The sequence below is a fragment of the Paenibacillus sp. USDA918EY genome, assembly GCF_009870825.1.
Classification (GTDB): Bacteria; Bacillota; Bacilli; order Paenibacillales; family Paenibacillaceae; genus Paenibacillus_AQ; species Paenibacillus_AQ albilobatus.
Window position 1 is genome coordinate 1 of the sequence record NZ_WTWY01000011.1, and the last position, 57671, is coordinate 57671.

General features: G+C 54.6%; 47 protein-coding genes and 1 riboswitch (1 of these 48 running past the window's edge). Of the genes, 30 read left to right on the top strand and 17 right to left on the bottom strand.

Translation table 11 applies throughout. The annotated features are described in order from the left end of the window. The coding region (locus tag GQY55_RS20230; protein WP_160043701.1) for a methyl-accepting chemotaxis protein at nucleotides 1-1634 on the bottom strand (1634 nt) is incomplete at its 3' end. A 268-nt stretch (nucleotides 1635-1902) separates the two neighbouring features. On the opposite strand from GQY55_RS20230, the gene GQY55_RS20235 reads away from it, so the two are divergent. The 6 genes from GQY55_RS20235 (at nucleotide 1903) to GQY55_RS20260 (ending at nucleotide 9107) form a co-directional block, all read left to right on the top strand. After that, a complete protein-coding gene (locus tag GQY55_RS20235) occupies nucleotides 1903-3522 on the top strand; it encodes an amidase family protein (protein WP_160043702.1) in 1620 nt (539 codons plus the stop codon). A gap of 254 nt (nucleotides 3523-3776) precedes the next feature. Further along, nucleotides 3777-4580 (top strand): adenosylmethionine decarboxylase, encoded by an 804-nt coding sequence (gene speD / locus GQY55_RS20240; RefSeq protein ID WP_160043703.1) that lies wholly within the window; start codon nucleotides 3777-3779, stop codon nucleotides 4578-4580. 397 nt (nucleotides 4581-4977) lie between these two features. Continuing rightward, a complete protein-coding gene (locus tag GQY55_RS20245) occupies nucleotides 4978-5274 on the top strand; it encodes a hypothetical protein (RefSeq protein WP_236575749.1) in 297 nt (98 codons plus the stop codon). A gap of 40 nt (nucleotides 5275-5314) precedes the next feature. Then, nucleotides 5315-6613, top strand: a complete 1299-nt coding sequence (locus GQY55_RS20250; protein WP_236575750.1) for a lipase family protein — start codon at nucleotides 5315-5317, stop codon at nucleotides 6611-6613. A gap of 22 nt (nucleotides 6614-6635) precedes the next feature. Further along, complete coding sequence (locus GQY55_RS20255; protein ID WP_160043704.1) at nucleotides 6636-6905, top strand: hypothetical protein; 270 nt, start codon at nucleotides 6636-6638, stop codon at nucleotides 6903-6905. A 315-nt stretch (nucleotides 6906-7220) separates the two neighbouring features. Next, nucleotides 7221-9107 carry an Ig-like domain-containing protein gene (locus GQY55_RS20260; RefSeq protein ID WP_160043705.1) on the top strand — a complete coding sequence of 629 codons (1887 nt, stop codon included), beginning with the start codon at nucleotides 7221-7223 and terminating at the stop codon, nucleotides 9105-9107. A gap of 173 nt (nucleotides 9108-9280) precedes the next feature. On the opposite strand, the gene phnE (GQY55_RS20265) is transcribed toward GQY55_RS20260, so the two are convergent. From phnE (GQY55_RS20265) to GQY55_RS20280, 4 genes are all read right to left on the bottom strand, one after another. Next, on the bottom strand, nucleotides 9281-10099 hold the full coding sequence (gene phnE / locus GQY55_RS20265; RefSeq protein ID WP_160043706.1) for a phosphonate ABC transporter, permease protein PhnE: 819 nt from the start codon (nucleotides 10097-10099) through the stop codon (nucleotides 9281-9283). After that, nucleotides 10096-10908 (bottom strand): phosphonate ABC transporter, permease protein PhnE, encoded by an 813-nt coding sequence (gene phnE, locus GQY55_RS20270; protein ID WP_201452198.1) that lies wholly within the window; start codon nucleotides 10906-10908, stop codon nucleotides 10096-10098. Before phnE (GQY55_RS20270) ends, phnE (GQY55_RS20265) begins: the two co-directional genes overlap by 4 nt. Continuing rightward, a complete protein-coding gene (gene phnC, locus GQY55_RS20275) occupies nucleotides 10905-11675 on the bottom strand; it encodes a phosphonate ABC transporter ATP-binding protein (protein ID WP_160043707.1) in 771 nt (256 codons plus the stop codon). The genes phnE (GQY55_RS20270) and phnC overlap by 4 nt, the downstream gene beginning before the upstream one ends. A 132-nt stretch (nucleotides 11676-11807) precedes the next feature. Further along, on the bottom strand, nucleotides 11808-12773 hold the full coding sequence (locus tag GQY55_RS20280; protein WP_160043708.1) for a phosphate/phosphite/phosphonate ABC transporter substrate-binding protein: 966 nt from the start codon (nucleotides 12771-12773) through the stop codon (nucleotides 11808-11810). Between the two features lie 277 nt (nucleotides 12774-13050). Between GQY55_RS20280 and GQY55_RS20285 the strand changes: the two genes are divergently transcribed. The 9 genes from GQY55_RS20285 (at nucleotide 13051) to GQY55_RS20325 (ending at nucleotide 27225) form a co-directional block, all read left to right on the top strand. Continuing rightward, a complete protein-coding gene (locus GQY55_RS20285) occupies nucleotides 13051-15090 on the top strand; it encodes a bifunctional 2',3'-cyclic-nucleotide 2'-phosphodiesterase/3'-nucleotidase (RefSeq protein ID WP_236575751.1) in 2040 nt (679 codons plus the stop codon). 300 nt (nucleotides 15091-15390) lie between these two features. After that, nucleotides 15391-18774: a DUF6359 domain-containing protein gene (locus GQY55_RS20290; RefSeq protein WP_160043710.1), complete on the top strand. Its 3384-nt coding sequence runs from the start codon at nucleotides 15391-15393 to the stop codon at nucleotides 18772-18774. Nucleotides 18775-18862: 88 nt separating this feature from the next. Then, nucleotides 18863-19882 carry an S-layer homology domain-containing protein gene (locus tag GQY55_RS20295; protein WP_160043711.1) on the top strand — a complete coding sequence of 340 codons (1020 nt, stop codon included), beginning with the start codon at nucleotides 18863-18865 and terminating at the stop codon, nucleotides 19880-19882. Nucleotides 19883-20052: 170 nt separating this feature from the next. Beyond that, nucleotides 20053-20216, top strand: a riboswitch (FMN riboswitch). Nucleotides 20217-20351: 135 nt separating this feature from the next. Continuing rightward, a complete protein-coding gene (locus GQY55_RS20300; protein WP_160043712.1) occupies nucleotides 20352-21314 on the top strand; it encodes a DMT family transporter in 963 nt (320 codons plus the stop codon). Between the two features lie 260 nt (nucleotides 21315-21574). Continuing rightward, nucleotides 21575-23413 carry an ABC transporter substrate-binding protein gene (locus GQY55_RS20305; protein ID WP_160043713.1) on the top strand — a complete coding sequence of 613 codons (1839 nt, stop codon included), beginning with the start codon at nucleotides 21575-21577 and terminating at the stop codon, nucleotides 23411-23413. 156 nt (nucleotides 23414-23569) lie between these two features. Further along, nucleotides 23570-24580 carry an ABC transporter permease gene (locus GQY55_RS20310; RefSeq protein WP_160043714.1) on the top strand — a complete coding sequence of 337 codons (1011 nt, stop codon included), beginning with the start codon at nucleotides 23570-23572 and terminating at the stop codon, nucleotides 24578-24580. A gap of 2 nt (nucleotides 24581-24582) precedes the next feature. Next, the gene (locus tag GQY55_RS20315; protein WP_160043715.1) at nucleotides 24583-25419 is read left to right on the top strand and encodes an ABC transporter permease; all 837 of its coding nucleotides are present in this window, start codon (nucleotides 24583-24585) and stop codon (nucleotides 25417-25419) included. Between the two features lie 5 nt (nucleotides 25420-25424). Continuing rightward, nucleotides 25425-26435, top strand: coding sequence for an ABC transporter ATP-binding protein (locus GQY55_RS20320; RefSeq protein WP_160043716.1), 1011 nt, complete (start codon nucleotides 25425-25427; stop codon nucleotides 26433-26435). Then, nucleotides 26422-27225 (top strand): ABC transporter ATP-binding protein, encoded by an 804-nt coding sequence (locus GQY55_RS20325; protein ID WP_160043717.1) that lies wholly within the window; start codon nucleotides 26422-26424, stop codon nucleotides 27223-27225. The genes GQY55_RS20320 and GQY55_RS20325 overlap by 14 nt, the downstream gene beginning before the upstream one ends. 86 nt (nucleotides 27226-27311) lie before the next feature. On the opposite strand, the gene GQY55_RS20330 is transcribed toward GQY55_RS20325, so the two are convergent. After that, on the bottom strand, nucleotides 27312-28199 hold the full coding sequence (locus GQY55_RS20330) for an aminoglycoside 6-adenylyltransferase (RefSeq protein WP_160043718.1): 888 nt from the start codon (nucleotides 28197-28199) through the stop codon (nucleotides 27312-27314). A 752-nt stretch (nucleotides 28200-28951) separates the two neighbouring features. Between GQY55_RS20330 and GQY55_RS20335 the strand changes: the two genes are divergently transcribed. From GQY55_RS20335 to gntK, 3 genes are all read left to right on the top strand, one after another. Further along, nucleotides 28952-29635 carry a GntR family transcriptional regulator gene (locus GQY55_RS20335; RefSeq protein WP_160043883.1) on the top strand — a complete coding sequence of 228 codons (684 nt, stop codon included), beginning with the start codon at nucleotides 28952-28954 and terminating at the stop codon, nucleotides 29633-29635. A gap of 154 nt (nucleotides 29636-29789) precedes the next feature. Continuing rightward, nucleotides 29790-31151 (top strand): GntP family permease, encoded by a 1362-nt coding sequence (locus tag GQY55_RS20340; protein ID WP_160043719.1) that lies wholly within the window; start codon nucleotides 29790-29792, stop codon nucleotides 31149-31151. Nucleotides 31152-31193: 42 nt separating this feature from the next. Next, nucleotides 31194-32732, top strand: coding sequence for a gluconokinase (gene gntK / locus GQY55_RS20345; RefSeq protein ID WP_160043720.1), 1539 nt, complete (start codon nucleotides 31194-31196; stop codon nucleotides 32730-32732). 134 nt (nucleotides 32733-32866) lie between these two features. Here the strand turns inward: gntK and GQY55_RS20350 are convergent, their stop codons facing one another. Continuing rightward, nucleotides 32867-34270 carry an ADP-ribosylglycohydrolase family protein gene (locus GQY55_RS20350; RefSeq protein WP_160043721.1) on the bottom strand — a complete coding sequence of 468 codons (1404 nt, stop codon included), beginning with the start codon at nucleotides 34268-34270 and terminating at the stop codon, nucleotides 32867-32869. 103 nt (nucleotides 34271-34373) lie between these two features. After that, the gene (locus GQY55_RS20355; RefSeq protein WP_160043722.1) at nucleotides 34374-35234 is read right to left on the bottom strand and encodes a helix-turn-helix transcriptional regulator; all 861 of its coding nucleotides are present in this window, start codon (nucleotides 35232-35234) and stop codon (nucleotides 34374-34376) included. A 91-nt stretch (nucleotides 35235-35325) separates the two neighbouring features. Here GQY55_RS20355 and GQY55_RS31530 point away from each other — a divergent pair, with 91 nt between their 5' ends. Together GQY55_RS31530 and GQY55_RS31535 are read left to right on the top strand one after the other, a co-directional pair. Next, complete coding sequence (locus GQY55_RS31530; RefSeq protein WP_236575752.1) at nucleotides 35326-35676, top strand: hypothetical protein; 351 nt, start codon at nucleotides 35326-35328, stop codon at nucleotides 35674-35676. A gap of 151 nt (nucleotides 35677-35827) precedes the next feature. Then, nucleotides 35828-36154 (top strand): ABC transporter permease subunit, encoded by a 327-nt coding sequence (locus GQY55_RS31535; RefSeq protein ID WP_236575753.1) that lies wholly within the window; start codon nucleotides 35828-35830, stop codon nucleotides 36152-36154. Between the two features lie 177 nt (nucleotides 36155-36331). Here the strand turns inward: GQY55_RS31535 and GQY55_RS20365 are convergent, their stop codons facing one another. After that, nucleotides 36332-36790 (bottom strand): hypothetical protein, encoded by a 459-nt coding sequence (locus tag GQY55_RS20365; protein ID WP_236575754.1) that lies wholly within the window; start codon nucleotides 36788-36790, stop codon nucleotides 36332-36334. A 154-nt stretch (nucleotides 36791-36944) separates the two neighbouring features. Between GQY55_RS20365 and GQY55_RS20370 the strand changes: the two genes are divergently transcribed. The 8 genes from GQY55_RS20370 to GQY55_RS20405 all read left to right on the top strand — a co-directional run bounded on the left by GQY55_RS20370 (nucleotide 36945) and on the right by GQY55_RS20405 (nucleotide 45491). Then, nucleotides 36945-38276, top strand: coding sequence for an arsenic transporter (locus GQY55_RS20370; protein WP_160043724.1), 1332 nt, complete (start codon nucleotides 36945-36947; stop codon nucleotides 38274-38276). A gap of 284 nt (nucleotides 38277-38560) precedes the next feature. Further along, nucleotides 38561-40684, top strand: a complete 2124-nt coding sequence (locus tag GQY55_RS20375) for a CAP domain-containing protein (protein ID WP_236575755.1) — start codon at nucleotides 38561-38563, stop codon at nucleotides 40682-40684. A 132-nt stretch (nucleotides 40685-40816) separates the two neighbouring features. Further along, the gene (locus GQY55_RS20380) at nucleotides 40817-41782 is read left to right on the top strand and encodes an ABC transporter ATP-binding protein (RefSeq protein WP_236575756.1); all 966 of its coding nucleotides are present in this window, start codon (nucleotides 40817-40819) and stop codon (nucleotides 41780-41782) included. Continuing rightward, complete coding sequence (locus GQY55_RS20385) at nucleotides 41775-42524, top strand: ABC transporter permease (RefSeq protein ID WP_160043726.1); 750 nt, start codon at nucleotides 41775-41777, stop codon at nucleotides 42522-42524. The genes GQY55_RS20380 and GQY55_RS20385 overlap by 8 nt, the downstream gene beginning before the upstream one ends. 43 nt (nucleotides 42525-42567) lie before the next feature. Beyond that, a complete protein-coding gene (locus tag GQY55_RS20390) occupies nucleotides 42568-42987 on the top strand; it encodes a GntR family transcriptional regulator (RefSeq protein WP_160043727.1) in 420 nt (139 codons plus the stop codon). Continuing rightward, on the top strand, nucleotides 42965-43663 hold the full coding sequence (locus GQY55_RS20395) for an ABC transporter ATP-binding protein (RefSeq protein ID WP_160043728.1): 699 nt from the start codon (nucleotides 42965-42967) through the stop codon (nucleotides 43661-43663). Before GQY55_RS20390 ends, GQY55_RS20395 begins: the two co-directional genes overlap by 23 nt. Further along, nucleotides 43660-44406 carry a hypothetical protein gene (locus tag GQY55_RS20400; protein ID WP_160043729.1) on the top strand — a complete coding sequence of 249 codons (747 nt, stop codon included), beginning with the start codon at nucleotides 43660-43662 and terminating at the stop codon, nucleotides 44404-44406. The genes GQY55_RS20395 and GQY55_RS20400 overlap by 4 nt, the downstream gene beginning before the upstream one ends. 224 nt (nucleotides 44407-44630) lie before the next feature. Next, nucleotides 44631-45491 carry a MurR/RpiR family transcriptional regulator gene (locus tag GQY55_RS20405; protein ID WP_160043730.1) on the top strand — a complete coding sequence of 287 codons (861 nt, stop codon included), beginning with the start codon at nucleotides 44631-44633 and terminating at the stop codon, nucleotides 45489-45491. Between the two features lie 174 nt (nucleotides 45492-45665). Here the strand turns inward: GQY55_RS20405 and GQY55_RS20410 are convergent, their stop codons facing one another. Continuing rightward, nucleotides 45666-47288, bottom strand: coding sequence for a DUF4091 domain-containing protein (locus GQY55_RS20410; protein WP_160043731.1), 1623 nt, complete (start codon nucleotides 47286-47288; stop codon nucleotides 45666-45668). A 48-nt stretch (nucleotides 47289-47336) separates the two neighbouring features. Beyond that, nucleotides 47337-48725: an ABC transporter substrate-binding protein gene (locus GQY55_RS20415; RefSeq protein ID WP_160043732.1), complete on the bottom strand. Its 1389-nt coding sequence runs from the start codon at nucleotides 48723-48725 to the stop codon at nucleotides 47337-47339. A gap of 295 nt (nucleotides 48726-49020) precedes the next feature. Between GQY55_RS20415 and GQY55_RS20420 the strand changes: the two genes are divergently transcribed. Next, nucleotides 49021-49536: a mismatch-specific DNA-glycosylase gene (locus GQY55_RS20420; RefSeq protein WP_373309269.1), complete on the top strand. Its 516-nt coding sequence runs from the start codon at nucleotides 49021-49023 to the stop codon at nucleotides 49534-49536. A 132-nt stretch (nucleotides 49537-49668) separates the two neighbouring features. On the opposite strand, the gene qoxD is transcribed toward GQY55_RS20420, so the two are convergent. From qoxD to qoxA, 4 genes are read right to left on the bottom strand one after another with little or no spacing between them, the layout of a single operon-like run. Next, nucleotides 49669-49950, bottom strand: a complete 282-nt coding sequence (gene qoxD, locus GQY55_RS20425; RefSeq protein WP_160043733.1) for a cytochrome aa3 quinol oxidase subunit IV — start codon at nucleotides 49948-49950, stop codon at nucleotides 49669-49671. Between the two features lies 1 nt (nucleotide 49951). Further along, nucleotides 49952-50548 (bottom strand): cytochrome aa3 quinol oxidase subunit III, encoded by a 597-nt coding sequence (gene qoxC, locus GQY55_RS20430; protein WP_160043734.1) that lies wholly within the window; start codon nucleotides 50546-50548, stop codon nucleotides 49952-49954. Continuing rightward, a complete protein-coding gene (qoxB, locus tag GQY55_RS20435) occupies nucleotides 50545-52491 on the bottom strand; it encodes a cytochrome aa3 quinol oxidase subunit I (protein ID WP_160043735.1) in 1947 nt (648 codons plus the stop codon). The genes qoxC and qoxB overlap by 4 nt, the downstream gene beginning before the upstream one ends. Nucleotides 52492-52518: 27 nt before the next feature. After that, entirely contained in the window at nucleotides 52519-53448 is a 930-nt protein-coding gene (gene qoxA / locus GQY55_RS20440; RefSeq protein WP_236575768.1) for a cytochrome aa3 quinol oxidase subunit II, read from the bottom strand. 464 nt (nucleotides 53449-53912) lie between these two features. On the opposite strand from qoxA, the gene GQY55_RS20445 reads away from it, so the two are divergent. Beyond that, the gene (locus tag GQY55_RS20445; RefSeq protein WP_160043737.1) at nucleotides 53913-54641 is read left to right on the top strand and encodes an HAD family hydrolase; all 729 of its coding nucleotides are present in this window, start codon (nucleotides 53913-53915) and stop codon (nucleotides 54639-54641) included. A gap of 124 nt (nucleotides 54642-54765) precedes the next feature. Here the strand turns inward: GQY55_RS20445 and GQY55_RS20450 are convergent, their stop codons facing one another. Beyond that, complete coding sequence (locus GQY55_RS20450; RefSeq protein ID WP_160043738.1) at nucleotides 54766-56757, bottom strand: DUF2339 domain-containing protein; 1992 nt, start codon at nucleotides 56755-56757, stop codon at nucleotides 54766-54768. Nucleotides 56758-56826: 69 nt separating this feature from the next. Then, on the bottom strand, nucleotides 56827-57671 hold the 3' portion of the coding sequence (locus tag GQY55_RS20455; RefSeq protein WP_160043739.1) for an AEC family transporter. Its footprint extends 76 nt past the window's final position; 845 of the gene's 921 nt are visible here — the last part of the coding sequence; its start codon lies off the right edge, out of view; it ends in the stop codon at nucleotides 56827-56829.

Below are 57671 nucleotides of genomic sequence, written 5' to 3' on the forward strand. Positions count from 1 at the left end.
ACCACCGAAAAGCCCCGGCCGTGCTCGCCGGCCCTGGAAGCTTCGATGGCCGCGTTCAGCGCCAGCAGATTCGTCTGCGCCGAGATTTCCAGGATCGTGTCGAGAATCGTGCTGATTTCGCCTGCGCTGCTGCTGACCTGGGAAATGGCGTGGGCCGTCTCTTCCGAAGACTGCAGCGTGCTGTTGAATTTGCCGACAAGCTCCTTAACAATGACCATGCCGCGCTGATTCAGCTCACCGGTCCGGCGGGCCAATTCGAGAATTTCCTGTGTCGAAGCGGTCACCTGATCGATGGCTCCGCCCAGCTCTTCGACTTTTTCGGACCCCATCATTACCGTATTCGCTTCGTCGCTAGCGGCGGAGGAGAGCTGGATGATCGATTCGGTAATTTGCGAAGAAGCCTTTTGCGTTTGCTCCATGCTGTCTTTCAGGTCCAATGCCGACCGGGATACGATGTGAGCCGAACCGGAAATTCCGCCGATCATCTCCTGGATATCCTTTTTCATCGTATTGATCGCCCTGAGCATGGCTCCCGTTTCATTGCCTTTTTTCAGCATCGATTCCGGAATTTCGGTCGCCAGGTTGCCGCTGCCGATTTGCTGCAAATATTGCACCGCCGCATTCAGCGGTTTGGCGATTGCTCTCGAAATAAACAACGAAATCGCCATGACGACGACAACGATGACGATCATGACCAGATAAATGATGCGCTGGATCGCTTTCGTGGATTCGGCGATCTCGCTTTTGTCCATCACGGCAATGTATTTCCAATGCGTTTCCGGCGAAACGTAGACGCTGACGGTGTAATTTTTGTCTTTCAGCGAGATATCGAAGTTTTTCCCTGCCATTTTGTCGATATCGGCGAACGCTTTGATGTTCAAATCCTTCAGCGTTTTGAAATTGGTTTCCGGATTTTTCGGATTGGCCAGAATGGTTCCGGCTTCATCCGTTAAAATGACGTAACCGCTCTCCCCGATCTTAATGTTGTTGATCGTTTTGGTCAGCGCCTCCAGGCTGACGTCCACGCCTTGAACGCCGACCACGTTGCCCGCTTTGTCTTTAATGGTCACCGAAGAGCTGACGATCGGCACGTTGCCCGTGAACGAAGCGTACGCGCCCGTACGTTTGACTTGATCCGGATTTTCGACCGCCTGCGTATACCATGCTCTGGTTCTCGGATCGTATTTGTCGTTGGAGGTTCCTTCCGGCCATTGGATGTAGCCTCCGTCTTTTGTTCCCAGATAAATGTAGGAAATGCTCGGATGCGTCTTGGCGTAATTCAAATACAGATTGTATATTTCGGATTCGATCCCGGGTTTTTGCGACGGTGTCATTTGGATCGTTCCGTCTTTGCCAACGGTGTTGATATATGAGGTGATCGAACCGTCGATTTGCTGCACGAGCGGGTTTTTGGCGAAATATTCGACCGATTCGTTTACGGTGCTGAAATACAGGTTCATGGCTCCGCTGACCTGCTTGATTTCCTTTCGGGTGGCGTCGTAGAAATTCTGCTCCATGTCTTTCGTGACCTTGTTGTTGATGGCAAAGCCAAGCGACAAGGTGGACAGCAGGACAAGCGCCACCATCGTAACCAGGAATTGCATTTTTAGATTCCACTGCCATTTCTTTCTCAAGTTGTTTCTCTCCTCCATGTTCAGGAAGCTGCAATTTCGAATCTTGCAGAATCCTTCGTTTTTAAGCATGATTTTTTTCTCTCTCATGGATATATATCGGCAGGAATCATATTTTTGTTAAATTTTGTCGAAATTCTAGTCGGATAATAGGGACTTTTGTCTATTGCTATTCATTATAAGCAGGTAAATAACGATAAATAGGATGGGAGAGAAAGCGTGCTGTAAGAACTACGACCTATCACAAAAAGACATCAGGAGGTAAGACAACGTGAGAACAAAGCTTTTCCAATTCAAAGCGCTGTTGGCTATTTTGCTCGTGGCGGCCCTGCTGCCATGGAATCAAGCCAACGCGGCTTCAGAGAAACCTGCGTTTGATCCGTTTGAAAAAAGCATCGATGAAATCGCAAACGCTTTGGATACGAACCAAATCACATCCGAGGAACTTGTCGAATACTATTTGAAACGCATCGAGGCTTTCGATAAGCAAGGCCCTGCCATCAATTCCATCATTACGGTCAACGATAAAGCCTTGGAGACAGCCAAAAAGCTGGATGCGGAGCGCAAAACGAAAGGGCCGAGAAGCAAGCTTCACGGCATTCCGTTCGTCGTCAAAGACAACTTCGACGTGGTCGGCATGCCGACGACGGCCGGATCCGTAGCGCTGAAAAACGACTACCCGTCCAAAAACGCGTTTACGGTGCAAAAGTTGATCGACGCCGGGGCGATCGTGATCGCCAAAACGAACATGTCCGAGCTTGCCGCATCCTACGGCAGATTGGGATACAGCTCAATGGGCGGCCTGACGCTCAACCCGTACAACCTGAACCGCGACGCTTCCGGTTCCAGCAGCGGCAGCGCTGCGGCGGTAGCGGCAAACTTCGCCGTTTTCGGCCTCGGAACGGATACTTCCGGGTCGGTGCGCGGTCCGGCCAATGTTACCGGACTTGTGGGCATTCGCCCGACGCTTGGACTGACCAGCCGCAGCGGCGTCGTGCCGTCGGCCCTGTCGTTTGACGTGACGGGACCGCTGGCGCGCAGCGTTGAGGATGCCGGCATCGTGCTGAGCGTCATGGCCGGAACGGACAAAAACGACAAGGCGACCCAAACCGCTCATCATTACGTTCGCGATTACGCCAAGTCCCTGGATGCTTCCTCGCTGAAGCATGCCCGTATCGGCGTGGCCACCGATTTCTTCGGTGATAATGCCGAGGTCGATGCCATCGCGAAACAAGCGATCGCCAAAATGCAAAGCATGGGGGCCGTCGCGGTACCGGTATCGTATTCCAGCCAGACGAAATACCTGTGGACGCCGATTCTTGGACCTGTAGGCGATGCGGAATTCAAAACCCAATTCGAAAAATATTTGGGCATGCTGCCTGCCGGCGGGCCGAAAACGCTGCAAGAGGTCATCGACATCAGCGAATCGCCCGAAGTGGCGAATTCGGCTACGCCCGTGAACCCGGGACGGCTTGAAGGCCTCAAAACGGCGCTGGAGAAAGCCGACACGCTGAATTCGAAGGAATACAAAAAAATCGTGCACAAAGAAATTCCGAACACCCGCAAAGAAATCATGGACATCATGAAAAAGAACAAGCTGGATGCGATCGTATTCCCGACCATGTCCTGCCCGGCATCCAACCGGTTCGACAAAGAAGACCCGACCTACGTATGTACGGCATACGACACCTACGCTGCAAGTTATGTCGCGTCGGCAACCGGATTCCCCGAAGTCACCGTACCTGCGGGCACCGTGGAAGCGGGCGTTCCTGTCGGCATCTCGTTCTTTGGACCGGCTTACAGCGAACAAAAGCTGCTCAGCCTGGCTTATTCCTTCGAACAAGCAACGAAAGCAAGAACGGTTCCAAAAAACACGCCGGAACTGCCATAACGAACAAAGCAGCCTGTGCATCCTGTCCGTCTCTCCCGTCCATGAAGCAGGCAGATGCATTGCACAATCTTGATAAACGGAACCATCCAAGCCGTCCCGCAAACAGCGGGGCGGTTTTTCGCGTTTGCGGGGCCGCAAGGACGATTGAAACGGTTGGATTCGGGTAATGAAATGTAATATGCGGATGCCGCGCGGATATCCGGGACGGATCAGGGAATATTAGGCAGTGAAAAGAAACAGCGAGGTGATGATGCATGACAGCACCGGAGCAGCATGTCAAGCTGCATGGATTCAACAACTTGACGAAGTCTTTGGCTTTCAACATGTACGATATCTGCTATACCCGGACCAAGGAGGAGCGGGAAGCGTACCTCGAATATATAGACGAGCAGTATAATGCCGACCGGCTCACCGCTATTTTAAAACAGGTTTCGGACATTATCGGCGCCCATGTGCTGAATATCGCCAAACAGGATTACGTCCCCCAAGGGGCAAGCGTAACGATTCTCGTATCGGAAGGCCCTGTGGTGGAAGTGCCGAAGGAGTCTTACGCGGAATCGCCGGGGCCGCTTCCCGAGTCGGTCGTGATGTCGCTCGACAAAAGCCATATTACGGTCCATACGTACCCGGAATACCACCCGGATGACGGGATCAGCACGTTCCGGGCCGACATCGACGTATCCACCTGCGGGGAAATTTCGCCGCTGAAGGCGCTGAATTATTTGATCCATTCCTTCGACACCGACATTATGACCATCGATTACCGGGTGCGGGGTTTTACGAGAGATATTAAGGGACATAAGCTGTTTATCGACCATGACATCAATTCGATCCAGAACTATATCCCGGATAACGTGAAGGATCTCTACCACATGATTGACGTGAACGTCTACCCCGAGCATATTTTTCATACCAAATGCAAGCTGAGGGAGTTCGATCTGGACAACTACTTGTTCGGATATACGAAGGATGGCCTGAGCGAGCAGCAACAAAAAGAAATCACGGAACGGATCACGCAGGAGATGGATGAAATCTATTACGGCAAAAACATGAGCTGAAACATAATCAAAACATAATGAAAACGCATGAGCTGAGGAAAAGGTTTCCTCGGCTTTTTTTGCGAAATCAGAGGTTTGGGCGCAGAAACTCCAGGCATTTCGCGTCAACGGAAATATAGCTTTAGGCCTTATGCCCAGGGGTTTTGCGAAATGTCATTTGGCCGATTGTTTTTTCATAACATGGAAAATAGGCCGATGTTAACACGGACTCAGGTCTTGTTTTCGGGCTGAGGATGGTTATAATTTCCTGATTTTTTCAAGAAGCTGGATTAATGATAGGGAATCATGTTTAATTTTTAGTAAAAAGGGTCAGAGAGGACTGATCGTTATTTCTCGCTTATTTCGGTCTATCGCTCTTATGCTGATTACGATCGTTTTATTGGGAGGTTGTCAAAGCGTGAACAAGTCGGAAAACAACGGCCAAATGCAAGAGGCCAAAGAGCTCGCCATCCAATATTTCAAGGATGAATACGGCCTGGACGTGGAAATCACGGATCAGGAGAGACTCGCAGAATACATAACGCCCAAAATTACGATGAAAGGCCACGTGAAAGGAAAACCGGAGGAAAGCTTCAACATTTCGGTGGATTATGAAGACAAAAAAACGACCGACTTCGTCATGAGCCCGGAGCTCGAAAAGGCCATCCGCGCCAAAGGGATCGACCCCTTCGCGAAGAAGGATACGGCAAAATAGGACGCTGTGCACGTTCGGATGAAAAGAGGGAGGAGTACGTTTGAGCAAGGGACCTCGGATCACGGATGAAATGTATAAAAAAATGTCGGACCTCGCCTACTCCGATCTGAAAAAAGGGAGCAAGCCGCAGGATCTGCCGGGGTGGGAGGTATTGGAGGACGCGGCCAACGACGATTCTTCGGGTTTTGACGCCGTCACGTTTTACAATCCGGAAACGAAGCAGGCCGTCATCGCTTACCGCGGCACGGAAGGCGGGAGAGGACTGTTCCATTCCGTGCCGGACTATGTGACCGATGTCGGTATCGGCGAGCGCGAGCTGGAGCGGAAAATAGGAAAAAGCTTTGAAGTCAAAATGCCCTGGGACGACAAGGTGCAAAAAATTGAGGACCATTTGGGGATTACCGCAGCCAAAGACTGGATGGGCGGCGCCGGCAAAGCGGTGGATAAATTTTTCAACGGGGACAAACAGCTGTACCAGGCCGAGGATTATGCCAATGAAATGAAGAAAAAACACAAGGACTTGGATTTTTCGCTGACGGGCCATTCGCTTGGCGGGGCCAATGCGCAGTATGCCGCGGCATATACCGGACTTTCGGCCGTCACGTTCAGCGCCCCGTCCGTCATGGGAAGCCTGACGAGCGGCGCCAGACGCAAAGCGGAAAACGGGGAATTCGACTCGCAAATCGTCAACTACGTCCATCCAAGGGATCTTGTCGGCAGCGGCACGATGGGCGGATATGACCGCCATGTCGGGTCGACGTATTACATCGACTCCAACTATGAGGATGCGAATGCCGGCTTCGGCCTTTTCGAAAAGATCGGCAATTCGTTCGGCGGTGCCCATTATCATAGTTTGAAACAGTACCGATTCGATGAAAACGGCAGTCTCGCCAATCCGCTGTATGACGCCGAAACCGGCGAGAAATTGAACGGATCGCCGCGGGCGCCGCTGTCCTTCGGAGAGGCTTTGGGGATCCCGGGAGCCTATTTCGCGCCGATCGAGCTTGCGATGAAAACGGGCATCGCCATGGCCATGGGCGGCATGGGCTCGGGCATGATCCGGGTCACGCCGGAGGAGCTGAAAAGCGTGGCCGAAAAATGGAGCCAAAACGCGCATCAGATCAGCTCGGATATGCAGGCGGTCAGGGCCAAGCTGATGAGATATACCCAGTCAAGCCACAGCCGCAGGCTGCAGCCGATCGTGGCGCAGCTGGACGCTTCGGTCAGCGAGCTGACAAAATGGCATGTCGAGCAGACGACGTTGTTTCTCGATTTCATCAAATCGAAGGCCGAGCAGTTTCATCAGGCCGATGCTTCCGGCCCTCAATTGATGCAATAAGCTTTCGAATCGGAGGGATCACATGAGCGAAATCCTTGTTGAGCTGGGCGACCTGGAGCAGGCCGAGCGGGAACTGAGCTGGCTGCTTGCCCGGATTCAGGCCGACGAGCAGGAAGCCCGAAGCTTGTACGCCAGGCTAAGCGATTGGAACGGGCAATCGGCAAACGTGACGCGCGAATACGTTGAAGCCTTTTTTAACGGTTTGGCCGGCCGGGTACGGTCGATCGAGCAGCAAAAAGCGGAGCTGATCCGTTATATGCAGGTCATGAAACAAACGGATCAGATGAGATGACGTTAAGAGAAGAAACGGCGTCGTATTCCTTCGGGAGTGCGGCGTTTTTTGCAGCATTGACACAATACCGTGATTCCTTGAGGAAACACGGTATTTTCTATTTAACTCTAATAAAAACGAATTCGCCCTTCCTAAGTCCTATCCCCTCTTTTTCGATCGCCATATCCATGTCTGGAAATCCGTTCCATCGTCGCAGTAATTTATGAAGTTTGTGGGATACCCGCTTCGGGGACTTCCATGAATAATGAAAATGAAACGAGGATTGTGCTGATTTTTGCTACAAAAAAATGATCATTTCCTGAAAGGAGCAGACGAATGTCCAGAAAAGTTTTGCGATTATGGATTGCGTTTATGGCCGGGTTGCTGCTGATGGTCGGGCTTTTGCCCGGGTTGGGGCAGGCGGCTGCCGAGGAGGCGCAATCAACCGTCGAATGGTCCAGGGATTACGGAAGCAGCTCCGAAGGACAGGGAGTCATCCCGACTTCCGACGGCGGTTATTTAGCTTTGGGAGGCATTTACGATGCCGACAAGCCGGAAGGATATTCGTATCAAAAGGCCTATGTTCTGAAGCTGGATGCGGAAGGCGAGGTCACATGGGAACGAAAGCTCAAATATCTAACGACGAGGAATGCGGCATACCGGGCCATCGAGACGAAAGACGGCGGATACCTAGTGGCGGGAATAACGGTAACGGAAGGCGAACCGAAGGACCGGCTTTACATGATCAGGCTGGATTCATCGGGCAATGTATTATGGGAAAGGGTACAGAAGGACGACGCTATCCACAGCACCCCGAAATCCGTGGTCGAAACGGATGACGGCAGCTTTTTGATCGCCGGGGAAGGGATGGTCAGTTGGGTCGCTTATGAACAAGGTTATATTTTAAAGGTCGATCCAAACGGCGAAACGCTGTGGTACAATAAATACCGCCTTACAGGTACCGGCGACTTTTTAACCGATCTTATCCCCGCCAATGATGGCGGTTATGTCGCCGTCGGCCACGCAGGCATGGTCGAATACGAATCGAAAGATTTCGATGCGATGCTGATCCTGAAAATTGATGACCAAGGCAAAGTGCTTTGGTCGAAACAATTCGTCGATCCGCGCAGCGGCTGGACGGCCTATTCGATTGTCGGAACAGAGGATGGCGGGTACCTCATTCTAAGCAGGAAATACAGCGGAAACGGCGCAACGCTGCTTACCAAAACGGATCTCGACGGACAGGTGAAATGGGAAAAGACGTTTTTGGACGGCGCGGATTTTTACCGTATCTATAATCGACTGGTGCGGACTAAAGACGGGTACGCCATGCTCGGGAAACATGCGACACGGATCGATTGGAACAGGGATGTGAAATACCAGTACGGTGTGTTGAGAGTCGACGAGAACGGCGATACGATCAGCGAGGAATTATTCAAGGGACCACCGATTGCAAGCGTAGGCATCGCAGCGGCAACCAAGGACGGGGGCTTTATTTTCCCGGGGACCGTTTTGCGGGGAGACGATAGGAAGTTCCAGTTGATGAAGCTGTCGCCTCCGGCGGATCGGCAGCCTGTCGAACGTACGCTGACGGGCATCTCGTTTATGGAAAAAGAAAAGAAATTGAAAACGGGCACTAGCTTCTCGACCGTGCTGCAAGCGGTTTATTCCGACGGAACGAAAAACGACCTGTCCAGCGCCGCGCTGTACATTTCGGGGGACGACAACATCGTGGAAGTCGATGCCTTGGGCCGGATCACGGGGCATGAGCCGGGAAGCACCTATATCGAAGCGAATTATGAAGGTTTTACGGCAATGATGAACGTGACGGTTCTGCCGGAAGATACGGACGAACTTAGTCCCGTACAAGGCGATTTCGGCCTGGATTCGGGCGAATATTCACTTTTGGAAGGTACGACGCTGGACATCAAGGTCACCGTATATGGCTATAACCCGCGAACGGAAACGGATGTCACGAAACTGGCGACGTATAGCAGCGACCGACCGGACATCGCCGAGGTGGACGGGGATGGGAACCTGATCGGCCATAAAGCGGGTAAAACCCGGATCTATGCCAAGTATAAGGGAAGCAGCGTTTATGCCGAAGTGCTGGTCGTGCGCGCGGCCGCGCCAACAGGCGATGGGCAGCCTGAAGAGCCCAACAACGGTGCGGATTCCCCGGAAGAAAGTGACGGATCGGAACAGGAATCGGCACAAAAATGATGGCCGCTGATGTTCTGGGAGAATTTAAAAAGGCCAACCGATTGACGGTTGGTCTTTTTTGAAGATATAAGAACGAATACGTTTCGAAGCGATGCCTTCCTTATATCTCAAGGAAAATTTCCGCTAAGCGCGGTCTGTTTTCTGTGAAAGTACGCCGATAGACGTTTTTCTTTCTAAATGATCCTTTTTCGTATCCAGCCCGAAATCTGATCCGTCAAAACGATGAGCACGATGATGCCGAGCAAAATGATGCCGACCCGGTTCCAGTTCCGCACCTGAAGCGCAAAAATGAGCGGCGTTCCGATGCCGCCTGCGCCGACCAAGCCAAGCGTCGTGGCGGAGCGGACGTTGATCTCGAACCGGTATAGCGAATAAGAGAGAAACTGCGGAATGACCTGGGGCAGGACCGCGTAACGCAGCACCTGCAGCCGGTTGGCGCCCGAGGCGATTAATGCCTCTTGCGGTCCGCGGTCGATGTTTTCGATCGTTTCCGAGTACAGCTTGCCGAGCATGCCGACCGAATGAATGCCAAGCGCAAGGACGCCTGCAAAAGATCCGGGGCCTACCGCCTTGATAAACAGAATCGCAACGATGATCTCCGGAAACACGCGGATGATGCTCAGCACGATTTTGCCGCTGCCGGATACGGCGAGCCTCCGGCTCATGTTCGAAGAAGCCCAGAAGGCAAACGGAATGCAGACCACGGCGGCGACCACCGTGCCGAGAATGGAAATGACCAGCGTGTCGAGCAGCCCCCGCAGCAAATCCTCGCCTTCCGGGATGTAGACGAAAGACCAGTCCGGATGCAAAAATCCTTGCAAAATGGATTTGGATACGGTCCCGGCCGTACTTTGTATCCCTTCAAAATGCACTCCCTGGACGGCCCAATAGTAAACGGCGATAACGATCAGGGCGATCACCGCAAAACGGATCCGGGAGCCAAAAGCGGAACCGGATGTTTGTTCGGGCAAGGCGGAATTCGTTTTTTTCATAGCAGTTTCCTCCGGATGATCGTACTGGCGTAATCGATAACCAGCACGATCGCAAGCGTCAGCAAAATGATGACCGCGGCCCGGTCGTAACGGAACAAACCGAGCGAACGGTCGAGCAGCAGGCCGATCCCCCCGGCCCCGACGAGCCCGAGGACGGCTGCCGCCCGCACGTTGACTTCAAAGGTATAAAGCAAATAAGACATGAAATAAGGCAGCGCCTGCGGAACGACGGCGTACATGATGATCTGCAGCCGGTTTGCGCCTACGGCGGACATCGCTTCAAGCGGTCCGGGGTCGATGGCTTCGATCGCTTCGAAGGTGAGCTTGGCGATGATCCCGAACGAAAAAAACACGAGCGCCAGCATGCCGGCAAACGGCCCGATGCCGAACACCGCTACGAAAATGGCGGCGAACAGCAGGTCGGGAATGGTTCGGATCAGGTTCAGCAGCATGCGCGCCGGAACCGAGACGAATCGGCTGATGCGCAAATTGGATGCGCAGAGCAGCGCTGCCGGAACGGCGAGCAGCCCGCCCAGCGTCGTGCCGAGAATGGCGACCTGAACCGTTTCCATCATCGGCCCCCAGACCGTGGGCAGGTAGCTCCAATCCGGGGGGAACATTTCTTGCAGCAGGCTCCCCATCTGCGGCAAACCTACGATCAGCTGATACGGGGTAACGTCCGTCCGGATCGAACAGGCGACAAGCACGGCGATAAGGACGATCCAACCGGCGATCTGTTTATATTTGCGCGGCGGCAGCATGTCGGGAGCGGCCGGCCGGAGTGAAGCCGGGGGCGCGGGCGTCTTCATGACGCACCTCCCAACAGCTCATCCTGCTGCACGGGACGGCCGTAAATTTCGGCAAAGGCTTCGTCGGTCGCTTCTTCCGGCGTCCCGTCGAACACCACTTCTCCGGCGCGAAGGCCGATGATCCGCGTCGCGTATTCCCGGGCAAGGTCGATGAAATGGAGGTTGATGACCGTGGTGATGTTCATGTCCCGGTTGATCCGCTTCAGGTCTTCCATGACCTGGCGCGTGGTCAGCGGGTCAAGCGAAGCGACGGGTTCGTCCGCCAAAATGACCCGGGCTTCCTGCGCAAGCGCCCGCGCGATCGAGACGCGCTGCTGCTGCCCGCCCGACAGCTGGTCGGAGCGCACGTATGCTTTTTCCCGGATATTGACCCGCTGCAGCGCATCGAGGGACAGCTCCACGTCCTGTTTCGGAAACCAGCCGAGCATGGTGCGGAACGTGGAATGGTAGCCGACCCGTCCGGACAACACGTTGCGGATGACGGTCGAACGTTTGACCAGGTTGAAGCTTTGGAAAATCATGCCGATGTCGCGCCGGATGTGGCGGAGCTGGCTGCCGGAGGCGCGGGTCACCGATTTGCCGTTCACCCGGATGTCTCCCGAGGAAATATCCGTCAGGCGGTTGATGCTCCGCAAAAAGGTGGATTTGCCCGCGCCGGACAGGCCGACGATGACGACAAGCTCTCCTTCGCGGATGGTGAGGTTGATATTGCGGAGCCCAACCGTTCCGTTGGAATAGACCTTCGTTACGTTATCGAATTCGATCATGGCGAACCAACTTTCTGTAATGGTTTCGGACGCGAAAATAGATTAGGGCGTCTGCAAAGGGAAACAACACCGCCACAAACTTCATGGACGGTGCTGCCCAAAAGACAGGTATGAATGTGCCGGGACTTTACGTTACTTGATTTCCTGTCCTACGACTTTTGCGTATTCGCGGACCGGATCGAAATTTTTGTCGTCGCCTGGAGCATAACCTACATGCGTATAGATGTCCTTGATGATTTTGGCGCCTTCCTCGTCCTTGGTGATATCGATGAAAGCTTGGCTGATTTTGTCCCTCCAGCTTTGATCCATGTCGCTGCGGACGCTGACGGTGTCGTTCGGGATTTTGGCGGTGTAATGGAGGACGCGGGTTTTTTCGAATACGTCCGGAACGTCCTTTTTCACCGTATTGCGGGCATCCTGGAATACGGCGACGGCGTCCACCTGATCGTTCAACAGCGCCATGATGGCGGCGTCATGCCCTTTGATCGTTACGCCTTGCACGTCCTTGTCCGGATCGATGCCTTCTTTTTTCAGCTCGGCGGCCGGGAAAACGTAACCTGCGGAGGAAGTGACGTTCTGCCAGCCGATTTTTTTGCCTTTCAAGTCTTTCAGGCTTTGGATCGGGGAATCTTTTTTCACGACGATCATCGCTTTGTAGAAATCGACTTTTTCGGTCGTATCCTCGCCGGTTTCGTCCTTGATGCCGTAGCGCTGCGCCTGAAGCAGAAGGTCGACGGCTTTTTTGTTGTCATGGGCCAGGACGTAAGCGTTCGGCGGCAGGAAACCGACGTCGACCTGTTTGGAAGCCATCGCTTCGACGATGGTGTTATAATCCGGCGATACGGTGACATGAACCGGAATGCCCAGCTTGTCTCCGAGCAGTTTTTCGAGCGGTTTGGTTTTGGCTTCGAGCGTATCGGCATTTTGGGACGGCACGAACTGAACGTTCAGCTCTTTCGGCACGTAGCCGGAAGATGCCGCTTCCGCGGTGCCGGACGCCGCGTCCCCGCTGCCGTTTCCGGCGCTTTTGGAGCCGCATGCGGCAAGGCTGGCTGCAAGCGCCAGCGTCATGCCGATCGCAAGTACTTTTTTAAACATGATGGTCCCCTCCAGAATTTTTTCTATGATCCTGGCCGGCTGGGCCGGCTGACAGGATTGAGCGTAACATAGGCGCGGCGAACAAGGGTTAACGGAAAGGATGACTTTTGTTGAAATTGCGTAAAATATGCGGCCTTTGATGTCCGGTTCGGCTTCAGGCTTGCCGCGTGTTTTTCCCGTATATATGGTAGAAACCCGGAATCACCGATTTTACTCCCGCTTAATATCCGGGCGGTATAATAGGCGTAACCAAGATCGAATGGAGGATCGAAAAGGAGTGGTGAACGTGAATGGCATTCCGAATGCGAAAGAAGGCAGCCTGCGGCCGGACGCCGAGGCGATCCTAAAGCTGCGTATTTTGTCCACGACGGATGTGCACGCTTGTCTGATGGACTACGATTATTACCGGGACCGGAAAGACGCTGCGGTCGGACTGGTCCGGACGGCAACGTTAATTAAAAAGGCAAGGGCGGAGGCTCAAAACTCGCTGCTCGTAGACAACGGGGATTTGATCCAAGGCACGCCGCTCGGCACGTTTGCCGCGCGCGTCGATCCCGATCGCTCCGGGGCGGCGGGAGGCTGGCTTCACCCGGCGATCCGCGCGATGAACGCGATGGGGTATGATGCGGCGACGCTTGGCAACCATGAATTCAATTACGGTCTGGACTACTTGGATCAAGTTATCTCCGGCGCCGCTTTTCCTTACGTCAACGCCAATATATACGTGCATGAAGCGGAGGCCGGAAGGAAGTTTGCCGTCAACCGCTACCGGCCGTACGCGATCGTCACGAAAACCTGTCTGGACAGCACGGGACAACCGCATGATATCCGCATCGGCTTCATCGGTTTTGTACCGCCGCAAATTATGGATTGGGATCAAGGGCATTTGGATGGGAAAGTGCAGGTGAAAGACATGGTTCTGTCCGCGCTTGAGTGGATTCCCCAAATGAAAGAGGAAGGGGCGGACGTCATTGTGGCGCTTGCGCATAGCGGTTTTGACGCCGGCGTGTCCTTGAAGGATCACGACGCCGAAAACGCGGTGCTGCCCCTCAGCCTGGTTCCGGGGATCGATGCCATCGCCTTTTCCCATACGCATCGGACGTTTCCGGCACGGGATTTCGCTTCGCTGGATGCAACCTTTAAAAGGACGGACGGGACGCCGCTGCCGGCCGTCGACTGGCAGGAGGGGACCATCAACGGATTGCCCGCGGTCCAAGCCGGCTATGGCGGATCGATGCTTGGAATCATCGACTTGTCGCTGCGGCGCGTGAACGGAAGATGGCAGGCGGCGGATGGAAGATCGATGATCCGGGAGATTCGCGGCGGGTCGGAAGGAACCGGGCCTGCGGAGCCTGATTCCGAAATTGTCGGGCTTTTGCGGCAAGCGCATCAACAAACGGTGGCTTATGCCAACGCTCCCATCGGACGAACGGAAACGCCTTTGCATACCTATTTTTCCCTCGTGCACGCGGATGCGTCCATCCAACTGCTGAATCATGCCCAAATAGCGCATGCCCGCCGCCGGATCGCTTCGTCCGCGCCGGATCTGGGGCATCTTCCCGTGCTTTCGGCCTCGTCGCCGTTTAAAGCCGGACGGAACGGCCCAAACGATTACGCGGAGATCCCGGCCGGACCGATTGCGATCCGCAGCGCCGCAGAGCTGTATTTGTTCGAAAATACCATCAAAGCGGTCAAAATAAGCGGGGCCGCCTTGAAGGAATGGCTTGAAATGTCGGTCGGCATATATAACCGGATCGATCCGGACGAAACCGGGGAGCAGCCGTTGCTGAACCCGGCGTTTCCCGCCTTCAACTTTGACGTCATCGGCGGCGTCGCCTATCGGGTGAACGTCGCCCGGCCGGCAAAATACGGCCTTGACGGCATGCTGCTGGACCCAAGCGCGGGCCGGATCGAGGACTTGCGGCACGAAGGCCGTCCGGTGGAGCCGGAGCAGCAATTCATCGTGGTGACGAGCAATTACCGGGTCTCGAGCGGTATTGTGCCGGGGCTGCGCGAGGCCGAACTCGTGCTGGATTCCGCCGACGAAAACCGGCAGGCGCTGATCGACTATATTGCGGAACAAGGCTTGCTTAAGGCAAGACCGGAGGAAAACTGGAGTTTCACGCGCGTCGCAAAACCGGTTAACGTCACCTTCACGGCCTCTCCGGAAGCGGCCAAATATACCGGAGATGTTCCGGGTATCTCGTATACGGGGCGGACCGATGCGCGGGGTTACGGCATTTACCGCATCGACCTTGGCGTCAGAGAGGCAGCTGAAGCTGCAGCCGTTTCCGGACGAACGGATGTTTCGCCATAAATTCGCAGAAACCGACAGGCTTTAGCCGCTTTTCATGTTTGCAATAGTGATCATTTCCCAAATCGTTACGAAACGCAGAGGTTCCGGATGTCTCGAGACCTCTGTATTTTTTTGCAAAGATAAGGATTAAGCCGCTTATGCCCCCGTCTTTTCTATTATAAAATCCTACTACCAAACTGCTGGGGGCGATCTTATGAGTGCGGTATAAGATTTTACAGATTCAGCAAATTGCAATAATAAAGGGGTGCTACTTTTAAGGGGATCAAGATTTTGATAAGAAATCGGGGAGGTAGAAGAGGAATGAAAACGGCCAGTCCTTTGAGATTCCGCAGCAGGCAGCTTGCAGGTGCGTTTTTTGCAATGATTTTGATGTTATCCGCCCTGTTCGGCGGCCTGCCGGCGCAAGCGGCGTCACCGGCGCTTACCGTCGCGCAAGCCTTGGCCAAAAACAACAGCGGCGAAACCGCCACGGTTGAAGGGTATATCGTCGGCGAGGTGTACAATTCCAAGCTCCTTTTTTCGGGGTTTCAGGACGATTTGAACGTGCTTATCGCAGATTCTCCCGGTGAAACCAATAAGGACAAGCTGATCGATGTCCAGGTTACCGCGGGCTACCGCCCGCAAATCGGACTCAAAACGAATCCGGGCAACGTAGGCAAAAAGCTTCAAGTTACCGGCACGCTGACGGCATACAGCGGCATGTCCGGCGTAAAAAGTCCGACGGCCATGACCTTAGCGGGCGAGTCCGGCGGCGGGGATCCCGGCAACGGCGGCGGAACGCCGGATCCTTCCGACCCCGGCAGCGAAAATATCGGCGTGCCCACGACCCTTCCCGACGGCTCCGGCAAAAAAGTGCTGTTCGACCAAACCCACGGGCAGACCGCAGGCGCTGCCGATTGGGTTATCGACGGAGCGTTTTCCGATTTTGCGGACGGCCTGAGGGAAGCGCATTTTCAGGTGGACGCGCTCGAAAGAACGCTTCCGATGAATGGGCAATCCTATGACAGCCCGGCCATCACGCTGAATAAACTGAAGCAATACGACGTGTTTATCATCGGGGAGGCCAACATTCCTTTTAAAACTTCCGAACAAGCCGCCATGCTGCAATACGTGAAGGATGGCGGAAGCATCTTCTTCATCTCCGACCATTACAATTCCGACCGGAACCTGAACCGCTGGGATTCCTCCGAGGTCATGAACGGATACCGGCGCGGCGCTTACGGCGATCCGACCAAAGGGATGTCCTCCGCCGAAGCCGCTTCGGGCGCGATGAAGGACGTGACAAGCACGGATTGGCTGGGGCAAAATTTCGGCGTCCGGTTCCGTTATAACTCGATCGGCGACGTGACCAAGACGGATGCGGTCAAATACGACCAATCCTTCGGCATCACGGCAGGCGTCAACGACGTCGAAATGCACAGCGGCTCGACGCTTACGATTCTTGATCCGAAGCGCGTCAAGGGGGTCGTATACCTGCCTCAAAACGTGCCCGGCTGGAACAACGCGGTTGAAAACAGCGACAAGAAAAACTTCCCGACCGGTGGCGTGTACAAAAACGGCGGCAAAGCCGAAGGACCGTTCGCGGCCATCGCCAAGCTGGAAAAAGGCAAAGCGGCGTTTATCGGCGACTCCTCGCCGGTGGAGGATGCGAGCCCGAAATACGTCCGCGAAGATAACGGGGGCAAAAAAACGACTTATGACGGCTTCAAAGGCGAAGCCCAGGACGCCGTGTTCCTCGTTCAAACCGTCAAATGGCTGGCCGTTCACGAGGATTATGAAACGTTCGAAAACCAGGGGATTACGCTGGACGAGCCGACGCCGCTGCTCGGGGCGCTCGAAGAACCGGCGACTTCGGCCGAAATTCCCGGCACGGAGCCTTGGAACACCCCGGCGGCAGGTTATAAATGGTATGATCCTACCACATACAAAGCCGGCTCCTACGGTTCAAGCGGAAGCGGACCGGTCGTGACGATTCCCGATTTGACCACGATCGCCGCCGCAAGAACCGCCGCGGACAACAGCTACGTGACGGTGCAAGGGGTCATTACGTCCGAACCGGGCATGTTCGGGGGATCGGGTTTTTATCTGCAGGACGGAACCGCAGGCATTTACGTCTATCCAAGCAAAGCAACGGGATATCATACAGGCGACAAAATTAAAATTACGGCTCAGAAAACGATCTATAACTCCGAAGCGGAGCTGATGAACGAGGTTCAAATCGCCAAGCTGGACGACCAGGCAGGCATTCCCGCGCCGACCCCTATCGTTCAGGACGCGGTGAATGAGGGCAATCAGGGCCGGCTTATTACCCTGAAAAACGCGACCATACGGAATTACGCAACGGTAACCGGTTCGCTGGAATTCGATCTGGTGAACGGAAGCGTGACCAACCGCGTGCGCGTGGACAGCCGCACGGGGATCAATGCGGATCTGCTGAAGCAGTCGTTTCCGGAAGGGATGAATGTCGACATCACCGGCATTTCGTCCATCTTCAAAAACAATTACCAGCTGAAGCTGCTGAAACTGGAAGATATCCGGCCGGCGGGAGTCGGCCCGGCCAAAGGCAATACGGCAACGATGACGGGCCCGGCATCGGCTTATGCCGGCTCCCCGGTCGAGGTGGCGGTTGGCGTCGGTCAACTGACGTATTCTTTTACCGCCATGGACGTCACGATCCAATTTGATCCGTCCAAAATGACGTTTCAAACGCAAACCGACCAGGAAGGCAATTCCGTTCTCGCTGAAGGAGCCGTCACCCCTTCCAGGGAAGGCTTAAGTCTGCTGGCTGCGGGCATCAAGCCTGAAGCGGGACAAATCCGGCTGCTGCTGGCAACCACCGGCGAAGCGCATGCGGTTAAAGACGACGGCGAGCTGTTTAAGCTGCACGGCAAGCTGAGGGAGGATGCGTCGGGCAGCGCGGATCTGTCGCTGATCGCGTTCACGGCTTCTTCGGACGGCGCTTTGCAGGACATCGACACGGGCGACGCGGCCGTTCATATCCAAGTGGCAACGGCCGATCGCAGCGCGCTTTATGCGGCCATCCAGGATGCGCAAAAACTTGCGGATCAGGCCGTAACGGGAACCGAGCCGGGGCAATACCCGCCTTCGGCCAAATCCGACCTGCTCTCGGCCATTCAAGCGGCCAACGCCGTTTACAATAATGCATCGGCCAGCCAAGAGCAAATCAATGCGGCATTGGCCGCTTTGACAAGCGCCGTCAATGCTTTCAAAAACGCGGTCATTCCGGTGCCGTCCGTTCCTGCGGACAAATCGGCCCTAAACGCGGCGATCGCTTCCGCTCAGAACGTGTATGACCGTGCCGTCGCAGGCGAAAAGGTCGGACAATATCCGGCCGCGGCCAAGTCGGCGCTTCAAACCGCGATACAATCCGCCGTTTCGGTGAAAAACAGCTCCGGGGTTTCCCAGGCACAGGTTGACGCAGCGACGGCGGCGCTCGGCAATGCCGTGGCGGTCTTCAAAACCAAGCTGATCACGCTGGTGCCGGGAACAGGCAAAATTACGGTGCAGGACCTGTCGATTATGGCCAAATATTTCGGCATCAAATCGACGGACGGCAACTGGAGCCGCGTGGCGTCCGCCGACCTTTTCAACGAAGGGGAAATCACGATCCGCGCGCTGGCCGGCGTCGCCCAAATGATTATCGGAGACTGGTACGGCAAATAAACGCAAACGAACGATGAATCAAAAGCAAATCGCAGGGGGCGGCCGTGAGCCGTTTCCTGCGATTTGCAGTCTGAAAGGATGAAGCCCATTGCTGAAACAATTAGCCTCCGTTCTCGGAATCGTGCTCGTCTTCGGTTGGTTTGCGGCACAAACGCCGGCGTCGGCGGACGAGACCGCTCCTTCGGTCTCTTTAAAATCAACGTCCAATGGAAACGAAATCACCGTCGTTGTGACGGGGGAGCATCTCAAAGACTTGTACGCCTATGATTTCACGTTAAAATACGACACGCAGAAGCTCGCATATAAAAGCGCCATCTCAAGCAAAAACGGTTTCTCCGTCGATCCGATCGTCCAAGACGGGAATGTCCGGATCGCGCATACCAAGGTGGGCGGCATTGCCGGAGACAACGGCACGCTCCAGCTGGCCGCCGTCAAATTTGCAAGGCTGCAAAAGGGCAGCGCCGCCATTTCGCTGCATGACGTCAAACTGGTCGATTCCAAGCTGAACGCCGCCGGTACGGCCATCCAAGCCGCCATTTCGGTTAAAGACGAGGCTCCCTCCGGGCAGGTCGCCCTCAAAGACATCGGAGGGCATTGGGCGAAGGCGGCCATTGAACAGGCCGTGCAGCAAGGGTGGGTCACGGGTTACGCGAACGGAACGTTTATGCCGGACAAGGAAGTGACGCGGATCGAGTTTGCGGCCATGCTGATCCGCGCCCTGGGAGCGGACGGCGGCAGACAGCCCGTGACATTTACGGATGCGAAGCAGATTCCCGCTTGGGGGCTGCCTTCCGTGGAAGAGGCGGTAGGCCGGGGAATCATGAACGGTTACGGCGACGGATCGTTCGGGCCGGCCAAAAAGATTACGCGGGCGGAGATGGCCGCCATGGCCGTTCGTTCGCTGCCTTCGGCCGAACCGGCCGGAGGCGGGAAGCCGGCCGCCTTTGCCGACAGCGGACAGATCCCCGCCTGGGCCAAGCCCTACGCCGAGACCGCCGCGCAGAGAGGCATCATGAACGGAAGAAGCGGCGGACAATTTGCGCCCCGTGCGCATGCGACCCGCGCCGAAGCGGTGGTGGTGATTTTGGCATTGCTGCAGCAGAACTAAGGCGTTATTGAAAATATCGATTGAATGGAAAAAATTCTTTATCAAAAGAAGCTTCCGCTAAAGCGAAGATATGTGCTATACTTATGTAAGTAACCATTCGGGTTGCTTTTTCATACGATGACGGAGTATCATGGTATGAACGAACTCAAACCAATACTAAAAAGATGAATATGGATCTTCGGGGTAAGGTGAAATTCCTGACCGGCGGTGAACGTCCTTTGTACCAAAGCGACGTCAAGCCCGCGACTCCTGCTTTTCGACCGTTTTGAAAGGCAGCGACTGACCTGGTGGGATTCCAGGGCCGACGGTAAAGTCCGGATGGGAGAAGATCAATAGAGCAGGTTTGCGCGGAATGTTTTTTCGTTACATTTCGGCAGGCTTATTTGATCAGCCCCCGTTTTGTCGATTTCGGTCGATATGCGGGGGTTTTCCAATGTTGACTCCGTATTCAGGCAAGGGGATTAGGAATATGGAAAACGTAAGCAACAAGTTCAAGCTAAATTCCGCCATGCGCAAGCAGGCGGTCCGTCCGAAAACCGGCTTTTGGCTGGTCGTGCTCGGGGCGGCGTTGTGGGGGGCGGACCCGCTCTTCCGGATCATTTTGCTTCGCGAGCAGATCACGCCGACGCAGATCGTTTTGCTCGAACATATCATCATCGCGCTGTTTGTGGCGCCGATGTTATGGAAACACCGCTCGGAATTGAAGGGGCTCAAGCTGCGGCATATCGGCGCGCTGCTGTTCCTGTCCTGGGGCGGTTCGGCCATTGCGACCATTTTGTTTACGCTGGGGCTGACCCACGGCAATTTGAACGCGGTCTTGCTGCTGCAGAAGCTGCAGCCGATTTTCGCCATCCTTATGGCGCGCGTGCTGCTGAAGGAAAAGCTGCCGAAGAAGTTCGGCTGGCTGCTGATCATGGCGCTGGCAGGCACCTACCTGCTCACCTTCGGGTTTTCGTTCCCATTCGGCCATGTCAACGATTTCGTCAAAGTAGGAAGCCTGCTTTCCCTCGGCGCGGCGGCGTTGTGGGGCGGCTCGACCGTTATGGGACGTTTGATGGTCGGCAAAATGGAGTACGAAACCGTCACTTCGCTTCGTTTCATTTTGGCGCTTCCGCTTTTGATCGTCATCACGATTAATCAAGGAGATCCTTGGCATGTTCCTTCCGGCGCAGGTACATTCGCGGCCGTTACGATCAATCTGCTCGGCCAGGCGCTGCTGCCCGGTTTGTTCAGCCTCATGGTCTATTATAAAGGCCTCACGACGACAAAAGCTTCGGTGGCTACCCTTGCGGAGCTGAGCTTCCCGATGGTGGGCGTGCTCATCAACTGGATTGCGTTTCACGAGCTCGTAAAATTCCACCAAATTTGCGGCTTTGTTCTGATTTGGGCCGTCCTGTTTATCATATCCCGCAGAAGCGCAAAAGAAGCGTAACGTATTTTCAAATGGCCTTCCCTTTAGAATCATCCAAAGCTGTGCCTTAAAAGGCTGCTTCCGGGGCGGATTTTCCGCCCGCGAAAGCGGCCTTTTTTGCGCGTTGAAAGGACTTTTAGGGGCCAAAGATTTCAGTCATGATTTGAACGGTTCGACATACATTTTTATAAGTAAGCGCTTGCAGAATACGTTTTAGAAACGGTCGGTGCAATTCAAGATTCAAGATCCAAGGTGTGAATGTGATGAATGGAGGAATGTTCATGAGGCTGAAATTCGCTTCCAAACCGCTGATCGCACTTTTTATGGCGGCGGTTCTCATCGCAGGCTGCCAAACTGTGCAGCCGCCGTCGGCTTCGGAAACGCCGAAAACGCAGGAAGAAAACAAAACGCCTTCGAACAATCAGACGGAGCCTTCCAAAGAACCCGCGACCGAAACCTCCAAGGGCGACGCCAAAGAAACGCCGCGAAACGAAACGCTGTACATCAACGGCCTGCAGTGGGGAGCGCCGACAAACTTCAACCTGCTGAGCGGCAATCCGGCTTTTCCGATCAATTACGGCAACTCCCGCGAACTCGTGTACGAAACGCTGTTCATGATCAACGAGCTCGACGGCGCGCTTGAGCCGCTGCTTGGGACGAAATACGAATGGAAGGACGACACGCTGCATATCGAGCTGAACAAGGACGCCAAGTGGAGCGACGGCCAGCCGTTTACCTCGGAGGATGTCGTGTATACCTACGAGCTCGGCAAAAAATACGACATCAACTGGAGCAGCTACTGGACGAATATTTCGGAAGTCGCCGCGGACGGCGCAAATGCCGTCAACATCAAACTTAACAAGGATAATCCGAATAAGCTGAGGGTGCTGGACAGCATCGAGCTGATCCCGATGATGCCGAAGCATATTTGGGAAGAGATCGAAAAGAAAGCGGGCAACGACCTGCCCACGATCCGCAAAGAAGTGAATGACAACCCGGTCGGCACGGGGCCGTACAAACTGTACTTCTACAACGATCAAAAAATTACGGTGGTACGGGACGACAATTATTGGGGCAAATCGCTGTTCGGCAAGCTGCCTGCGCCCAAATACATCACGCACGTGATTTACAAGGACAACGCGGCCGGCGATCTGGCGTTCAAGAGCGGGCAGGTGGACGTATCGCAGCAGTTCATACCGCAAGTATGGAACATGTGGAAAAACGGCGCGCCGATCAAAACGTACCTGAAGGACGCTCCGTATTACGTGCCGGGTTCCATGCCGTCCATTTTCTTCAACATGTCGAAAAAAGGGCTCGACAACGCCGACGTCCGCCGCGCGATCGCGATGGCCATCGACTACAAGAAAATATCGGATCTCGCCATGAGCGGATACTCCGCGGCGATGGAGCCTTCCTTGACGCTGAATACCGACGCCGAATCCAAATACGTGGACAAAGACGCGATCAAATCGCTGCAGTGGACGACGGACGTGAAAGCGGCCAACGAGCTGCTCGACAAAATCGGGGCGAAAAAAGGCAAGGACGGCATCCGCGTCTTGAACGGCACCCGTCTCGGTCCATATGACGTGGAGTGTCCGTACGGCTGGTCCGACTGGAATGCCGCGCTGGAAATCGTTGCGCAAAGCGCCAAGGCGATCGGCATCGAAATCCGCACCAAATTCCCTGAAGCTCCGGTATGGACCAACGATTTGCAGACAGGCAAATTCGATATCATCATGAACACGCCTGCCGGCGGCGTCAATCCGAGCCAACCGTGGAACCGGGCGCATGACATCATGTATTCCAAAGGGGTAGCTCCTGCAGGCGAAATGGCGTTCTGGAACTGGGGCCGTTACAAAAACGACAAAGCCGATCAAATCATTGATCAAATCCCGACCGTCTCCGACGAAGCCCAACTGAAATCGCTATATACCGAATTGACCAAAATTTGGCTGACGGATATTCCTTCCGTGCCGCTGATGTATCGCCCATGGGTCTTCCATACCGTCAACGAGTCCGTGTGGAAGGGCTTCCCGGCCGAAGGGGACGGAAGCAACATTCCGCCGCAAATCGCCATGGACGGCGCCGGCATCCGGGCACTGTACCAGATTCATAACTGAGGATCTCATAAGTTCTGATTCAAAGGATGTTCGGCATAACCCGAGCCCATGCATGCAGCCTGCACCAGGCCGGCCTTCCGGCTGCCCTGATGCGGGCTCTCTTTCACCGGCGCATCTTTTTCCATACCGCTGCACAAGCCCGAAGGGGGGAGCTTCGTGAACGCCTATTCGAAATATTTCGTGAAAAAGCTGTTTTGGTACGTGCTGACGCTTGCGATCGCCATTGCGCTGAACTTTTTCCTGCCGCGGATGATCGAGGGCAACCCGGTCAGCATCATCGTGTCGAAAATATCGCAGGGCATGACGGACAGCGACACGATCAAACGCGTCTATGAGACGTTTATGGTCGAATTCGGCATTGACAAGCCGATCTGGATGCAATTTCTCATTTACGTCAAAAAATTGTTTACCGGCGACCTGGGAACTTCCTTCGGGCTGTATCCGAAGAAGGTGACCGATATTTTGGCTTCCGCCGTGCCTTGGACGATCGGACTGCAGCTGCCCGCCATTTTGGTCGGCTGGATCCTTGGCAACATCCTGGGGGCGGTGGCGGCTTACAAAAAAGGCGTCTTCGACAAAGCGATTTTTCCGGTGGCGTTGTTTATCAATTCGATTCCTTTTTTTACGCTCGCCATCATTATGCTGTACTTGTTTGCACTGACCCTGGGATGGTTTCCGCTGTCCGGCGGATATGATTTTCAGATGGTGCCCAGCCTCAGCTTCGAATTCATTGGCTCGGTGCTGCGGCATCATACGCTTCCTTTTCTGTCCATCGTGCTCGTGACGATCGGCGGGCAGGCGATCGGGATGCGCGAAATGTCCATTTACGAGCTGAATGCCGACTACGTGCTGTACGCGAAGCTGCTGGGCATCCGGGATTCGAAAATCGCCAGGTACGTGTTCCGCAACGCCATGCTACCGCAAATTACGGGACTGGCTCTGTCGATCGGGACGATGGTCGGCGGTTCGCTGATTTGCGAGATCGTGTTCAGTTACCCGGGCTTGGGCACCTGGATGTTCACGGCCATCCGCCAGCTGGATTATCCGCTCATCTCCGGCTGCACGCTCCTGATTGCCGTCACCGTGCTTCTGGCCAATTTTACGATCGACATGATTTACGGCCTGATCGATCCGAGAATTAAAGCCGCGCAAATGGAGGAAGAGTGAAAATGAAAAATTCCTTCGCTATTCTCTTCAAATCGCCGAAGTTCATGATCGGTGCCGTGTTGTTTCTGCTTATGCTGGCGCTGGTGTTGATCTACCCGCAAATCAACCGCAAGGATCCGCTGGAGATGATTGCTCTCGCCTTCCAGCCTCCGGACGCCAACCTGTGGCTCGGTTCGGACAACTTCGGACGCGATCTGTTTCTGGAGCTGATGTACGGCATCCAGACTTCCATCCGCGTCGGCCTTATAGCCGGAGTGTTCGCCACCATCATCGGCCTTGTCATCGGCTTGGTCTCCGGTTATATCGGCGGCATGCTCGATAACATTTTGACCGCGCTTACGAACATTTTTATCGTCATTCCGTCCTTTGTAATCCTGATCCTCATTTCGGTCAGCATCAATTCGCGCAGCTCGCTTGTCACGGCGATCATCATCGGCATCACAAGTTGGCCGTGGACCGCGAGGGCGGTCAGGGCGCAAACCACGTCGCTCCGGAACAGGGATCATGTCCATATCGCCAAAATATCCGGCCACAGCACGCCCAAAATCATCGTCTTCGAAATTCTTCCCTACATCGCTTCGTACGTCGTCATGGCGTTTGTGCTGCAAACCGCGTCGGGCATTTTGTCGGAGGCTTCGATCTCCATGCTCGGCCTGGGGCCGTACAACACCATTTCGCTTGGCATCATCATGAACTGGGCGCTCGTGTTCGAGGCGCCGGTGGCCGGGGCGTGGTGGGCGTTTATTCCGGCCGCTTTTGCGATCGCGCTGATCACGTTCTCCCTCTATATGATGAACACGGGCATGGATGAAATTTTTAATCCGAAAATAAGGAGTTAAGGCGTATGAGTACGAACATTTTGGAAGTCAGCGGCCTGAAAACCTATTACAAAACCCGCCTGAAGGAAAAGGTGTTTGCGGTGGACGGCGTCGATTTCGAGCTGGAGGAAGGCAAAACGCTGGGCATCGCGGGCGAGTCGGGCTGCGGAAAATCGACGCTCGCGCTCAGCCTGATGGGCTTTTATTTTCCGCCCTTGCACTACGGCAGCGGCTCCATCCGGATTTCCGGCAGCGACATCATGAAGCTGAGCAAGGAGCAGCTAAGATCCAAGGTGTCCGGCCGCGAAATTGCGTACATCCCGCAGGCGGCGATGAATGCGCTCAATCCGACGCTGCGGATCATCCGGTTTATCGAGGACATCATGAAAGAGCACCGGCCCGAATTGTCCAAAAAGCAGGTATGGGAGCTGGCCGCGGAACGTTTCAAGACGCTCAACCTGCCGGAAAAGGTGCTGAAATCGTATCCGAATGAACTGTCGGGCGGGATGAAGCAGCGGACCGTCATCGCCATCTCCACCATTTTGAATCCGAAGGTGCTCATCGCCGACGAACCGACCTCGGCGCTTGACGTCACCTCGCAAAAAGCGGTCATCAAGCTGCTGAAGGATTTGCTGGACAAAAAATATATCCGGTCGCTCGTTTTTATTACTCATGAGCTGCCGCTGCTGTATCACGTCACGGACGATATCATGGTCATGTATGCGGGCGAAATCGTCGAGCGGGGCACGGCGGAGCAAATGATTTTCGATCCGGTCCATCCATACACGAAAAAATTGATGGGGTCCATCCTCGTTCCGGAGGAAGGCATGAAAGGGCAGAAGCTGGCCGCGATTCCCGGCGCCCCTCCGAATTTGAAGCAGGTGCCCCCAGGCTGCCGGTTTGCGGAGCGCTGCTCTTATGCGCAGGATGTATGCAGAACCGGCAAAGTGCCGATACGCACGAACGGAAGCAACCTGTACCGCTGCCATTTTGATACGGAAACGCTGAAGGAGTGGTATGCGCATGAGCAGTCGTGACCTGTTGATCCGCGGCAAGGGACTGACGAAGGTATTCGGATACGGAAGCCAAAAGACGACCGCCGTCGATGCGGTGGATTTTGATTTTCATAAAGGGGAAATCATTTCGATCGTGGGCGAAAGCGGGAGCGGCAAAACGACGCTGGCCAAAATGATCATGGGCCTGCTGAAAGAGTCCTCCGGGTCCATCGAATATAAGGGGCAGCCCCGCCGTTTGAAGTCCCATGCCGACCGGAAGCGGTACTGGAAAGATATCCAGGCGATTTTTCAGGATCCGTTTTCGTCGTTTAATCTGTTTTACCGGGTGGAAAAATTGCTGCTCGATTGCATCAAACTTCAGGGGCAGAAGCTATCGAAGGAGGAGCGGTACGAAAAAATGCGGGAAGCCTGTTCCTTCGTCAATCTCAAATTCGAGGAGCTGCACAACAAATACCCGTTTGAATTGTCCGGCGGCCAGATGCAGCGGCTCATGATCGCCCGGATTTTCATGCTGCACCCGAAGGTGCTGATCGCCGACGAGCCGACGTCCATGGTGGACGCCTGTTCCCGGTCGACGATTCTCGATATGCTGCTGAAGCTGCGGGACGAAAACGAAATGACGATCATCTTCATTACGCATGATGTGGGGCTGGCTTATTACGTGAGCGATACGATCTACATTATGGAAAAGGGGAAAATCGTCGAAAGCGGCCCGGCCGAGGACATGATCCTCAATCCGCAGCATCCTTACACGCGCCAGCTCATCAACGACGTGCCCAAAATCCGTTCGGCTTGGGATTTAGGATCGTAGGGGAGCAGAGCCCGAACTAAAAAAGGGATGGGGCCGGAAATTTCCGTGCGCCATCCCTTACTGCCGGAGGCTGGGGCAGACTCCGTTTAAATGCTAAAATCAGATCCGAAAATTTCGGAAGCCCCCGCCTCCAATGACTGAACGCGCTCCAAGTAAGCCGTCACCCGGCGGTCGTCTTCAGCGGGATAGGCAAAACCAAGCTTCGACGCCACTTCCCGCGCCGTGCTGCGGAACAGATCCGTCATCGCGAACAACGCGCGCCAGCCATCTTCATAACTGCCTTTCGGGTAGGTGCGAAGGAGTTGATCCCAGCTTGATTCCGGGAGATAGGATTTCAAATACTTCCCATTTTTGCCTGTGCTTACCGAGAATCTGGTAAGGATGCCGGCCTGCCATTCGAGCATCTTGACCAGCATCCCCCGGATGATGTTCAGATGATCCAGCGCATACAATATTTCCTGTCTCCACAAGCCTTTGGCCACATAAGTCGACACCCACCAAAATTCGTTGCAGCAGTCGGCATATAGCTTTGCTGTCGGCTGCCGTACCCGATACTCCTCATCCGTCGGCTCCGCTAACCGGGGAAGACTGCGGTCTTTGTCAAGCAGCACCACGGCCAGCCGGTCGCCTCCGTTCCAGCGGTCTTTTTTCTCGATCGGGCAAAGCGTGAGGTCAATGCGGTTGCCGTCCGTGAACAGCATCAGGTACGCATAATTTCCATCCATCGACGGAGGGATGAGCTTCATCTCTTCCGGCTTTTGCATGATGATCCGGTCACCAAAGACGTTGATCCATTCCGGATCCTGGATAAAAGACTCGATGTCGGTCACCACAAACACGATGTCGTAATCCTGAAAAATATCTCTCGGTGCATTCGGGTTGGTGCGCGAACCGTTCATTCCAACCGCGCGGATGCGCTCGTCGCTTTTGGCTACATTCAATATCAAATCCAACATTTCTCGTTCGGTTCTCATCCGGGTACAGCCTCCCTGTTTATTGTTCATTTGGTGTTGGGTCATGCTCACGCGAAGGCGGTCCGCGAATCCGGATGATCCGGCGGACGACAAGTTGTCGTTACAAGTGGTCAAGCAGCTTCTTCATGATGATCCTCCTCCTTAACGTATGAGTAAATCATCGATAGAACTAAGATGCATGGATCATGACGGGCTGCGTGCCCGCAATGATCGTAAATCACTGACATTTTACCATAAAATGAAGCTCCCAACCGGAAGAAGATCACATTGCAACCTGGAGCACACCCGAAGACAAAAACAAGATTCAAGATTGGAACGCCTGAACGTAGTCGGTAGAGATGCCGGGAATTTATCCCAATGTCTTGGAAACGACAGAGTCTGTGATTCCGCTTTGCCTGAACGTTGGTTAGATTGCAAAACCGGGGCATTCGGGGCAATCAGGTTGGTCGCCGTCTTAATGCAGATCATGAAGTAACGGAGTTTGGAGCTTACAATTTTTAGCACGTTGAGATGCATGTTGGCCTCCCGATAGTTTTCAGCCGGGCGGGAAAGGGTTTACAGCAGTCGAAGTTCTGATTTAAAATAATAATGGTTTTAAATTGTCGACAAGTATACTTGTAATATGAGACGATTCGGGAATGGAAAACGCCATAAGGTTGGAACGGTATTGCACGGATATGATAAAATCCTATTATTATGTTTACGAATCGGGATTGCTTTGACAATCCTTGAAATAGGAGAGTTGATTCATGTTGCAGTATCCTTCTGCCTGGCTGCGGAACGCTTCCCTTGGAGAAACCATTGCGTGCGAGCTTAGGCTTCGAATCATTAACGGAACGATCAAGACCGGCGAGACCATCTCGGAAAATTGGGTGGCTTCCGAGTTCGGTACGAGCCGCTCCCCGGTTCGGGAGGCTTTAAAAACGCTCTCAAGCGAAGGCCTCATTCGGCTTGAGCGGATGGGGGCTGTCGTGGTCGGTTTGGACGTGACGGATGTCGAAGAGCTTTACGACGTTCGTTTTTTGATCGAAACCTTCGTTCAGCAGCGTCTGGCCCGTACGGATGTCACAGATCTGCTTGCCAATCTGCAGCGGATCGTGGACAAGATGGAACTGGCGATGAAGCATAACGATGCCGTGGAATTTTCTTACCAGGACTTATCCTTTCACGAAACGATCATTACGGCGGCGAATCACAACCGGATTTTGCATCTGTGGAAAAGCATCCGGCCGATCGTTATGACCGTCATGCTGCTGACGACCGAGGAGATTTTTTCGAAAGGCGAAAAAAAGCTGCATTCGGTTATCGATAAGCATTATACGATCATGAAGGGATTGGAATCCCGGAAAAGGGACGTGATCGAGCAGGTGGTTGCGGATTATTTCGCGGATTCCAGGAAAACGCTTCACAGCAGCATCCCCGGCCGTTCATCCTGACGTCATAGGCACAAGCCCCTTGCGGACGAGTGCCGTTCAAAGTTGTCGACAAGTATACCAATTTAAATTGAAATGCTGGCAAATGGGCATGATAAATTGAAGGTCATTCATAAATCATCCAGAAAAACCAGGTGAAGAAAGGTAGGTTGTCTTGATGTCCAGTATTTTCGGCATGAGCCATAATTGGACGCTGATCGTTTGGACGCTTGTCGCGATTGCGTTTTTGATCGTATTTATCGCCAAATTCAAGTGGAATCCGTTCGTGACCCTGCTGCTGTCGGCACTGATCCTCGGCTTTTTGACGGGCATGAAACCGCTTGATATCGTGGACTCGGTAACGAAAGGCCTTGGAGGAACGTTAAGCACGATCGCCATCGTTATCGGCCTCGGGACGATGCTCGGCAAGATGATGGCCGAATCCGGCGGGGCCGAACAAATCGCCACGACGCTCGTCAACCGCTTCGGCGAAAAACGCGTGCATTGGGCGATGATGATCGTCGGCTTTATCGTCGGGATTCCGGTATTTTTCGAGGTTGGCGTCATTTTGTTGATTCCGATCGTCTTTACGGTCGCGCGGAAAACGAAAATGTCGCTGCTGCAGATCGGCATTCCGATATTGGCGGGCCTCTCGACCGTGCACGGCCTCGTTCCGCCGCATCCCGCACCGATGATCGCGATTGATGCATATAAAGCGGATTTGGGTAGAACCATATTGTATTCCCTGATTGTCGGACTTCCGTCCGCCATCGTGGCAGGACCTCTTTTCGGCAAGTGGATCGGCAAACGGATCCAGGTCGAGCCGCCGACAAAGCTTGCCGAACAGTTTTCTTCGAGCGGAGACCGCAAGCTGCCCGGCTTCGGCATCACCTTGTTTACGATCCTGCTTCCTGTTATTCTGATGCTGATCGGTTCGATCGCCACCATTATCGATCCGGAAGCGAAACATGGATTCACCGTATTTTGCGAGTTCATCGGGCATGAAGTCATCGCGCTTTTGATCGCGGTTGTCTTTTCCTTCTTTTCGCTCGGTTTCTCGCGCGGTTTTACGAAAGACCAGATTTCCAAATTCACGAGCGAATGTTTGGCTCCGACCGCAACGATCATTCTGATCATCGGCGGGGGCGGCGCGTTCAAGCAGGTGCTGATAAACAGCGGCGTCGGCGACGCCATCGCGCAAATCGCCACTTCGGCGCATATCAACATTATTTTGTTTGCGTGGTTCGTGGCGGCTCTGATCCGCGTGGCGACGGGGTCGGCCACCGTGGCCATGACGACGGCCGCAGGCATCGTCGCCCCGGTGCTGGCGCTGAATCCCGGAGCGAGTCCCGAACTCGTCGCGCTGGCGACGGGCGCAGGTTCCCTCGTGCTGTCCCACGTGAACGACGCCGGTTTCTGGATGGTGAAGGAGTTTTTCAACATGTCCGTACCGCAGACGCTGAAATCATGGACCGTGATGGAAACGCTGCTGTCGGTGGCGGGACTTGCATTCATCCTCGTCATCAGCATCTTTGTATAAGTAAACGCTAGGTTTCATTGATTCAAGAAAGAAGGTTAAAGCATGAGCAATAACATGATGATCGGCATCGATATCGGCACGACGAGCACCAAGGCCGTGATCTTCGAAGAAAACGGCAAGGTCGTGGCCAAAGGCAGCGAAGGATATCCGCTCCATACCCCGACGTCATCGATTGCCGAGCAGGATCCGGACCAGATTTTCGCCGCCGTCATTCATTCGGTGAAGCAGGCGATGGAAAAAAGCGGGGCAGCTCCCGAGCAGATCATGTTCGTATCTTTCAGCTCGGCGATGCACAGCGTGATTCCCGTCGGGACGGACGGCAAACCGCTGATGAACTGCATTACGTGGGCGGATAACCGCAGCGCGGAATGGGCGGAGAAGCTGAAAAAGGAGATGAACGGGCATGAAATCTATTTGCGCACCGGCACCCCGATTCATCCGATGTCGCCGCTGTCGAAGCTGATTTGGCTGCGTCATGACGAACCTGACATCTTCGGCAAAGCGGACAAATTCATTTCGATCAAGGAATATGTTTTCGCGAAGCTGTTCAACCAGTACATCATCGATTATTCGATCGCATCCTCGACAGGGATGTTCAATCTGCAGCAGCTCGATTGGGACAAAGAAGCGCTTGAGCTGGCCGGCGTCAAACCGGACCAGCTTTCCGTTCCCGTTCCGACCACCCATGCGGTTTCGGGGCTGAACCCGGTATACGCACAGGAGATGGGGCTTTTGGCCTCCACTCCTTTTATCGTCGGAGCAAGCGACGGCGTGCTTTCGAACCTCGGCGTCGACGCCACCCAGCCGGGTGTCGTCGCGGCGACGATCGGCACAAGCGGCGCGATCCGCACCGTGGTGGACCGCCCCGTGACCGATCCGAAAGGACGGATTTTCTGCTACGCGTTAACCGACAAAAAGTGGGTGATCGGCGGGCCGGTCAACAACGGCGGCATGCTGTTCCAATGGGTGCGGGATGAGTTCGCGGCATCCGAGGTGGAGACGGCGAAACGCCTCGGCCTCGATTCGTACGACCTGCTGACCCGAATCGCGGAGCAGGTGAATCCGGGCTCGGGCGGGCTGTTGTTCCATCCATACTTAACGGGCGAAAGGGCGCCGCTGTGGAACCCGGACGCGCGCGGTTCTTTTTTCGGGCTGACGATGCATCACCGCAAAGAGCATATGATCCGCGCCGTTCTGGAAGGCGTCATTTTCAACATGTATACGGTGCTGCTGGCGATGGAAGAGATCATCGGACGTCCAACCAAAATCCACGCAACGGGAGGGTTTTCCCGCTCTCCGCTGTGGCGCCAGATGATGGCGGACATTTTCGATCAGGAAGTGGTCATTCCGGAAAGCTACGAAAGCTCCTGCCTAGGGGCGGTCGTTCTTGGCTTGTATGCGCTCGGCAAAACCGATACGCTGGACATCGTTTCCGGCATGATCGGTTCGACCCACCGGCACAAGCCTATAAAAGAAAACGCGCAAATTTATCACCGGCTGCTGCCGATTTTCATTAAAATTTCGCGGAACCTGGAAGAAGAATATAAAGCGATCGCCGACTTCCAGCGGCAAATGTTCTAGTTGGGCCGAAACGGCGAACCCCCGCATGCCTCCTGTCATGCGGGGGTTTTTTCAATAAGAGGGGCAGTGAAAAATGGCATACGCTTCGGGCATCCGGATCCTTTGCAGGAGAATTCGCGCCTATTGAAGCCGGTTTACAGAAAAGCAGGATTTTCATTCCGCTGCAATTTCCGGAAAACATTATAGCTTCTGCGGGCGCATTCCGAGATGGCGATCGGGTGGAAGCCGCTAATATCCGCATACAGCGTATCGTTCAGCGGAGCGGTCCACGCTTCGGGCAGCGCTGCCGCTCCAAGCGATGCGCCAAGAATGGAGCCGACCGTCGCGCCGTTGCAATCCGTATCCCAACCGCCAAGCACGGCGGTCGTGATCCCTTTTTCGAAATCGCCGCCGGAATGGATGAGCGCCGCCGCGCACAAGGCGGCATTATTGTTGGTGTGAACGGGATGATAGCGCTTGAAGGACTCCCATATTTTGCCCGCCAGCTCCAAGGTGTCTTCCGTTTCCTCGGCGATCTTTACCGCCAAGGCCACATCTTCCGCCAGGCGGCAGTTTTTCGGGATTTCGCTTAATCCGATTTGAACGATCCGCTTCACGTCGCTTTCAACGAATGCGGCGGCAATCATGGCCGAGCAAAACATCGCGCCGTAAATGCCGTTTTTCACATGCGAGAAGGAGGCGTCCCGCCAAGCCAGCTCCGCCGCCAGTTCAGGCCGGCCGGCTGCGCCGTAAGCATAACCGTCGACGCGGATCTGGGCGCCGATCCATTCGCGGTAAGGGTTTAAATGGGAGCGGACCCAGGCGATATGATTCTCCCGGTCATCCGGCTGTTCTCCGCCAAGCTGTATGGCAAGGCGGGCAAAATTAAGGTATGCCTGCGCCTCGGCCGTAAACACCTGGCCGAGCGGCAAATACCGGTGCCACAGCTTGCCGACATCCCAGGAATCAAAATCCAGTCCCCGCTGTTCGAGCATAAGCAGCCCAAGCACCGTGTAACGAATATCGTCATCGGTTTCCATGAAACGGATATGGCCGCCGCAGCTGGCCAGGCTGCTCCAGCGGGCGATATCGATGCCGTACTGCGCTTGGGCTGCCGAATCGCTCGGCGTGTAGTGGCGGATCGGCCACTGTCCGGCGCCTTCAAACCACAGCTTGACGTTATGCCATCCCGGTCTGCCGTCCGACCCGCTCATAAAGGCGGGAGCCTCCAGCGGCTTGCCTAGAGCGCACCCGACGGCCCGGCCGAGCCAAGCCCCGTAAAACTTGTCCTGCCACTTGTCTTCGTCCCAATCAACGGCAAGCATGCGCGGACCTGCGGGGCGTTCGCTGCGAATCGATTCCAGGCCGTTCGGCTCGACATATTTAAAATCCGGGCTTTGCACAAGTTTCGCGAGCTCATGATAGACGCCCATCAACCGTGATTCATCGGTACCGGCGGCGTCCAGATGTTCCGTGAAACCTGCGACGTCGCATCCCTCTTCCCGGCGCTGCGTTATTTCCGCCGAGACCAATTCCCGTAATCCATGCCACTTCGTCATGGGCGTGCTCCTCCTCCATTGGCGGTTAGCCAATTCGAAATTTTGCACTCATTATAACTTGCATCCGGAAGTCATGACTTCTCAAATCGTGCAGGCAACCCTCTCATTTTTTGCTTTCCGAAAAGTTTCCGCCCGATTGCCGGTAAGCATTCGGGGACATGCCGACCTTTTCGTTGAAAATCCGGTAAAAGGTTGCCATGCTTTGAAAGCCGCAGTCGAACGCGATCTCGGCGACCGTTTTGTCCGTGCCGGCCAAATCCCGTATGGCCGTCTGAACGCGCAGCAGCGACACATATTCCGAAAAGCGGTAACCCGTCGCTTCCAGGAATGCCCGGCTCACGCGCGAGACGCTCAGCCCGAGTTCATCGGCCAGTTCCTTCAGGCTGATCGGCTCGCGATGGCGCTGCTCAACCAAAGCGGCCAGCGCTTGCGCATGGCGTGCAGACTGAACCATGCCGCTCCGTTCCTCATCCGTAAGCCGGTCGTTATAATGGCGCAGAAGGCGGCCGCATAGCTGAATCAGCGCGCTTTTTGCCATCGCCGGATAGCCCGGGGCTTTCTCCCGCAATTCTTCCGCGACGGCCAGCATCCAGGGGATAAGCTGCCGAGCAAGCGCCGATCCGCCGGGGATATGATTGCAAAAACGCGCGGCACGGTAAGAAAAAGGAAGCAGCAAGCCGGGTTCCTCCTTCAGCAGCAAAGCGGCATCGAAATTAATGAAAAGATAGCGGCTCGGGTCCGCCGGGTCCGCTTGGGCGATGTGCGGTTCCTCGCTATTGACCAGAAACAAATCGCCGGGGCCGGCCTCATACCGTTTATTGCCGAAGAAAAAGAGGCCCTTGCCCGACAAGCAAAGGCCGATTTCGAGGCTTTCATGCACATGGGGCGGCTGCCGGTGCGCCGCGGGCGTCCATTCGAAAGCATTAATGGGGATGGGGTTATCGTACGTGATATGAAGTTTCATGGGGACCTATGCCTCCTGACGGGATCGCTTTCTAGTGAGTACAGAAGCGGGAGGTGCCTTGCCTCCGCCGTTTTAATTTCTTATATGCATTTTGAAGCATTTTCCGTCCAGTCTCAAGCAGCTTGTGATCGATCGAACAGAGAAAACGGCGCATAAGGCGGGGAACCGGCCGCAGGACGTTTTGGCGCTACCGCTGGCTTTATTTGTTTATGGTTCCCGGCATCCTGTATTACCTGATTTACCGCTATGTTCCCATGATGGGCCTCGTCGTCGCTTTTCAGGACTACAACCGAAGGGCATCGCCGGCAGCCCGTGGGTAGGATTGGACAATTTCAGGACGGTGTTCTCCTCTCCGGACTTTCCGGTGCTGATGAAAAACACGCTCCTGCTGAGCGTATACCGCATCGTTTTCAACCTGCTGCCGGATTTGGTTTTGCGCTGATGCTGAACGAAATCCGGGTCAGCTGGTTCAAAAAAACGGTTCAAACGCTGACGTACGGGCCTCATTTCCTTTCCTGGATCATCGTGTACGGTTTGGTGTACACGCCTTTTTTGCGCCGGGTTCGGGGCTTGTCACGACGTTTATGCGCGATATGGGCTGGACGCCCGTCGACGTGTTGACGAATGCCTCCGTATTCCGGCCGATGCTCATTGTAACGGAAATTTGGAAGAGCACCGGTTACGGGGCGATCATTTATTTGGCGGCGCTCGCGAACATCAACCAGGAGCTGTACGAGGCGGCGATCGACGGCGCTGGCCGCTGGCGGCAAATGTGGAACGTTACCCTCCCCGGGGTTCGCGACGTGTTCGAAGTCGGGAATTCTGCCGCCTTTGCCGTCGGCAAGTGGTGGCGAGCGCAGGTTGGCAGGGTCGAAGGCGGAGGCGGAACGGAGCGGAGCGGGAGCTCGACAAGCTGCTGATGGTAACGGAAGTAATCGATGCAAAACATGTGCGTTTTAACTATAAAAACGGCTGGAAGCTCGGAAAAGGGCGAAGCGTCACGTACCGGAAAATCGACCCGGTAACCAAAGCCCATGTCAAAAACATGGTTTTTTACGGGGCCGGATCCACCGAAAGACGGGGTTCCATCCGCTTGCTTACGAATATGCGGTCGGCTGCAACGCGGCTGGCATCGAAGCATTCGGCACCTTCTGGCCGGTCATCATGCGCAGGCACTTACCGAGCGCTGCCGGCTGACCAATCCGACAGAGGTGATCGTCGGCGGCACCGGTTATATGACGCAGCAGATCTATTGCCTGTATGGTCACGTGCGCGACTGTCACGCAAGCAATGCCCGCCGGCACCGGCGAATATGGGTTCATAGGCTCAAGGGAATTGAAGAGCAAAGGCTTCAGCCAAGCGGCTGAGGCCTTTTTTCTTTCCGAGCCTTTCGCTGAAACGGTTGTCCCGCTTTCTCTCGAAATCCCCATGAAAATAGTATATTTCCCGGTCCATCCGCCCGGATCGGCGGTTGACATCCCGGGACGGATGCCGATGATTGACACTAGTAGATTTTGAGAGAACCGTGTTGTTGACCATGGCGAAGCGTGTTTCATACACGTATAAATACAATATCACCACTGCAATCCAATCACTGAAAAAGGAGGGTTGCCGACGGTTTTTAATAGAAAACGAGATTCCATTATTTTCGCAGCAAAGGAGAGTTGTGCACCGGAAATAACATTTTAAAGTTAGAGATGAGGGTTTAACATGCATGATTTAATGGTGATGATTACGGTCTGTTCCTTTCTGTTGACGATCGGTTTCATCTTCTGGCGTCCCCAAGTCAACGAAGCGATCCCGGCAACGATCGGCGCAGTCCTGGTACTGCTCAGCGGCAGCGTGTCCCTGGCGGACCTGGGGCAAATAACGGAAACGATCAGCGGCGCAGCGGTAACGATTATGGCCACCATTGTCATGGCAATCGTTCTCGAGAGCTTTGGGTTCTTCCATTGGGCAACCGAGCTGCTCACAAGGCAGGCCAGGGGCTCGGGGATTCGGCTGTTTTGGCTTACGAACCTGTTCTGTTTTTTGATGACGCTGTTTGTGAACAACGACGGCAGCATCCTGATCACAACCCCCATCCTGCTGATGATGCTCAAAAATATGGGGCTTAAAAACCATCAAAAAATACCGTACTTGATCTCGGGCGCGCTTATCGCGACCGCTTCCAGCGCCCCGATCGGCGTCAGCAACATCGTCAACCTGATCGCGCTCAAAATCGTTCACATGGACTTGTACATGCATACGGCGATGATGTTTATCCCCGCAACGCTTGGCCTCCTCCTGCTTACCGCCATTTTGTTCCTCATCTTTTACCGGACCTTGCCGAAGAAGCTTCCGGCCCAATCGAGCTGGATGCTGGCGCCCGGGCAGCACCCGCTGCAGCAGCCCCTTCAGCAGGAAAACCGCGGTAAATTCATGAGAAATATACTGATTTTCGTTTTCGTCGTAAGAATCAGTTTGTTCGTCGCCTCGTTCATTCATTTTCCGGTATCCTTGATGGCCGTCATCGGATCGGCGTTTCTCCTCGCCTGGCGTTGGTATCGCCTAAAAATTCCGCCTACCGACATGCTCAAAAAAACGCCCTGGTACATTCTCGTTTTTGCCTTCAGTATGTACGTCATTATTTACGGATTGAACAACATCGGTTTGACGGATTGGCTGATCCGGGTGCTGCAGCCGCTTGTATCGGGCAGTCTGCTGTACGCCAGCGTGCTGATGGGCGGTTTGCTCAGCATTTTATCCAACATATTCAACAACCACCCGGCATTGATGGTCGGGACGATGACCCTGACGAATATGGGGCTTGACCCGCTCACCTTAAAAATATCATACCTGGCCAGCGTCATCGGAAGCGATATCGGTTCCCTGCTGCTGCCGATCGGCACGCTCGCAACCTTGATGTGGATGCATATCGTGCGCAAAGGCGGCGTCAAAATCAGCTGGGCCCAATACCTGAAGGTGACCGTCATCGCGATTCCCGTCACCGTCCTGTTTACGTTAATCGTTCTTTCGTACTGGGTCGGCTGGATTTTTTGAAGATATAAAGGGATGGGAACATCGCCGGAACAACGGGACGAAAAAAAGACCCGCGTTTTCAGGCAGGTCCAAGATATAGATGATGGATATAGGATAATTTATGCCGATGAGGCAATTGAAGGTGCAGGTAAATATCCGTCTCAGACATGGAACCATTCGTGACGGAATAGCATGAAACAGGACTTCAGGCGTATCGGTGCCCGAGGTCCTATTTTCGTTTAGAAGGAAAATGATGGATTTTGTCGAATAAGGAGAGTATCGAAAAAAGGAAGGAAGAGTGCAGGATGAATATGAAAAAAAGCGGGCGGCGGTCCTTGCGGGACAAAGGAGCGCCGAAGAGAATCGCACAGCAGGGAACTCATGCAGCAATCGGAACGTTCCGCAAATGGGCGGTCGTTCCATTCGTTGCGGCGGGGCTGCTGCTGGGAACGTGGGCGGCGGAGACCCCGGCATTTGCCGCGCAGGTCCAAGCGGACGGGACGGATCAGGATCAACGCGAGGCCTTGGCATACCTGAACGACGTCCGGGCCAAAGCGGGACTGCAGCCGTTGCAGCTCAGCGGCATGATATCCAAGGCGGCCCGGCTTCATGCGGCGTATTACAACGAGAATCATGACAAAAAGCAGGAAAGCGCCCATAACGAAACCAAAGGGATGCCCGGCTTTACCGGCGCAACCGTTACGGACCGGTTGAAAGCGGCGGGATGGACTTACGGTTCGAAGGGATATTCGACAGGCGAGGTCATGCATTACCGGCAGGCCAGCAGCAAACAGGCGGTCGACGGCTGGCTGGATACCGCCTATCATCGCAAAATCATTCTCAGCCCCAAATACAGGGAGGCCGGTTTCGGTTTGGCGGACGGAACGGCCGTGGCCGATTTTGCCGGTTTTTCGGAGCCTGCTCCGATCCAAGGGGGAATCTCGGTTTATCCCTATGACGGCATGAAAAACGTCGGGGTCGGTTTTTACGGACTTGAATCCCCGAACCCGCTGAACCAATTTAACGTCCAACATTCCGGCTACATCATTTCGGCCACGACGGAAGGGGATATGGATTGGCATGATGCGAAGATCACCGACGAAAGCGGCGGGGACGTGCCATATTACGAAGAGCTTTACGGCGGGGACACGTTGTTCCTGTTTCCCAAGCAAGTTTTGAAAGGCTATCATACATACAAGGTGTCCCTCTCCTACCAGATGAAAGGGTCGTCCGGAAAGCTGCAAAAGACATGGTCGTTTACCACCGGCAAAGGGCATCAGTTGGTCTCCGTCCAATCCCAATATCCGGAGCTTGTTCTGAATGAAGGCGGGGAACTGCAGATTTCGGCGCAGGGGCAATACGACGACGGAGTGACGGAGCCGGTCCAATCCGGAATCGGCTACGCGAGCAGCGATCCGAAAGGGCTCGCCGTTTCGCCGGACGGCCTGTTAAAAGGCATCAAGCCGGGAAATTACACGGTGACGCTGTCTTTAGGGAGCATTCAAAACCGCATCAAAGTCCAAGTGCTGCCCAAGCTGAAGCAGAAGGAATATCCGGGAACCAACCCCGCCACCATGAAGGATATTGCCGGACACCGCAGCCAATCCGCGATCGAATGGGCCCTTCGGTCGGGAGTCATGAGCGGTGCGGACGGCAATTCGTTTCGTCCGGACGCAGCGGTGACCGAGGCCGGGTTCTGGTCGGCGCTGCTTCATATGTACCGAATCGACGATGCGGCGTATGCGCCGGCGAAAAAAGCGCATGGGACGGACGGCGCTTACCAAATCGCGAAGGAACGGAATATTCCGCTGGCCGGAATCGCGAACGTCGCCGCAAGGGAACAGTCCATGACCCGGCAAAAAGCGGCCGAAATCATCGCCGCGATCGACGGGGTGAACTACGCCAACACCTATGCCGTGTGGTACGTCATGGGGATGGGTTACGCGCAGGGCGTCACCGACAGCTCGCTCGAAGGCTTCCAAAGCGAAACGCTGCTTACGCGCGGAGAAACGGCGAAGCTGCTTCAGTACCTGCAGCCCAAGCTGAAGGAGCTTCGCGGGCGTCCTGCGTCGCCCACGCCTGTAAGCGAACTTCCGCCGCTCCCGGCGCGGGAAGTATACGAAAAGCCCGCCCGGCTGGAGAATTTGATGTTTGTCGCGGATTTTCATGCCGATCGCACGCTTTCGCTTGAAGGAAAATTTGCAAGCCATGCGGGAGAGACGCTGAAAATCATGGTGCAGACCGGGGGAACCAAGCCGAAGCAGATTGAGGACCTTCAAGTGACGCTGAACAAGGAAGGCGTTTTTCGCTTGGATTCCGCGGGTCCGTATAACGAGGATGCCTTAAACTTGTATCTGGTCACGCCGGAAGCTTATTATTGGATCGACGTCGCTGCCGGCAGATTTAACGTCAGCCAATACCAACCGTAACAGTTTGCCTGAAGCCGCTCCTGAACAGGAACGGCTTTTTTTGCATGTTTTTCGAAAATTAAAACGGGCTTTACATTTTCAATGTCCTAGTGTACTATCTAACTATAACACTAATACAAAGGAGATGTGAACGTGACGCAATCTCAAAACATACATGAAGAAACCGCCGTGCTTTCGTTAAGAGGCGTGTCCAAAAAAATCGGAGGCAAAAATATCGTCGACCAGCTTTCATTCGACGTGCGAGAAGGGGAGATCGTCGGGCTGCTCGGGCCGAACGGCGCCGGAAAAACGACGACCATCCGGATGATTGCCGGACTGATCCAAATGACCGAGGGCGACGTGTTCGTCCGCGGCAGCAGCATCCGGCACGAATGGAAGAAGGCGATCCGCCATATCGGGGCGATTATCGAAAACCCGGAATTTTATCCTTACATGACGGGTTACGACAATCTGAAGCAATATCAGCGGATGAACGAATGGATCAGCAACGAACGGATCGACGAGGTGGTCCGGCTGGTGGGACTCGAACAGGCGATGAAAAAGAAAGTCAAGGCGTATTCGCTCGGCATGCGCCAGCGCCTCGGCATCGCGCAAGCGCTGCTGCACGAGCCGTCGGTCCTTATCCTGGATGAGCCGACCAACGGCCTCGACCCGGCAGGCATCCGCGAAATGCGCGATTACCTGAAAACGATCGCCCGCGAGGAAGGCATCTCGATCCTGGTCTCCAGCCATTTGCTGCTGGAAATGGAGCAGCTGTGCAGCCGCGTCGTCGTCATTCAGGACGGCAAGCTCGTGACGGTTCGCGCCATCGGCGAAAGCGGAGCATTCGCGGCGGAAGAGAAAAACTTCGTGCGCGTCATGTTCCGGGTCGGGCTTTTCGAGGAAGCGAAGCAAGTGCTGGGAAGCCAGGAGCATGCCGAAATATTGCAGGTAGCGGAGGAGCAGAACGAACTGCTGGTAGCGCTCCGCTACAAGGATATTCCGGATATCGTCACGGCCCTTGGCGCCGCCCGGGTGCCGATCTACCAAATCACGGAGCTGAAGCAGTCGCTGGAAGACGAATTTTTGAAATGGACGGGAGGAAACCGCATTGCTTAGTTTTAACCGGCTTGTCTTAAACGAATGGCTTAAAATGTCCAAAAAACGCAGCTTTTTTATCCCTTACGCGATCATTGCCGTCGCTCTCGTGGCGCTGGCCTGGGCCTTCAATCGCTGGGGAGGGGACATGATCGGCTCCGCATTCGAATATACGGCCATCATGTCGTCGACGAACGGCTTCGGCCAATTTACCGCCATGCTGGCCGTCATCTTTACCGCCGGGCTGGTTGCAAGCGAGCACAGCCTGGGAACGATCAAGTTCCTGATGATCCGCGGGCAAAGCCGCGGGAAAGTGCTCGCTTCGAAATATGCCGCCGCGTTACTCTTTACGTTGTCGCTTTTCGTCTGGCTGATGGCAGTGGGAATTGCTGCCGGCGCCGCGTTTTTCGGAACGGCTGCCTCCGCCGGTTCATGGCAGGATCTGGCGGTCGCCGGCGGAAGCGCGTTCGTCTATAGCGTGGTTTACGTGACGCTGGGCTTTATGATGGGCGTGCTGACCCGTTCCACGGGCGCGGCGATGGGCGTCAGCATGGCCGCGGTCGTGCTCGGCAGCCTGACGATCCCGAAAAGTTTTTACAAGTACGTGCTGTTCCCGAACGCCGATCTGTCGGTGTACAGCAACGGAGGGCATCCGCCGATCGAAGGGATGACGCTTCCTTTTTCCATCGCGGTACTGGCGGTATATATGGTCTTGTTTCTTGGCGCCAGCTTTGTTACGTTTAAGAGACGTGATATAGCCTGATGCGGCAAAGGAGCTAAGCTGACGGCGAAAGGAGTCTGTCCACTTGAGCATCGAATTCGACAACAATTTGCCGATCTATCTTCAGATCATGAACCACATCAAAAGACAGATCGTATCCGGCCTGCTTCAGCCCGGCGATAAAATCCCGTCGGTAAGGGAGCTGGCGGCGGATATGCAAATCAACCCCAACACGATTCAGCGGACGTTCCAGGAACTCGAACGCGAGGAGGTCGTTGAGACGAAACGGGGTCTGGGAAGATATGTGACAAGCGAGGAATCCAAAATTATGGCGATCAAAAAGGAAATGGCCGGAGAACTGCTTCACCAATTTATCCATGGCATGCAGGAGCTGGGGTTCAAAAATCAGGACATCGTGACGATCGTTAAAGAGGCCGTGGCGGCCGCCGAAGACGGTACGGACCGGAAGGAGGGGCATCCGGATGGGCGCACTTCTGAAGGTTGACGGCGTATCGAAAAAATACGGCGGAAAGCAGGTGCTGGACGGCGTCAGCTTCCACATCGGACAGGGCAGGTTGATCGGCCTGCTCGGCTCGAACGGCAGCGGCAAAAGCACATTGATGCAAATCATCGCAGGGCTCACCCCGGCCTCGTCCGGCGACATTTCTGTAATGGGCATACCGACCGGCAGAGAGACGAAAAACCTCATTTCCTACATGCCGGATCGCCCGATGACGGAAAGCTGGATGAAGGTGAGGGATGCCATCGCCTTTTACAACGATTTTTATGCGGATTTCGATATGGAAAAAGCCCGCGAGATGCTCGACTTCATGAAACTGGACGAAAAAAGCGGCGTCAGCATCCTCTCCAAGGGGATGAATGAACGGCTGCAGCTGACGCTGGCCCTCTCCCGGAACGTCAGTCTGTATTTGCTCGATGAGCCGATCGGCGGCGTCGATCCGGTGGCCCGCGGCAAAATTTTGGACGCGATCGTCCGCTTCTACCGCGAAGACAGCAGCCTGATCATTTCCACCCATCTGGTGCGCGACATGGAACGGATTTTTGACGAGGTGATGTTTTTGCAAAACGGCCATATTGTACTGCACGAGGAAGTGGAGCATATCCGCATGAAGCATGGAAAAAGCGTTGACGACATGTTCAAAGAGGTGTTCGGCGAATGATCAAGCTGCTGAAATACGACCTGCGGCGAAACGCGAATTTGCTGCTGGCCGTTTGCGCCGTGCTGATTTTATGCGAACTGGCGATGATCCTGTCGCCCGCGATGCCGGAGGTCAAAATAGCCGTCATCATCGTCGCCAACCTCGCCGCCGCCGTCATTTTCATGATCAACAACCTGAGGGTGTTCGACTACAACATCAAATCGGTAAGCCGCAGGCTTCTGCCGGTAAACACCCTCTCTTACGTTTGGGCGTCCCTCATCTACGGCATCCTGAATACGTTGTCTCTAATCGTGATCGGCGGCGGGGCGGGGCTATATTTTTTCCGCCGTTACGATATGCTCATTTTGGGGAATGCTCTCCAGCTGCCTGCATACGTGTGGCTTGGTTTGGCGCTGGAGGCCGTTTTTACGACCGTTTACGGATTTTTATTGTTTTACGTGGTGATTGCGCTGGCCCGCAGCATCACGAAAAAAGGCGCGTTTTGGGTCGGCTTGCTGTTATTTCTGGTCCTGTCGGCCGCCGTTGACTGGTTGGAGAATCTGATGTTCCGCGAGGATTCCACCCAGGCATTTAAGGTTGCGACCTTTCATTACGAAAGCTCTACCGGCATTATTGCGCGTGATCCGTTGACGGCCGCTGAAGGCTGGAGATGGTTCGGATCGTTCGGCTTCGAGCTGCTGCTTAGCATCGCGTTTCTGTTCGTCATCAAGTGGTGCGTGGAAAAACGCATCGAAGCAAGATAAAATAAACCGGAGCCTGCGTGGTTTTTTCGCGCGGGCTTTTTTTGCGTGAAAGGGTACCGGCTTAAGCTTGTTGGGGATGATTGCGCCGCTTGCCAACCGCGTTTCCGAGCGGGTACAATAAGATTGACATTTAGGCGGAATTCGCTTTCATCCAAGCCGGATGATGATATTCCGGACGAGCCGTTTTTTGAAAACGTTCGCGCAAAACGGGAAGGGGAGAAAACATGCCGGGCATGCAGGAAATGGGGAAAACGCTGCTGAACATCCGCAGCCATATGAACGGGTTGACCAAAACCGAGCAGAAGGTTGCGCAGTATATTTTGGAGAACGCCCAGGATTTGATCTACGATTCGGTGACGGAGCTGGCGGAGAAGGCGGATGTCGGCGAGACGACGGTGCTGCGTTTTTGCCGGAAGATGAAATTCCAAGGGTTCCAGGACTTCAAGCTGTCGCTCGCCCAGGATTTGGTCAAACCGACCGATCATATTCACGAAGAAATCGCCGAAGACGACGACCCGTTGACGCTCAGCCAGAAAATCATCAGCACGCATCTGCGCACGCTGGAGCAGACGAGGGAGCTCGTCGCCGAAGAGCAGCTGACCCTCGCCATCGACGCGCTGGCGCAAGCGGGGAACATTCACTTTTTCGGCGTGGGATCGTCGGGGCTGACGGCGGCGCAGGGAGCGCACAGCTTTGCGAGAATCGGGAAAAACAGTCTTGCAAGCAGCGATACCCATTTTCAGGCGATGCAGGCATCGCTCATGAACAAAGGCGACGTCGCCGTAGGTTTGTCCATTTCGGGCAGCACCAAGGACACGATCGATAACCTGAACATCGCCAAAAAAGCGGGGGCCCGCGTCATCGCCATCACCAGCAACGCCCGTTCGCCGATCACCAAAATCGCGGATATCGTGCTGATCGTCGTCGGCAGGGAAAATCCGCTGCAGGGAAGCTCGCTTGCGGCCAAAATATCGCAGCTTGCCGTCATCGACATTTTGAATGTCGCCGTATCGTTAAAAATGAAAGACGAAGCGATCAAATACCGGGAAATCACCGCCAAGGCGACCTCGGACAAGCTGTATTAATCGAATGTTCACGGCGAGGTTTTAACGCTCATCCGGAATGAGCCGGGCGGCGGGAAGGCAGGCATAAAAAACACGGCTGTTCCACCGTAGCTCGAGTCTACTTGCGGAACAGCCGTTTTTGATTGATTTCGAATTTCGGCCACGCATATCATAACGCGGTTCAGTCTACCCGGACTAAGGCGTATACTCGGATACCGCTTCCAGCAGCCGACGGTAAGCCTGGTCAAAAGCGGAAGGGTCCGTGTTTACTTCCGTAAAGCTGTTCATGCAGACCGATAGGATGTCTTCGGCGAGTTCCGGGCGATGGTCCCGAAGATCGCGCAGCAGCTCATAATCCTCCACGCCGGCGCGCATCGCTTCCAGCCTCATGCTGAGAAGCGGGCCGTCGGGACCGGGATATACGATATGGGTGTCTCCGGCCGGTACCCGCCGATCGTGAACGTCCGGAGCAAGCAGCGGATTCGTCAGCTCGAACGGGTCTTGATTTTTAAAATAATAATTGAATCCCCAGTGCAAATATCCATCCAGCCCGTACTTGAAATTGCCCCAATGCAGGTAACGCGTCTTCAGAAGAGGGAAGTCGAGGAAACGGTTCAAATAATCGCCTCCCGGATTCCAGCACGTGTAGAACCATAACGTGTCCCCGCATTTCCGGTAACCTTCGTAGTCTTCCTGATGAAGTTCATATTCCTTGTTCGTCGGCACCCATATATCGACGGCTCCCGCAACGCCCGTATTGATCACGGCATCGATAAGCGGCACGCCAGGAAGCCATTTGCGCACGATGCCCGACAATATGCGGTAATCCGCCGCCGAAGGCTCGATCGGCTCATCCGCGACGTGCTGAACCAATAACGAAAGCCAGCCTTTGCTTTCAAGCCACTCCCGCCATGCCTTCAAATATTGGGACAAAAAAACGTAGCCTTCCCTTGACGTCGCCTGAACGCTGGGATCCGCATTCAAGACGAAGGTCGGATCTTCCCAGTTCAGGCGATTCGCCACATGGCCGCCTTCAATATGGGTGAATCCAAGCTTGAGAAACAGGGTGATCAGACGTTCCGCTTTCGAAAAGTCAAAGGTATAACGTCCTTCCCCATGCGGCTTGACGTCGACAAACGAGCCGTTCACGAGAAAGTGGGTTTGCCGGCAGCGCCTCATCGCCAGCCCATACTGCTCAAGCATCGACCAGAAGGCTTCGGACCATGGCTCCAGTCCGTACCGCTCGGCGATGTTGCGCGTAGAAAACCAGTTGGTCACATGAAGCCGCCCTTGTTCAGGAATAATCGCCTTGAACACCTCGATTTGAACGGGGATGATACAGGTCTGATTGTCGGCTGCAAGGATGATGTCACCGCCGAAAATACCCGGGGCGGCTTGTGCCGGAATATGCCAGCATAAATAGTAGGCTTCGGTGGAGCTGCCGGCGGAACATTGCCGCCCGACCGGAAGCAGCGCGTCATATACGCGGAACGGGGCTTGGCGCGTGACGTACGGAGGGGCCGGCGTTCCAGCGGGTACGGTCGATACATCGACATCGGTATTTTCGTTCACTTGGACATCGATGAGCCGATAGATCCGCAATTCAGGTTCGCAGGGGGGACGTTCTTCGGGCCAACTCCGCCCGCGAAACGTCCAGGTCAGCTCTGCCTGGGGCGGAAGATCGTTGAAAAGGACTTGACACCCTGCATACGAGCCGCGGACGCCCGCGATCCGAATCCGGAGCTCGCGTTCCGGCGGATCGGCAATGGTTTGATCGGGATATACCCATTCGTTTGCGCTAAAAACTTGGAATTTCAAGCACTATCACCTCTTGCTTAAGGTCGTTCGAGCCGCCCGGACCGAACGTCATTCCTTTTGATTTTTCGCTTCCGTAATCTTGACTGCGGACTCTTCCTTCAGTTGGCGCAGGAACGATGCGATGTCCATATCCGATCGGGAAAACTTTAGCATGGATCCTCCAATGTCGACGTACTGGTCCCAGGAACTGATTTTTGCCGGAGGCAGAGCCGGCGGGACCTCGTAAAACGCCGCCACATTTTTCCCTTTGAACACCTCCACGTCTTCGCCGAAGTGGCTGATCACGTCTTTGTTATTGAACAGCGGCGGCGCATCCCCGATTTTGGCAAGCTCGGTTTGATGCTCAGGGGACAGGTAGGCCATCAGCACTTTGAAGGCCGCATCCTTATGCTCGCTGTATTTGTTAATGACAAGGAGGTTGCTTCCGGCCGGCGGAGCGGACTCTTCCCCGTCTCCCCATACGGGCAGCGGAGCCGCTTCCATGTTGGCTGCCACTTCGGGATCCCCGACGCCCCAACGTAAATATTCGATCCAGGATACGATCATCCCTACGTTTTTTTTCGGAAATTCATAATCCTTGCGGGCTTCCGGGTCTTCGTTCACGATGCCGGGAATGCTGTAAATTTTTTTCATCAGCTCCAGGTATCGCGTCACGGCCGGTTCTTTGTCGATGAGGACTTCGCCCGTATCCGGGTCCGTCAAGTTGACGGCAAGCTGGGACAACGGTACGGTGACTTCGCCTGAGGCGAGTCCGGGCCCCATTTCCAGCCCGCGGTATTGAACTCCGTCGCGTTCCGCGGTCATCTGCTTCGCAAGCTCGGCGACCTCATCCCAGGTTAAACGTTCCGCAGGATATTCGATGCCGAATTTATCGAACACGTCTTTGTTATACCAAATTCCGTACGGGCTGTATTGGATGGGAAACCCGAGAATCCTTCCTTTTCCCGTTCGATCCATCGAGCGGATGGAGGCCAGGAGCGAAGGATCCAGCGTATCCAGGTCAAACTGATGTTTTTGAATCAGGTCATCCAGCGGCTCGATCATATCAAGCTCGTATAAGGCGTCCAGTCCCCAGTTCGCAAAAATGATGTCCGGTACGATTTTTTGGGCGTTCAGCTCCTGAAGCGGGTCCATCTGGGCCTGGGAATCGACAAGCTCGATCGTGACGTTCGGAAGCAGCTTCTCAATGCCGCGGTACCGCAGCTCGAAGTTATCGGCCCCCCATGGATACAAAATTTTGACGGTAACCGGTTCGCCGTTCGTTTTTTCATCCGGATCCGTTTGGCTTGGCGCCGATGCGGCATCGTCTTTCGGAGCGGTTTCTTGGGGAGCGGAGGCGCTTCCCGGAGAACTTGGAGAAGAGCAGCCGGAGACGATGATCGTCAAGAGCAGGAAAACGGCGAGCAGCATGCGTTGACAGCGTTTTCTTTGATTCATAAAGGCAACCCCTTTCTGAATTCAATTCGTACGGCCTTGGGTTCGGCGACAACTTCATTATAGGGAGGGGGATGTTAATTTAGTGTTAAATCGAGCGGCGTAACATCGGTGGGCATTATAATGACAAATGGAACAAGCGGCTTTGGAAACGCGGCGTACCGGGAGATGACTGTACAGGTTGCGGACCGTCTGTTATGGGGTATATGATGACCGTAAGCCGCTATAAAAAGCTTCCGTCCAAATCCAACTTCGATAAGTTCCGCAAATAAGAGAACCCAAAAGCGAGGTGAACGCGATGCCGGAAATACCGGATCATCTGGATTACGGTTTGTCGATATTGTTTATAGGCTTTAATCCGAGCCTGCAGTCCGGAGAAACCGGGCATCATTACGCCAATCCGCGCAACAACTTTTACCGGATCCTGTACCGGGCGGGGCTGACCCCCCGGCTGTATGAAGCTTCCGAAGACCAGGACCTGCTGAGGCTCGGGTACGGATTCACCAATATCGTCGCGCGTCCGACGCGGGGAATTGACGATATCGACCGAGGCGAATATGCGGAGGGGAGAAAAATCCTTCATGCGAAGCTGCTGGAGTACCGCCCAAAGGTGGCCTGTTTTGTCGGCAAAGGCGTCTATACCCAGTTCAGCCAAAAAAGCAAAGCGGACTGGGGATTTCAGCCGGACCCGGTCATCCCGGAAATCCATGAATTTGTCGCCCCGTCGTCAAGCGGCCTGGTGCGGATGCCGATGGAGGAGATCGTGGCGATTTATCGCCGGCTGGCGGAGCATATCGCGGAGCATGGGAGTTAAAGCATATAAGGTACAAGCACTCAAGCTCTCATTAACGGTAGATGCAGAACCAGATGCTGAAAAACACGGTCCATATATGCAAAAAAACTGCCCCTTACCTTAAGGGACAGTTTTTTTGCTTTCATTGGATGATCAGTAACCCCAGATCATCGCAAAGAGCGTACCGAAAATCGTAACGACGCCGACGAAAACCGCATAAGCGATGTTGAGGTAAAGCGTCTTCTTCGAGTCTGTTTCACCAATGTGCATGAACAGGACCAGCTGCAGCGACGCCTGAATGAGAGCGCTGATGATCAGAATGACCATGGCAGCCGCGAACGTCAGATCCCAGTAAATCACGCCGAGTGCCACAAGCGAAAGGACCAGCGAGAAGATGTATCCCATCACGTGACGTATCGGGAACAATCGTGCCATATTACATCAATCCTTTCATGTAGACAAAGCTGAAAATGAAGATCCAGACGACGTCAAGGAAGTGCCAGTACAGCGAGAAGATGAACGATTTGTTCGCCGTCTCCGGCGTAAAGCCTTGACGGCCCACTTGAATCAGGATGCCTGCGCCCCATAGAATACCCATGGTCACGTGCAGACCGTGCGTGCCAAGCAGGACGAACAAGCTGGACAGGAAAGCGCTCGTTTGCAATGTCGCGCCTTCATGCACGTAATTGACGAATTCCGTAATCTCGATGCCGAGGAAGCCGAGGCCCATCAGCAGCGTGACGATGAAGAAAATCATCATCGGTTTTTTCAGTCCAAGGCGCATGGCATGAATGCCAAGGCCGCAGGTAAAACTGCTTGTGAGCAGCAGGAACGTTTCCCAGATGACCCCGCCGACCTCGAAAAGCTCTTTGCCGGTCGGGCCGCTGCCCGTACGGTTCCAAAGCGTGAAGTACACGGCGAACAACGTAGAGAACAAGGCAATCTCTGCTCCAAGGAAGAGCCAGAATCCGAAGATTTTGTTGCTGTTCTCCTCGGTTCTGTACTCCAGCGGCAGTGTGTCATTTATTTTCATACGGTATCACCCCGCAGTTTCTGTTCGGTAGCGGCGATTTCCTTCGGTGAAATATGATAGCCGTGGTCGCGTTCGAAGGAACGAACGGCCAGCATGACTACCACGCCGATGCCCGCGATGATCGCAGGGATGAACCAGCTGAACACGAGGAAAAAGCCAAGGAAAAACATAATTACGCCGAGAATAAACGGTTGCCCGCTGTTGTTTGGCATATGAATCTCTTCGTAAGGTCCTTCTTCGTAAAGCGGAACGTTATGCTTTTTGGCATGCCAGAAAGCATCTTCGCCTTTCACGACAGGCACTTTTGCAAAGTTGTAAACCGGAACCGGACTTGGCGTGCTCCATTCCAGCGTACGTGCATCCCATGGATCTCCGCCTTCGTTGCGCGGGCTGTGGCGGAAGCTGTAGAAGAAGTTGTAGCACAGCACCACAAAGCCGACCGCAAGAATAAGGGCGCCGATGGTCGCGATCATGTTCAGCGGACCGAAGCCGGTGCTTGCCGAATAGGTGTACATCCGGCGCGTCATGCCGTTAAGTCCAAGGAAGAACAGCGGCATGAAGGCAACGTTGAAGCCGACGATGATCAGCCAGAAGGCCGTTTTAGCCAGCCGTTCGTTCAGGCGGAAGCCGAACATTTTAGGGAACCAGTAGTGCATGCCGGCCAGCACCCCGAATACCGTACCCGGAATGAGCACGTAGTGGAAGTGGGCAACCAGGAACATCGTATTGTGGTACTGATAGTCGGCGCTTGCCATCGCAAGCATGACGCCGGTTACGCCGCCGATCGTAAAGATCGGGATAAAGCCCATCGCGTACATCATCGGAGACGTAAACGAAATTTTGCCTTTGCGAAGCGTAAACAGCCAGTTGAATATTTTCACCCCGGTCGGAACCGCGATCGCCATCGTCGTGATGGAGAAGAAGCCGTTGACCATAGCGCCTTGACCCATCGTATAGAAGTGGTGGGCCCAGACGAGGAAGGACAGAACCGAGATGGCAACCATACTGATAACCATCGATTTGTAGCCGTACAAATTCTTTTTGGAGAATGTCGAAATAACATCGCTGAATATGCCGAAAGCAGGCAAAATAACGATATATACTTCAGGGTGTCCCCACACCCAGAACAGGTTGGCCCAGAGCATATCCATACCGCCGTTGGCCATCGTAAAGAATTGGCTGCCGAAGATGCGGTCGAACATCATCAGGGCAAGCGCTACGGTGAGCACCGGGAAAGCAAACAAAATAATGACGTTCGTAATGAGCACCGACCAGGTGAACATCGGCATACGCATCAGTTTCATGCCCGGGGCGCGCATTTTCAGGATCGTCACGATGAAGTTGACGCCGGTCATCAGCGTACCGATACCGGATATTTGCAGCGCCAGCGAGTAGTAGTTGTTGCCTACCGTCGGGCTGAATTCGTTGCTTGCAAGCGGGAAGTATGCGGACCAGCCGGCATCCGGCGATCCCCCGATCACAAACGAAATGTTGAACAGCATCGCTCCCATAAAGAACATCCAGAAGCTGACGGCGTTGAGTCTAGGGAAAGCGACGTCACGGGCGCCGATTTGCAGCGGAACGACGACGTTCATCATCCCGATGACAAACGGCATCGCCATGAACAGAATCATGATAACCCCGTGGGTCGTAAATATTTCATTGTAGTGCTGCGCATCCAAAAATTTGGAGTCCGGCGTCGCGAGCTGGGCCCGCATCAACAAAGCGTCGACGCCGCCGCGGAACAGCATGATCAGCGCGGACAAAATATACATGATGCCGATTTTTTTGTGGTCCACCGTGGTGAGCCACTCACGCCACAGATATCCCCATTTTTTGAAATAGGTCAATCCGATCAAGATGGCGAGCGATACGAGCACGATACTGACATCGGCCGCGTAAATCATCGGCTCGCCGGTAACAAAAAATTCGTCCCATTTCATGCAGTTTTTTCTCCTTTCTCCATGATGTTAATGTCCTTGTTCCATGGAAGAATGATCGTTCATGTCTTTCATGTCACCCATGTCCTGCATATGATCTGTGGAATCCGTGCCGGATTCCTTGCCGTCTTTCGAATTGTCCCCGCCATGCCCGTGTTCGGACATGTTCATGTCGGACATATCCATAGGCGCCGGCGAGAAGCTCAAATGCGTGGAGCTGTAAGATTTGCGTCCGACGAAGTCGGTATGCAATACGGTGTTGAATTCCTGCTCGGTCAACTTCGGAGCCGTTTGTTGCACATCTTTGACCCATTTCGTGTAATCGGCAGGAGATTGGGCAAGCACCTCGAATTCCATTTGGGCGAAACCTTTACCGGAGAAGTTCGAGTTTTTACCCATGTACGAACCTTCATGTTCGGCGACGAGATTCAGCTTGGTGATCATGTCGCTCATCGCGTATTTCTGTCCGCCGAGCTGCGGAACCCAGAAACTTGAAATCGGACCGTATGAGTAGAGACGGAACTCGACCGGACGGTTCGTAGGAATGTTGACGTAGTTCACCGTTTCGATGCCTTCTTCCGGATAGCTGAAATGCCATTTCCAGTTGGAGGAGGCGGCGTAGATGACAAGCGGCTTTTGATCCTCATAGCCGGCAGGCACCTTTTCTACGGCATAAGTCGTACGCACGGTAACGACAGACAAAATGGCTACGATAATGATCGGGATGGCGGTCCAGATGAATTCGAGCCATTTGCTTCCTTCCATATGAGGCGGTTCATAATCATCCGGCGTTTTGCTGGCCCGGTATTTGGTCAGCATGAAGATGTACAGGACGTACACGACGATTAACACGAGCGCCATCATTAGAATGGAAAAGATAATTGTATTGGATTGTGTTTTCGCTACCGGCCCTTTCGGATCCAGGACCATCAGTTTCGTATCGCATCCGCTGAGCAGCATGACGACGGAAATAAAAATAAGTGAAAACAACCATCTTTTTTTCTTCACGGGAAACTCCTTTCTAGCATGCCTTCATCGCTGAGTGTTTGGATCATTCGCGAATCCTTATAGCCATAGCATATTAACTTGTGAAAAAGAAAACAAATACATTAGAATGCAAAAATGTAAATAAAATACAATTATTCTGTGACAAACTTCACATTCTTCATAAAAAAACGCCAAAAAAACCGATTAAGCTTTGAAAAAGGCTGAATTCGGTGATTTTCATTTTTGTTCAAAATTGAACGGGCGGGGAACAGTTGTGCCAGTTTCGTCACAATTGAAAGGGTTTTAGCCCTGAATACCCTCTTTTTAAACGCGGGCGGCAGCCGCCGAAACCGGCTAGTACCGCGGTGGAATGTGCTAGAATAGACACAAATTCGATTTCCGTAACAAACATCACAACAGATCGAGAGGGATGGAACATGGGAGAGAAACGGAGTTGCGGCAAAGGCATATTTTTTGACGTGGACGATACGCTTTACGACCATTTGCAGCCGCTGCGCGAAGCGCTGCGCGACGTGCTGGGCACTGGGGGAGAATTTCCGTACGAGGAGGTTTATCACCGGTTCAGATATTACAGCGACATGCTTTCGGCCAGCCACGGCGCGGTGAATGCGCAGGGGGCGGAGCGGGATTTGCAAGACATGAGGGTAAAACGGGCCCAGCTTGCGCTGGCGGAATTCGGGGTTCATGTGACGGACCCGGAGGCAGCCCGGATTCAGCAGCAGTATCTGGAGCGCCAATTCCGAATCACCCCGTTTCCCGGGGTTATGGATCTGATATCCGATCTGCAGGCGGCGGGACACGTGGTCGGATTGATCACGAACGGGCCGGAGCGCCACCAGATGGCCAAAATCAAGGCGCTGGCGATGGACGCGGCCATTCCTTCCGAACGCATCTTCATTTCAGGCGCGGTCGGGTACGACAAGCCGGATCCCCGTTTGTTTGCCTTCGTCAATGAACGAACGGGGACAAAAGCCTCGCAAAGCTATTATGTCGGCGATTCCTGGCGCAATGACGTGGTGGGCGCGCTTGAGGCGGGATGGACCGCGGTCTGGTTCAACCACCGGCGGGTCGAACCCGAATCGGAACATCAGCCGCATTATACGGCAGGAAGCTACCGGGAGCTGGCCGAGTTACTGTTGGCATAAAGGAAGAAGCGGAATGGATATACGTAAAAAGCAGGCGCGTACCTTCAAAGGCAGCAGCGCCTGCTTTTTTGCACAATAACGAAGCCGCCGGAGTTCTTCAATCCGGCGGCATATTTTGCCTGCGTTACGGCTCTACCGCCGTATCTTCCGGCGCCGCTTGCGCCGGGGCGTTTTTGCGTTTGTACATCAGCCTGGACACGACGATCCCGATCGCTCCGAGCCCGATGAACAGAATCGCCCTCACCGCGACGGACACGTCCGGCAGATCGGCAATGATCACTTTGATGAGCGTCAGGAACAGCAGGCCGATGCCGGCAAAACGGACCATCTGCCGCTGGAGCGCCAGCCCGCCGACGATGACGGCGATGGCGTATACCGCCCAAACGGCGGACAAGATCAAATGCCGGAGGTCTTTGGCCAGCCCGTCTGTCAGCACATTGGTCAGTTCGGTCAAAAAAATGATGGCGAGCAGCGCGTCGATCCACATGCATAGATCCGGCAAACGGCTGGAAAAAATACGCTCAGGCATGCGGCGCAGCACGTACGCGAGGATCGCAAAAGCGGCCAGCAAAATAAGCCAGGATAGGCTTTCCGCCGAAAAGACGCGGTCGATGACAAGGAAGAGCGTTCCCGCCGCGCCGTACGCAAACACGATGGCCGCCGTAATTTGCTGCATGACGGTGTTCAGCCTGAAACCAAGAATGATGCCCGCGGTTCCGATGACGACGGCCGCGGACGGCGAGTAGCTCTCGTTCAGCAGATCAAGCGCCCACAGGAACCAGGCTGCCGTTGCGATGGAGACCAATACCGGGGAACGCTGTTCCTTCATGTATTTGCCCCATGCGGACAAAGTGTAGATCAGCGCCCATACGAGCAGCATCAGCGGGCGCCAGTGAACGGCGCCTTCGGATATCGGATACAGGGCGTAGATCCATAGCGCCATGATGCCGAATCCCGGGAAAAGCGACAGCGTTTCGTCAAGCTTGCGGCGCCCGGGTCCAAACAGGGCGTATGCGAGCAGCGCCGCGTGCTGAACGAAAACGGCCCCGATGAACACATGGCGGCTTTCGCCGAAATCGCCGGCGGCATAGCCGATGAGCAGCGGCAGATGAAGCACCCCGACCGCCACGAAATAAGCGGCCCGGAAATCGAATTTCAGGGAAACGGCGATCATCGCCAGCGAAAACGCGGCCTCGTACCCCCCGAATACCCATGCATTCGGCTGGGCGGAATGCACGAGGAAGGGGATCAAATACCCGGCCACCGTCGCGATGATGATCAGCGCTTGGGAACGGCGCCGCAGCGCGGTAAATACGCATAACGCGATCGAAAGAACGTACAGCGCAAAGGCGATGCCCGAAGGGATCAAGTCATACAGCTGGTGCGCCGCAAACACGGACAGGATCAGGATGCCGATGGACCCTCCCAAAAGCACCTGGCCGAGCGCCTCCCGTTTGCTGCGGATCTGCCGTTCGCCAAGCCAATACATGGCGGCGGAAACGGCGACGCCAAGCAGGCAGCGGACGGGTTCGGTCAAATATCCGGCTTTGACCGCCGCCGTAAATCCCCACAGCACGCCAAGCAGCAGCACCACGATGAACACGCGGGGCAGCCATACCCTGGCGATCAGATGCTCCCAGTCCTTCGGCGGCTTGGGCTCCCGGGGGATATTGGCATGCTGGGGCGGATAGGCATACGGGTTCATGCCCTGCGGGTAAGGCCGTTCCGCCGTCTGATATTGAGGCTGAACGGGCGGCATCTGGCCCTGATAACCTTGCCCCGGCGCCCCTGGAGGCGGGTATCCGGGCATTCCTTGGCCGTAGGATGGCGGATACCCCTGCCTTCCGTGCGGCGGGGGCGTCTGGCCGCCGTACATGCCTTGTCCCGGCGGTGCCTGAAATCCGGGCACACTCTGCGGGGGAGCCGGCCGGTGCGGCATCGGTCCGGCAGCGGGAGCCCCCGCCTGAGCCGGATGTCCGCCCGGTTGAGGGGCCTGCCCCGGCTGCTCCGGCGCCGGTTGTCCCTCCCTGCGCCTGGCTTGGCGCAGTTCATTCAGCTCAAGTTCCATCTGTCTCATTTTGGACTCCAGCTGATTCATTCTCTTTTCCAAATCCAACGGTTAACCACCCCTGATAAACCAAATTTAAACTTTCTGCGATAGGTTTATCATACCACAAAATTCCATTCAGAAGGCTTTTGCGAGCGTAATTAATCCCGTGATGGTGATGACGTTAAAGAGGGTGGAAAGCAGCACGGTTTGCGCGGCGAAATCGGGTTCGTTTTTGTATTCCTCGGCCAGGATGGACGTATTGACTCCGGTCGGCATGCCGGAAGCGATCAGCAGCGCCTGCGCGGGAATCCCTTTGAGTCCCAGCGCGAAGACAAGCGCGCACCCGATCGCCGGGCCGATGATCAGCTTCAGGAACATGCTGACGTAAACGTCCAGCCGGTAAAGCTTAAGCGGATATTTGACGATTTGCGCCCCGAGCGTCAAAAGGGCGATGGCAACCATCGACTGCTGGGCGTACGTCAGCGGCTGGGACACGAACAAAGGCAGCGGGGCTTTCAATATATGAAGCAGCAGCCCCAAAACGAGCGCATACGGAACCGGCATCTTTAAAAAACCGATGATCATGCTCCGGTAATTTCCTTTCAGTTTCGCCCCTTGAATCGCGATGACGCCGTACGTGAAAGTGAGGAGGCTTTGCAGGGACATGATCAGCGCCTGCATTGACGAGGCAAGCGGGTCCCCCTTGAATACGAGCGCGTTGATCGGCATCCCGTAATTGCCGGAATTGTCGAGCATAATGCTGTTATTAAAAGCGGCCTTCATGCTGCTTTCGAACTTGAACAGGCGTCCCGTGACGGTCCCGATTACCCATAAAACGAGCACGTACAGTCCGTAAAACAAACAGACGGTGCCGAGCAGCTCCCCGGACATGTCGGAATGGTACATGCTCATGAAAACGGCCGCCGGCGTAATGAAATAAAAGTTGATTTTGGATAAGGTGTATAAATCGAGCTGGAAAA

Bases quoted from the DNA above. Each gene is read 5' to 3' on its own strand.
- GQY55_RS20375 (WP_236575755.1), top strand. From the start codon at position 38,561: ATGAATATGAAAAAAAGCGGGCGGCGGTCCTTGCGGGACAAAGGAGCG.
- speD (WP_160043703.1), top strand. From the start codon at position 3,777: ATGACAGCACCGGAGCAGCATGTCAAGCTGCATGGATTCAACAACTTG.
- qoxB (WP_160043735.1), bottom strand. From the start codon at position 52,491: ATGAAATGGGACGAATTTTTTGTTACCGGCGAGCCGATGATTTACGCG.
- GQY55_RS20260 (WP_160043705.1), top strand. From the start codon at position 7,221: ATGTCCAGAAAAGTTTTGCGATTATGGATTGCGTTTATGGCCGGGTTG.
- GQY55_RS20365 (WP_236575754.1), bottom strand. From the start codon at position 36,790: ATGAAACACGCTTCGCCATGGTCAACAACACGGTTCTCTCAAAATCTA.
- GQY55_RS20415 (WP_160043732.1), bottom strand. From the start codon at position 48,725: ATGAATCAAAGAAAACGCTGTCAACGCATGCTGCTCGCCGTTTTCCTG.
- GQY55_RS20255 (WP_160043704.1), top strand. From the start codon at position 6,636: ATGAGCGAAATCCTTGTTGAGCTGGGCGACCTGGAGCAGGCCGAGCGG.
- qoxA (WP_236575768.1), bottom strand. From the start codon at position 53,448: ATGCTGCTCAGCGGATGCGATACGAAACTGATGGTCCTGGATCCGAAA.
- GQY55_RS20370 (WP_160043724.1), top strand. From the start codon at position 36,945: ATGCATGATTTAATGGTGATGATTACGGTCTGTTCCTTTCTGTTGACG.
- qoxD (WP_160043733.1), bottom strand. From the start codon at position 49,950: ATGGCACGATTGTTCCCGATACGTCACGTGATGGGATACATCTTCTCG.
- GQY55_RS20280 (WP_160043708.1), bottom strand. From the start codon at position 12,773: ATGTTTAAAAAAGTACTTGCGATCGGCATGACGCTGGCGCTTGCAGCC.
- GQY55_RS20325 (WP_160043717.1), top strand. From the start codon at position 26,422: ATGAGCAGTCGTGACCTGTTGATCCGCGGCAAGGGACTGACGAAGGTA.
- phnE (WP_160043706.1), bottom strand. From the start codon at position 10,099: ATGAAAAAAACGAATTCCGCCTTGCCCGAACAAACATCCGGTTCCGCT.
- GQY55_RS20355 (WP_160043722.1), bottom strand. From the start codon at position 35,234: ATGAAACTTCATATCACGTACGATAACCCCATCCCCATTAATGCTTTC.
- GQY55_RS20300 (WP_160043712.1), top strand. From the start codon at position 20,352: ATGGAAAACGTAAGCAACAAGTTCAAGCTAAATTCCGCCATGCGCAAG.
- phnE (WP_201452198.1), bottom strand. From the start codon at position 10,908: ATGAAGACGCCCGCGCCCCCGGCTTCACTCCGGCCGGCCGCTCCCGAC.
- GQY55_RS20350 (WP_160043721.1), bottom strand. From the start codon at position 34,270: ATGACGAAGTGGCATGGATTACGGGAATTGGTCTCGGCGGAAATAACG.
- GQY55_RS20420 (WP_373309269.1), top strand. From the start codon at position 49,021: ATGCCGGAAATACCGGATCATCTGGATTACGGTTTGTCGATATTGTTT.
- GQY55_RS20405 (WP_160043730.1), top strand. From the start codon at position 44,631: ATGCCGGGCATGCAGGAAATGGGGAAAACGCTGCTGAACATCCGCAGC.
- GQY55_RS20315 (WP_160043715.1), top strand. From the start codon at position 24,583: ATGAAAAATTCCTTCGCTATTCTCTTCAAATCGCCGAAGTTCATGATC.
- qoxC (WP_160043734.1), bottom strand. From the start codon at position 50,548: ATGAAAATAAATGACACACTGCCGCTGGAGTACAGAACCGAGGAGAAC.
- gntK (WP_160043720.1), top strand. From the start codon at position 31,194: ATGAGCAATAACATGATGATCGGCATCGATATCGGCACGACGAGCACC.
- GQY55_RS20340 (WP_160043719.1), top strand. From the start codon at position 29,790: ATGTCCAGTATTTTCGGCATGAGCCATAATTGGACGCTGATCGTTTGG.
- GQY55_RS20290 (WP_160043710.1), top strand. From the start codon at position 15,391: ATGAAAACGGCCAGTCCTTTGAGATTCCGCAGCAGGCAGCTTGCAGGT.
- GQY55_RS20445 (WP_160043737.1), top strand. From the start codon at position 53,913: ATGGGAGAGAAACGGAGTTGCGGCAAAGGCATATTTTTTGACGTGGAC.
- GQY55_RS20400 (WP_160043729.1), top strand. From the start codon at position 43,660: ATGATCAAGCTGCTGAAATACGACCTGCGGCGAAACGCGAATTTGCTG.
- GQY55_RS20330 (WP_160043718.1), bottom strand. From the start codon at position 28,199: ATGAGAACCGAACGAGAAATGTTGGATTTGATATTGAATGTAGCCAAA.
- GQY55_RS20305 (WP_160043713.1), top strand. From the start codon at position 21,575: ATGAGGCTGAAATTCGCTTCCAAACCGCTGATCGCACTTTTTATGGCG.
- GQY55_RS31535 (WP_236575753.1), top strand. From the start codon at position 35,828: ATGGGCTGGACGCCCGTCGACGTGTTGACGAATGCCTCCGTATTCCGG.
- GQY55_RS20320 (WP_160043716.1), top strand. From the start codon at position 25,425: ATGAGTACGAACATTTTGGAAGTCAGCGGCCTGAAAACCTATTACAAA.
- phnC (WP_160043707.1), bottom strand. From the start codon at position 11,675: ATGATCGAATTCGATAACGTAACGAAGGTCTATTCCAACGGAACGGTT.
- GQY55_RS20395 (WP_160043728.1), top strand. From the start codon at position 42,965: ATGGGCGCACTTCTGAAGGTTGACGGCGTATCGAAAAAATACGGCGGA.